The 41,422-nt window shown below is 47.8% G+C and carries 40 protein-coding genes and 1 rRNA gene; 22 read left to right on the forward strand and 19 right to left on the reverse strand.

Annotated elements, in window-relative coordinates; all coding sequences use genetic code 11:
* Positions 1 to 679 precede the first annotated feature (679 nt).
* Complete coding sequence (ctpA, locus tag H6H02_RS23885; RefSeq protein WP_190822498.1) at positions 680 to 1,915, reverse strand: carboxyl-terminal processing protease CtpA; 1,236 nt, start codon at positions 1,913 to 1,915, stop codon at positions 680 to 682.
* A gap of 181 nt (positions 1,916 to 2,096) precedes the next feature.
* On the opposite strand from ctpA, the gene petB reads away from it, so the two are divergent.
* From petB to H6H02_RS23910, 5 genes are all read left to right on the forward strand, one after another.
* Positions 2,097 to 2,765, forward strand: coding sequence for a cytochrome b6 (petB, locus tag H6H02_RS23890; RefSeq protein ID WP_190822501.1), 669 nt, complete (start codon positions 2,097 to 2,099; stop codon positions 2,763 to 2,765).
* A 187-nt stretch (positions 2,766 to 2,952) separates the two neighbouring features.
* The gene (gene petD, locus H6H02_RS23895) at positions 2,953 to 3,435 is read left to right on the forward strand and encodes a cytochrome b6-f complex subunit IV (RefSeq protein WP_190822503.1); all 483 of its coding nucleotides are present in this window, start codon (positions 2,953 to 2,955) and stop codon (positions 3,433 to 3,435) included.
* A 187-nt stretch (positions 3,436 to 3,622) separates the two neighbouring features.
* Positions 3,623 to 4,624: a GDP-mannose 4,6-dehydratase gene (locus H6H02_RS23900; protein ID WP_190822505.1), complete on the forward strand. Its 1,002-nt coding sequence runs from the start codon at positions 3,623 to 3,625 to the stop codon at positions 4,622 to 4,624.
* Positions 4,625 to 4,641: 17 nt separating this feature from the next.
* Complete coding sequence (locus H6H02_RS23905; protein ID WP_347342646.1) at positions 4,642 to 5,790, forward strand: glycosyltransferase family 4 protein; 1,149 nt, start codon at positions 4,642 to 4,644, stop codon at positions 5,788 to 5,790.
* A gap of 117 nt (positions 5,791 to 5,907) precedes the next feature.
* Complete coding sequence (locus tag H6H02_RS23910; protein WP_190822507.1) at positions 5,908 to 6,288, forward strand: hypothetical protein; 381 nt, start codon at positions 5,908 to 5,910, stop codon at positions 6,286 to 6,288.
* Between the two features lie 58 nt (positions 6,289 to 6,346).
* Here H6H02_RS23910 and H6H02_RS23915 read toward each other — a convergent pair whose 3' ends face one another.
* Positions 6,347 to 6,781 carry a hypothetical protein gene (locus H6H02_RS23915; protein ID WP_190822509.1) on the reverse strand — a complete coding sequence of 145 codons (435 nt, stop codon included), beginning with the start codon at positions 6,779 to 6,781 and terminating at the stop codon, positions 6,347 to 6,349.
* A 246-nt stretch (positions 6,782 to 7,027) separates the two neighbouring features.
* Between H6H02_RS23915 and H6H02_RS23920 the strand changes: the two genes are divergently transcribed.
* The gene (locus H6H02_RS23920) at positions 7,028 to 7,378 is read left to right on the forward strand and encodes a hypothetical protein (protein WP_190822511.1); all 351 of its coding nucleotides are present in this window, start codon (positions 7,028 to 7,030) and stop codon (positions 7,376 to 7,378) included.
* 149 nt (positions 7,379 to 7,527) lie between these two features.
* Here H6H02_RS23920 and H6H02_RS23925 read toward each other — a convergent pair whose 3' ends face one another.
* Positions 7,528 to 7,938, reverse strand: coding sequence for a VOC family protein (locus H6H02_RS23925; protein WP_190822513.1), 411 nt, complete (start codon positions 7,936 to 7,938; stop codon positions 7,528 to 7,530).
* Positions 7,939 to 8,208: 270 nt separating this feature from the next.
* On the opposite strand from H6H02_RS23925, the gene H6H02_RS23930 reads away from it, so the two are divergent.
* On the forward strand, positions 8,209 to 9,381 hold the full coding sequence (locus H6H02_RS23930) for a tetratricopeptide repeat protein (RefSeq protein ID WP_190822515.1): 1,173 nt from the start codon (positions 8,209 to 8,211) through the stop codon (positions 9,379 to 9,381).
* 8 nt (positions 9,382 to 9,389) lie between these two features.
* Here the strand turns inward: H6H02_RS23930 and H6H02_RS23935 are convergent, their stop codons facing one another.
* The 3 genes from H6H02_RS23935 to H6H02_RS23945 are packed head-to-tail and all read right to left on the reverse strand — an operon-like array spanning position 9,390 to position 13,094.
* The gene (locus H6H02_RS23935) at positions 9,390 to 11,042 is read right to left on the reverse strand and encodes an adenylate/guanylate cyclase domain-containing protein (RefSeq protein WP_190822517.1); all 1,653 of its coding nucleotides are present in this window, start codon (positions 11,040 to 11,042) and stop codon (positions 9,390 to 9,392) included.
* Positions 11,043 to 11,046: 4 nt separating this feature from the next.
* Positions 11,047 to 11,418 carry a hypothetical protein gene (locus tag H6H02_RS23940; RefSeq protein WP_190822520.1) on the reverse strand — a complete coding sequence of 124 codons (372 nt, stop codon included), beginning with the start codon at positions 11,416 to 11,418 and terminating at the stop codon, positions 11,047 to 11,049.
* Positions 11,419 to 11,456: 38 nt separating this feature from the next.
* Positions 11,457 to 13,094: an adenylate/guanylate cyclase domain-containing protein gene (locus H6H02_RS23945; protein WP_190822522.1), complete on the reverse strand. Its 1,638-nt coding sequence runs from the start codon at positions 13,092 to 13,094 to the stop codon at positions 11,457 to 11,459.
* A 567-nt stretch (positions 13,095 to 13,661) separates the two neighbouring features.
* Between H6H02_RS23945 and H6H02_RS23950 the strand changes: the two genes are divergently transcribed.
* Positions 13,662 to 15,185, forward strand: coding sequence for a serine/threonine protein kinase (locus tag H6H02_RS23950; protein WP_190822568.1), 1,524 nt, complete (start codon positions 13,662 to 13,664; stop codon positions 15,183 to 15,185).
* A 47-nt stretch (positions 15,186 to 15,232) separates the two neighbouring features.
* Here the strand turns inward: H6H02_RS23950 and ylqF are convergent, their stop codons facing one another.
* Complete coding sequence (ylqF, locus tag H6H02_RS23955) at positions 15,233 to 16,096, reverse strand: ribosome biogenesis GTPase YlqF (RefSeq protein ID WP_190822524.1); 864 nt, start codon at positions 16,094 to 16,096, stop codon at positions 15,233 to 15,235.
* A 77-nt stretch (positions 16,097 to 16,173) separates the two neighbouring features.
* Positions 16,174 to 16,596 carry a universal stress protein gene (locus H6H02_RS23960; RefSeq protein ID WP_190822526.1) on the reverse strand — a complete coding sequence of 141 codons (423 nt, stop codon included), beginning with the start codon at positions 16,594 to 16,596 and terminating at the stop codon, positions 16,174 to 16,176.
* A 177-nt stretch (positions 16,597 to 16,773) separates the two neighbouring features.
* Here H6H02_RS23960 and H6H02_RS23965 point away from each other — a divergent pair, with 177 nt between their 5' ends.
* The gene (locus H6H02_RS23965; RefSeq protein ID WP_190427814.1) at positions 16,774 to 17,973 is read left to right on the forward strand and encodes a phosphoglycerate kinase; all 1,200 of its coding nucleotides are present in this window, start codon (positions 16,774 to 16,776) and stop codon (positions 17,971 to 17,973) included.
* Here H6H02_RS23965 and H6H02_RS23970 read toward each other — a convergent pair.
* Positions 17,970 to 18,200, reverse strand: coding sequence for a hypothetical protein (locus H6H02_RS23970; protein ID WP_190822528.1), 231 nt, complete (start codon positions 18,198 to 18,200; stop codon positions 17,970 to 17,972). The genes H6H02_RS23965 and H6H02_RS23970 overlap by 4 nt on opposite strands.
* Positions 18,201 to 18,225: 25 nt before the next feature.
* Here H6H02_RS23970 and H6H02_RS23975 point away from each other — a divergent pair, with 25 nt between their 5' ends.
* The 3 genes from H6H02_RS23975 (at position 18,226) to H6H02_RS23985 (ending at position 22,389) form a co-directional block, all read left to right on the forward strand.
* Positions 18,226 to 19,644: a serine/threonine-protein kinase gene (locus H6H02_RS23975; RefSeq protein WP_190822530.1), complete on the forward strand. Its 1,419-nt coding sequence runs from the start codon at positions 18,226 to 18,228 to the stop codon at positions 19,642 to 19,644.
* An 83-nt stretch (positions 19,645 to 19,727) separates the two neighbouring features.
* Entirely contained in the window at positions 19,728 to 21,095 is a 1,368-nt protein-coding gene (locus tag H6H02_RS23980) for a type IV pilin-like G/H family protein (RefSeq protein WP_190822531.1), read from the forward strand.
* Between the two features lie 106 nt (positions 21,096 to 21,201).
* Positions 21,202 to 22,389: a serine/threonine-protein kinase gene (locus H6H02_RS23985; RefSeq protein ID WP_190822533.1), complete on the forward strand. Its 1,188-nt coding sequence runs from the start codon at positions 21,202 to 21,204 to the stop codon at positions 22,387 to 22,389.
* Positions 22,390 to 22,411: 22 nt separating this feature from the next.
* On the opposite strand, the gene H6H02_RS23990 is transcribed toward H6H02_RS23985, so the two are convergent.
* A complete protein-coding gene (locus H6H02_RS23990) occupies positions 22,412 to 24,604 on the reverse strand; it encodes a recombinase family protein (RefSeq protein WP_190822535.1) in 2,193 nt (730 codons plus the stop codon).
* Between the two features lie 59 nt (positions 24,605 to 24,663).
* Here H6H02_RS23990 and H6H02_RS23995 point away from each other — a divergent pair, with 59 nt between their 5' ends.
* Entirely contained in the window at positions 24,664 to 26,025 is a 1,362-nt protein-coding gene (locus tag H6H02_RS23995) for a proton extrusion protein PcxA (protein WP_347342647.1), read from the forward strand.
* A gap of 70 nt (positions 26,026 to 26,095) precedes the next feature.
* Here the strand turns inward: H6H02_RS23995 and hpsU are convergent, their stop codons facing one another.
* The 4 genes from hpsU to H6H02_RS24015 form a co-directional block, all read right to left on the reverse strand.
* On the reverse strand, positions 26,096 to 26,662 hold the full coding sequence (gene hpsU / locus H6H02_RS24000) for a hormogonium polysaccharide biosynthesis acetyltransferase HpsU (RefSeq protein ID WP_190822570.1): 567 nt from the start codon (positions 26,660 to 26,662) through the stop codon (positions 26,096 to 26,098).
* Between the two features lie 37 nt (positions 26,663 to 26,699).
* Entirely contained in the window at positions 26,700 to 27,653 is a 954-nt protein-coding gene (locus H6H02_RS24005; RefSeq protein ID WP_190822539.1) for a glycosyltransferase family 2 protein, read from the reverse strand.
* A gap of 51 nt (positions 27,654 to 27,704) precedes the next feature.
* Positions 27,705 to 28,667 carry a glycosyltransferase family 2 protein gene (locus tag H6H02_RS24010; protein ID WP_190822541.1) on the reverse strand — a complete coding sequence of 321 codons (963 nt, stop codon included), beginning with the start codon at positions 28,665 to 28,667 and terminating at the stop codon, positions 27,705 to 27,707.
* A gap of 94 nt (positions 28,668 to 28,761) precedes the next feature.
* Entirely contained in the window at positions 28,762 to 29,499 is a 738-nt protein-coding gene (locus H6H02_RS24015) for a hypothetical protein (protein ID WP_190822544.1), read from the reverse strand.
* Positions 29,500 to 29,788: 289 nt separating this feature from the next.
* On the opposite strand from H6H02_RS24015, the gene cobU reads away from it, so the two are divergent.
* Both cobU and H6H02_RS24025 read left to right on the forward strand, forming a co-directional pair.
* Positions 29,789 to 30,334, forward strand: coding sequence for a bifunctional adenosylcobinamide kinase/adenosylcobinamide-phosphate guanylyltransferase (cobU, locus tag H6H02_RS24020; RefSeq protein WP_190822546.1), 546 nt, complete (start codon positions 29,789 to 29,791; stop codon positions 30,332 to 30,334).
* Between the two features lie 131 nt (positions 30,335 to 30,465).
* Positions 30,466 to 30,885 (forward strand): hypothetical protein, encoded by a 420-nt coding sequence (locus H6H02_RS24025; protein ID WP_190822548.1) that lies wholly within the window; start codon positions 30,466 to 30,468, stop codon positions 30,883 to 30,885.
* Positions 30,886 to 30,926: 41 nt separating this feature from the next.
* Here the strand turns inward: H6H02_RS24025 and H6H02_RS24030 are convergent, their stop codons facing one another.
* Positions 30,927 to 31,877, reverse strand: a complete 951-nt coding sequence (locus H6H02_RS24030) for a ribonuclease Z (RefSeq protein WP_190822550.1) — start codon at positions 31,875 to 31,877, stop codon at positions 30,927 to 30,929.
* Positions 31,878 to 32,150: 273 nt separating this feature from the next.
* Here H6H02_RS24030 and H6H02_RS24035 point away from each other — a divergent pair, with 273 nt between their 5' ends.
* The 3 genes from H6H02_RS24035 (at position 32,151) to H6H02_RS24045 (ending at position 33,842) form a co-directional block, all read left to right on the forward strand.
* Positions 32,151 to 32,288 carry a hypothetical protein gene (locus H6H02_RS24035; RefSeq protein ID WP_190822552.1) on the forward strand — a complete coding sequence of 46 codons (138 nt, stop codon included), beginning with the start codon at positions 32,151 to 32,153 and terminating at the stop codon, positions 32,286 to 32,288.
* Positions 32,289 to 32,341: 53 nt separating this feature from the next.
* Positions 32,342 to 33,487: a SpoIID/LytB domain-containing protein gene (locus H6H02_RS24040; protein WP_190822554.1), complete on the forward strand. Its 1,146-nt coding sequence runs from the start codon at positions 32,342 to 32,344 to the stop codon at positions 33,485 to 33,487.
* Positions 33,488 to 33,551: 64 nt separating this feature from the next.
* Entirely contained in the window at positions 33,552 to 33,842 is a 291-nt protein-coding gene (locus H6H02_RS24045; protein ID WP_190822556.1) for a hypothetical protein, read from the forward strand.
* Here H6H02_RS24045 and H6H02_RS24050 read toward each other — a convergent pair.
* Entirely contained in the window at positions 33,837 to 35,162 is a 1,326-nt protein-coding gene (locus H6H02_RS24050) for a hypothetical protein (protein ID WP_190822558.1), read from the reverse strand. The two genes, H6H02_RS24045 and H6H02_RS24050, sit on opposite strands and share 6 nt — an antisense overlap.
* A gap of 68 nt (positions 35,163 to 35,230) precedes the next feature.
* On the opposite strand from H6H02_RS24050, the gene H6H02_RS24055 reads away from it, so the two are divergent.
* The 4 genes from H6H02_RS24055 (at position 35,231) to H6H02_RS24070 (ending at position 38,210) form a co-directional block, all read left to right on the forward strand.
* Positions 35,231 to 35,878, forward strand: a complete 648-nt coding sequence (locus tag H6H02_RS24055; RefSeq protein ID WP_190822560.1) for a pentapeptide repeat-containing protein — start codon at positions 35,231 to 35,233, stop codon at positions 35,876 to 35,878.
* 325 nt (positions 35,879 to 36,203) lie between these two features.
* A complete protein-coding gene (locus H6H02_RS24060; protein ID WP_190430410.1) occupies positions 36,204 to 36,725 on the forward strand; it encodes a photosystem I assembly protein Ycf3 in 522 nt (173 codons plus the stop codon).
* A gap of 90 nt (positions 36,726 to 36,815) precedes the next feature.
* Positions 36,816 to 37,106: an Asp-tRNA(Asn)/Glu-tRNA(Gln) amidotransferase subunit GatC gene (gene gatC / locus H6H02_RS24065; RefSeq protein WP_190822572.1), complete on the forward strand. Its 291-nt coding sequence runs from the start codon at positions 36,816 to 36,818 to the stop codon at positions 37,104 to 37,106.
* Between the two features lie 114 nt (positions 37,107 to 37,220).
* Positions 37,221 to 38,210 (forward strand): glutathione S-transferase family protein, encoded by a 990-nt coding sequence (locus tag H6H02_RS24070; protein WP_190822562.1) that lies wholly within the window; start codon positions 37,221 to 37,223, stop codon positions 38,208 to 38,210.
* A gap of 93 nt (positions 38,211 to 38,303) precedes the next feature.
* Here the strand turns inward: H6H02_RS24070 and aroA are convergent, their stop codons facing one another.
* The 3 genes from aroA to rrf form a co-directional block, all read right to left on the reverse strand.
* Positions 38,304 to 39,650 (reverse strand): 3-phosphoshikimate 1-carboxyvinyltransferase, encoded by a 1,347-nt coding sequence (gene aroA / locus H6H02_RS24075; RefSeq protein WP_190822574.1) that lies wholly within the window; start codon positions 39,648 to 39,650, stop codon positions 38,304 to 38,306.
* 201 nt (positions 39,651 to 39,851) lie between these two features.
* Entirely contained in the window at positions 39,852 to 41,189 is a 1,338-nt protein-coding gene (locus H6H02_RS24080) for a hypothetical protein (protein ID WP_190822564.1), read from the reverse strand.
* A gap of 131 nt (positions 41,190 to 41,320) precedes the next feature.
* A 5S ribosomal RNA gene (gene rrf, locus H6H02_RS24085) occupies positions 41,321 to 41,422 on the reverse strand; the annotation flags it as partial.

Below are 41,422 nucleotides of genomic sequence, written 5' to 3' on the forward strand. Positions count from 1 at the left end.
TGACCCCTGCCACAATCCCACTGTGGTCAATATCTTGTACTCTAATCTCAGATGCACTCATGCATCAAAAATACAATAACTCCATGCCAAAACCTGCGGAATATGGGCTAAAAACTTCAGCAATGAGTGGGCAACAGATAAAACTGTTGACCGACTGATAGAGTATCGAAGATCGTTTGCTAGGAAAACCATGAGCGCGATCGCTATATTTAGGGGTAAAAACACTCACCAGATGTGGTAAGCGTGCTATAAAAATTAATCAACCGCATAGGCTCATGCGATCGCGATTGAAACCCTCTCAGCCTCAGATTTTTCTAGAATCTATTTCCACTCAAGCCGAGTATTGCTTGATTCCCAATTTACACTGCTCTTTCATTGTGGAATCAAACTTACTGCACTCGCTTCGGTAGATGCACTATTAAGTTTTATCTAAAATTCCGGTAAAATTCCCTTTTTTGCAACTTTAGTTCTTACTCCGAACTGAAGTAAAAAAAACTGAAGGCTGTTAGCGTCAGTCTTGCGTCAGCCGTTAGGCGATATCCATTAGCGCTTTTAGCGTTCTGTTCAGTGCGAAGCACGGACTAAGCACTAAGCAAGTATTCTCTCAAGCCATCTGCCCCTAAAGCACCTCAGCCCTCACTCAGCCCTCAGCCCTCAGCCCTCAGTCCTAACTTCTTAATCAAGCTGCATCCGCAACGACCGCATTAGCGGTTAACACCTCCAAAGCCGTTTTGTATTGCTGGTCTGCTTCCGTACCCACCTGGTCAAGCGTAATTGGCTCCAGAGGCACTTCCCGATCTGGCGTAATGCCTAGCTTGTTGATATCGTGATGGTTTGGCGTTTCGTACTTGGCAACCGTTACCGCCAATCCTGACCCATCTGAGAGGTCAAACAAAGATTGAATTAACCCTTTGCCAAAAGTTCGAGCGCCTACCAATTGGGCGCGACCATTGTCTTGAAGTGCCCCAGCCAGAATCTCGCTCGCACTGGCGCTTCCCTGATTCACTAAAACAACGAGGGGAGCGTGGGTAAGAGCGGGTGCAGACGCCTCAAAACTGCCCAAAATGCCTTGGCGGTTGACCGTATAGACAATCGTGCCTTCATCCAACCACATCCGGGCAATCTCAATGCCTGCCTGCAACAGCCCTCCCGGATTATTTCTCAAATCGAGCAGATAAGCTTGTGCCCCTTGTTTCTCCAGCTTGGTGACGGCATTCGCCAGCTCACTTGGGGCATTGGCACTAAATTGACTCAGGCGAATGTAACCGACTGGGAGGCTAGAACTGCTGGAATCTAAGACTGCATAAACGGGGTTGAGGGCAATTCGCGATCGCACTAGCGTAATTTCTTCAGGCGTTTTTGTCTCCCGTTGCACCAAGAGCCTTACCTCTGTGCCCGCAGCGCCCCGCATCCGCGCGGCGGCTTCATCGAGGGTCAGTTGGGCACTCTGGATGCCATCAATTTCCAGGATGCGATCGCGCGAGCGGATTCCCGCTTTCGCAGCGGGCGAACCGTCAATCGGTGCTACCACTTGCAATTCGCCCGTCTCGGCATCAAGGGCAATTTGCAGCCCCACCCCTTGCAGCTCTCCGGAAGTATTCACCTGTAAACTTCGGTATTGGTCGGGTTTCAAAAACCGCGTGAAGGGATCTTCCAGACTTTTGAGCATATTTTGAATTGCCGTGTAAGTCGCCTCGCGATTAGACAGAGGCTGCTTGATCGCCTTTTGACGAGCCATCCACCAGTTTTGTTGATTAAAACTGTCATCCACGTAAGCATAGTTGACAATTCGCCATGCTTCCGAGAGGAGCTGCTGTTCCTCCGTTAAAGCGATCGCTGGCGAAGTCCACCAATTTAACGTAAAGATAGTTTGTATGATTAGTACGAATACAACCCTTAACACTCGTTTGTGCATGACACAGAATCCCCCTTTCGGGCTATGTTACATTTTTTGTAGAGGCTACGCCTAGACTTCTCTCTATCGCGGTGTCTACTGATCCTCATTGCAGCTTCACGCCCCCGAAAAGAGCGGCAAACTGTCTCATGGGGTTGGCTCGTGTCAAAAACAGCAATAAATTTTTAGGAACTCTGGGTTCATGTTTTCTAAGCAGGTAACTGATTCAAAAGCCTACAACTGGTTTGAGGAGCGCCTGGAGATTCAGGCGCTTGCCGAGGACGTCAGCAGCAAGTATGTGCCTCCCCACGTAAATATCTTCTACTGCCTGGGTGGGATTACACTGACTTGCTTTTTAATTCAGTTTGCCACTGGATTCGCCATGACGTTTTACTACAAGCCGACCGTCACCGAGGCTTTTTCCTCCATCCAGTACCTGATGACGGACGTCAACTTCGGTTGGCTGATTCGCTCCATCCACCGCTGGTCCGCCAGCATGATGGTGCTGATGATGATTTTGCACACCTTTCGGGTTTACCTCACCGGCGGTTTCAAAAAGCCCCGCGAGTTGACCTGGGTGACGGGTGTCATTCTGGCTGTGATCACCGTTTCTTTCGGCGTCACCGGCTATTCACTTCCTTGGGATCAGGTTGGTTACTGGGCCGTTAAGATTGTCTCCGGCGTCCCCGCTGCAATTCCCTTGGTTGGCGATCAAATCGTCGAACTGATGCGTGGTAGTACCAGCGTTGGACAAGCCACTCTGACACGCTTCTACAGCCTGCACACCTTTGTGCTGCCTTGGCTGATTGCCGTCTTCATGTTGCTACACTTCTTGATGATTCGCAAGCAGGGCATCTCTGGCCCATTGTAAAGATTGCTGAGTGCTGAGTGCTGTAGGGGCGGTTCTCCCGCCCATGCCCAGCGCCCAATAGGGAGACCAGAGAAAGAGGGAAAGTATTTTTTCTTCCCTTCCTAACTCCTCCCCCTATCATCCCCTCACCACTTTGCCTCTTGCTTAGCTCAAAGCTTTCAAAACGCATAGGAGAACACATAAAACAATGGGAACCCAAAAAAAGCCGGATCTAACCGATCCGCAGTTACGTGAAAAACTTGCCAAAGGCATGGGTCATAACTACTATGGCGAACCTGCTTGGCCCAACGACCTACTCTACATTTTCCCTGTAGTAATTATGGGGACGATTGCACTGTGTACAGGTCTGGCTGTGCTTGACCCAGCAATGATTGGCGAACCGGCAGATCCCTTTGCCACCCCCCTGGAAATTCTCCCAGAATGGTATTTCTGGCCGGTTTTCCAGATTCTGCGGATTTTACCCAATAAACTGCTGGGGATTGCCTGCATGGCAGGGATTCCTTTGGGCTTGATCGTCGTTCCCTTCATTGAGAACGTCAACAAATTCCAAAATCCCTTCCGTCGTCCAGTCGCCACAGCGGTTTTCTTGTTTGGAACCTTCTTTACCCTCTGGTTGGGTATTGGTGCCACCTTCCCCATTGACAAATCTCTGACGCTGGGTCTGTTTTAAGACAATCATTTGTTATCCTTAACGCCTGTGGGTTTCAAAAGCAGTGCTTTTGTGCTGCTTTTGAAATCTATGGGCGTTAAGTATTATCTGGTCGCTTCTGAAAAAGCAAAGTATAAAAGAACATAGGATGTAGCTGCCTGAACCCAACTCCAGCCCCAACGCAACATTAAGTGGTTAAACTCGACTCATGGCAAAGACAGCGCTAATTACAGGAATTACTGGGCAGGACGGGTACTACCTCAGCCGCTTACTCTTGGAACGGGGTTATCGGGTGGCTGGATTGGTATCCCTGCACCGCCAATCGAGTCTGGCTAAACTGGGTTCCCTCGCCAGCCAAATTGAGGTTTGTGCGGTTGACATGAGAGATAGCGCGGCTCTGTTGGCGGTGGTGGAACAACTACAGCCCCAAGAAATTTATAATTTAGCAGCTCCCAGTTTTGTCCCAGATTCGTGGCAAGACCCGCTGGGAACGCTGGACTTAGTAACGGGTACGGCAACTAGGCTTTTAGAGGCAGTGCGGGTGGCTGGATTGAACACGCGGTTTTATCAAGCCAGCAGTTCCGAGATGTTTGGGCAGGTGGATCGGTCGCCTCAAGATGAGAATACACCTTTTCGCCCGATGAACCCTTACGCAGCCGCAAAGTTGCACGCCCATTGGACGATGGTACATCACCGACAGCGCTACGGTTGGTTTGCGTGTAGCGGTATTTTATACAACCACGAGTCATCGAGACGACCTCCAAATTTTGTGACGCGGAAGGTGTCTTTAGCGGCAGCATCGATTAAATTGGGGTTAAGCGATCGCCTGGAAATGGGCAACTTGGATGCCAAACGCGACTGGGGTTATGCTGGCGATCATGTGGAAGCGATGTGGCGGATGTTGCAGGCGGATGAACCGGAAGACTACGTGATTGGGACGGGTCACTTACACAGTGTTCGGGAATGGGTGGCGGCTGCTTTTGAGTGTGTGGGGCTAGATTGGACTCGTTATGTCGTTGTCGATCCCAAGTTTCTGCGATCGGATGAACATTTCCATTTGGTGGCAAATCCAGAGAAAGCTAAGAGCCAACTGAAGTGGGAACCGCAAGTCAGCTTCGAGGGTCTTGTGGAAAAGATGGTGTTGAAGGATTTGGAACGTTTACAAAGCTCTGAGGTGCCATCCATCGCCCAGATGGAACAAAACTCCTAAAATTCAGGGATATTGAAGTGGGAGAAAAGATAGATTATTTAGAGCCGACCGTTAAACCAGTCCCTAACCACATATTTATTTTTCTAGAAGTTTTTGGATGCGAAGGGGGCATTCAATCCTACGTTAAGGATATTTTGCAGTCTTATACCTCATTGGGAAATCAAGCTAAAGGCGAGGTATTTTTGCTACGGGATGGTGTTGGATGCCCAAATCCCTTTGAGGGGAAAAACCTCAAATTTCATTATCTCAAAAACCAAAATCCCCAAAAGGGACGCTTAAGGCTAGCAACTTCACTGCTAGCTTGTCTCTTGCAACGGCGTCCCCACCATGTTTTTTGCGGTCATATTAATCTGGCACCCCTGGTAAGGCTGCTGTGTCAGCCGTTGGGGATTCCCTATACAGTGCTGACTTACGGAAAAGAATTTTGGGAACCCTTAGCCAATCAAGAAAGAACGGCACTTAAGCAAGCGGCGGGAATTTGGACAATTAGTCGCTATAGCCGCGATCGCGCTTGTGCGGTGAATGACCTAGACCCGAAGAAAGTGCAAATGCTACCCTGTGCGGTGAATGGGAATTCCTTTACTCCCGGCCCGAAGCCACCCGCATTGATCGAGCGATATAATCTTGGCGGTGCCAAAGTTTTGATGACCGTAGCGCGGCTGTGGTCGGGCGATATTTACAAAGGCGTAGATGTTACCATTCGAGCCATCCCCGCGATCGCGCAAGTATTCCCAGAAGTCAAATATTTGGTGATCGGTCGCGGCGACGATCAACCCCGGCTGGCGCAGCTTGCTAAAGATTTAGGAGTTGCCGATCGGGTTGTATTTGCCGGGTTCGTTCCCACCGAAGACCTGGTAGACCATTACCGCGTCGCTGATGCTTATATCATGCCTTCTCAAGAAGGCTTCGGCATTGTCTATTTAGAGGCGATGGCTTGTGGCATCCCCATCTTATCCGGTGACGATGATGGCTCCGCTGACCCCCTTCAGGATGGACGTTTAGGCTGGCGCGTCCCCCATCGCAATCCAGAAGCCGTGGCAAATGCCTGTATTGAAATCCTCAAAGGGGACGACCAGCGCTGCAACTCTCAGTGGTTGCGAGAACAAAGTCTCGCCTTGTTTGGCAAAGATGCCCTTGCCCAGAAGTTAAAACAGCTGCTTTATTGAAAACTGCAATTAGGCACGCTTGAAAATCAATGCCGAACTACCTCTGTCATCAGACCGAATCGATTCTGATTTAGGATGGAAGTAGTCCATACTACCTTGCTTTCGTTGGAGACTGCCGTGAACCAGAACAGCCCCAATCCCTTTCAGTTTAAGCTTTCTGGCGTCGGCTCTTGGCTTACCCTGCTGGTAATTATTTGGTTGCTGGGGTCGATTGGGCTGGGCTGGTTGGTGAAATCTTTTCTGATTCTGATCGGTTTAATCCTCGTCGCCCCAGTTCTTGCCTTCCTGGGCTTTCGCTGGTGGTTGCAACGCAACCTTATTGCCGACCAATGTCCCGTCTGTAGCTATGAATTTACAGCTTTGAATCGAACCGAGTGCCAGTGCCCCAATTGCGGCGAGTCGCTCAAAATCGACCAGGGACACTTTAACCGTTTGACACCTCCCGGAACGATTGACGTTGAAGCCGTTGAGGTATCCGCCCGCTCTCTGGAAGACTAGAACAAAATCAAGTTATCCGTCAGTCGTTTTTGATTGATTACGACTGACGAATGACTGATTATTTATTCTGTCCCGTAATCGACAGAGTATAAGGATGCGTGCCACCCGCGCGATCGCCGACATAAACGTTATAAACCCCTTGAGGCCAAACTCCAGAAATCTCCGGCTTATCTCCAGAAGCACTATCTGCCAACACGCAGAATCGTCCTCCTGGGCCATCAACCAGAAGCGTAGGTTCGCCACTGCTTTGGATACTCAACCGCAAGTAATCGATGCGATCTGCCGTTATCCGAACAACTTGATTCGGGGTCTGAGAGATATAACCGCAATTACTACTTGTTTGACCGCCAGAAGCCCCGCTGAGAACGACCGGATCGTTCGGCAACTTCGACGACAGTTCTAACACTGGGGCATCACTTCGAGCCGCCCCAGCGCCTGTTAAGATTAACGCCAAGGTCGTGGGAATAACTATCCATTCGCGAAGCCTCTTCATTTTGTCATCCCCTTGCCTTTTTAAGGAAGTCTTACTATAAGTGTCCTATATGAGTCAATAAACGTGTTTCCAGTGTGTTCCTTTTCTCAAAGTGTCACGTATCTGACAGGGCGCTAAAATCCTCTCTTTTTTAAGTCATGGTGTTTCTAAAACAGACTTTTGTTTAAATCACCAACACAATGCATAATTGACTGTCAGTTTTTCATTTGCAACCGTCATTTTCGTCACTCACTATAAAAACACAAGATGAATCCTCAAGAAAATCAAGACTGGGAGCGGAAACTCCAAGAACTAGATGCTCAAATCAATCAGAGCAACCCGTCCTCGCCCATGATAGAAACTGAACCCGCACAACCTCTCCAGGTGCAAACTAAAAAATCTCAATCAATTCAGTCTCTATTCACCAAAACTGCTAACTGGTTTCAAGGGCTTCCGGGTGCTGGTAAAGTTGCGGTTGTCGCCATCGCGGCTTTAGTTGGTTTTGGGCTACTTAGAAGCGTTTTGTATCTGGTTGCATCGCTCATTAGTCTCGGCATCTTGGCAGGGTTAGTATACTTGGCGTACAAACTATTTATTGCCCCCAAGTCTCCCGATTAGCGTTCTGTACGAATACTGGCGCGTGTGTCTCCAAAAACCGTTGGCAAGGAGCAGACCTTTCAGAAGCAAATGAGGGCATCATCCTCGCTGTCAGTAATCAGGCAAAAGGGCACCTAGAAACCTCAGTATCCAGCGAGCAAAAAAGCACCCTAAGGCAGATTGGGCATATGAACCAATTCCAGTTTGATCCCATCGGGATCGGCAAAGAAGACAGCGTAGTAGCCCGGTGCGTACTGGTTATATTCGGCGGGCGGATCGAGGATTGTAGCGTCCAGCTCAAGAATCAGCTTGTATAAATTATCTACCTGTTCCCGGCTGTCGGCGTTAAAGGCAAGATGATGTAGTCCCGGCGAATAGCGATCGTGAACTTTGTTTGGGGAATCTGGATTCGCGGCAGAAATTAAAATTGCCCCGACATCCTTTGACCACCACATGATGAGTTCATCGTTTTTCTCCACCTGCTGGTAGCCCATGAATTCCAAAATCGCGTTATAAAACGGTTCGGATCTCGAGCGATCGCTAACCGTCAAGCTCAGGTGATTCAAGGTTCCAAGGGTCATACAAGCCTAACCTGTTTTGGAAGAACAAATGTATTATAAACTCCCGTTTTGCAGGTTAGTTCACGGCAGGAAATCCGATTTTTAGTAAGGAGCCAATATCTTGTATGCCGTCATGCATCAAAAATATATAAGTTTTGCTCCCTCTCTACCGCAGGGCAAGCAAAAAAAAAATTCTTTTTTTACTGTTTAATTAGCTTTGTGCGATCGCATTTAAAATAACCACGAGTCCCTTAAGCCAGATCATAGTGTCAAATGAAGCTAAGCTTCTGCATGATTGTTAAAAACGAGGAAGCGCACTTACCACAATGCTTGAATAGTGTCAAGAACGTGGTAGATGAAATGGTGGTGCTGGATACCGGCTCCACGGACAAAACTGTTGAAATAGCCAGAGAATTTGGGGCGAAGGTTTATCACTTTGAATGGTGCAATGACTTCTCAGCAGCGCGGAATGAGTCGCTGAAATACGTTCAAGGAGATTGGGTGCTGGTGCTGGATGCGGATGAGGTGCTGAAACCAGAAATTGTGCCGCAGATGAAGCAAGCAATGATGAGCGATCGCAACCTCGTCATCAACTTAATTCGGCAAGAAGTCGGAGCATCCCAATCGCCCTATTCTCTAGTTTCTCGTCTATTTCGCAATCACCCAGACGTGCGCTTTTCTCGTCCTTACCATTCCCTAGTGGATGATAGCGTTGCCGAATTGTTGCCGCGAGAACCCCAGTGGCAGATCGTTTCTCTATCGGATGTCGCAATTTTGCACTATGGCTATCAACCGGGAGCGATCGCATCTTTAAACAAATTCGCTAGGGCGCAGGCGACGATGGAAGGCTATTTGGCAAGCCATCCCAACGATCCCTATGATTGTTGTAAATTGGGGGCGCTTTATGTAGAAACAGGTGAAGTTGCTAAGGGAATCGAACTCTTAGAGCGCGGTTTAAAATCAACAGAGATGGATGCTTCTGTTTTATACGAGTTGCACTACCATCTCGGCAATGCTCATACTCGTCTAAATAATCTTCCACAAGCGGCGACACACTATCAAGTCGCCATTCAACAGCCAATTCTACCTAAACTTAAACTGGGCGCTTATAACAATTTAGGCAACTTGTTGATGGCATCTGGGGATTTCACCAAGGCTCAAAAAGCTTATGAAACGACCTTGCAGATTGACCCTAGTTTCGCAGTCGGAAAGTACAATCTAGGCATGGCATTAAAAGCAATGGGGCGTTTGCCGGACGCGATCGCTGCTTACCGCCAAGCGATTCAACGAAACCCAGACTATGCAGAAGCGTATCAAAATCTGGGAGTTGCCCTTTTGAAAATGGGTAAGGTCGTAGAAAGTTTAGAAGCATTTGGGAAAGCGATCGCGCTTCACGAGCAACACAACCCAGAGGAAGCCGCTAGACTCCGCCAAGGATTGCAAGAAATCGGGTTTCAAGTTTAATCTCATCTCTAACCCGACTGAATACCATCGTCGATAACGCTCTGCCTGCGAGTCTGATAAACCCGTATCGGTCGGTCAATGCCTTTGAAACGGTACTCTCCCATCGGAGACAAATCTTTCGGGTCCCTTAGCAAAGAATGGGTAGCTTCACTCACGACACATTCACCAGGGGGACAAATTCCTTCCATCCGAGAGGCAAGATTAATCGTAGCGCCTAAGACGGTATAGTCTACCCTCTGAGAACTGCCCACGTCCCCGACCACCGCTTTACCGCTGTTAATCGCTATCCGCAATTGCAGCGGTTGTTGGAAGAACTTTCGATCGTTCAGCCGTTCCAGGCGCTCTAGCATTCCCCAAGCGGCAGCAAAAGCCCGTTCAGCATGATCCGGCTGGGGTTCTGGAGCGCCAAAAAATGCCATAATGCAATCCCCAATAAATTTATCGAGCGTTCCTCTGGCGGCAAAAACTTCTTTGAGCATTTCCTCAAAGAAACTATTGAGCAAATTAGCAATTTCAGTCGGAGTTAAGCGTTCCGAAAGCGCAGTAAAGCCAACAATATCGGCAAATAGAATACTAATTTCGCCTTCTGTGGGGGTAAGACGGCCCCCTTCTAATCCTCCTACATTCATAATGTGCTGCACCACTGAAGGAGAGTGATAGCGTTCTAATCGGTGTCGAATGCTGGCTTCGCTTCTGAGTTTCTCTGCTAACAGCCAACGTTGCACCGCCGACGCCACCAGATTCGCTAAAGCTGAAAAAAAGCTCAAGTCTTCATCGCCTCCTTTATTCCAATGGGTAAAAGAAAGATGAGCATCGGCATAAAGAACGCCGACTACCTGATTTTCATCCCACAGAGGAACCGCTAGAGCGCTGCGAATGCCTTTCGCTAAAATACTATGCTCGCCTTCAAACCGTTCATCCATCTGGGCATCAGCCGTTTTAATTGCGACTTTATCCGTAAAGACTTTTTGACAAATGGTGCGGCTAATCCAACTGCCATCTGCGGCTAGATTTTCCTGTTGCGAAACATCTCTCGCGGCTGCTTGAAGTAATTCTAGTTGCCCCGAACAATCGACATCAATCAACAATGCCAACCGATCGATACTAATGAGATCGCGGAAAACAATTTCTTGTATCTGATGGAAAATTGCTTCGATCGATTCAGCAGAATTCAGACATCTGGCGATATCAACCAAGTCTTTCAGACGAGCGATCGCTTTGTGAGGGTTAGCCGTATTGCTACCCGCATCATCAGCTTGTATCCATTGCTGTTGCAGTTCTTTGGCATTGCGAAGAATCGTCACTTCTTCGGAAATCGGATCTGCATTGATGGGATTGAGTTGAGTCTTTTGTTGAGGAGAACTGGCTAAAAGGACATGCATAAAAACATGACCCATCTGAATAACATCGCCATGATTGAGTGTTTGGGGCGCTGCTAGCAGACGGTCATTTAACCGCGTTCCGTTTGTGCTATGCATATCTTCGACCACCCACACGCCAGCCGGTGTATTTAACAACCGGGCATGATAGCGGGAAATTTCAAAATAAGGCAAGTACAGATCGCATTCTGGCAAGCGACCAATGACAAATTCCTCTTTATCCACCGTGACGGTGCTTTCGGCATTTTCCTCAACTTGTAGGCGCAGCTTGAGTTCAGCCATGACTTCAAACCTCCTTGAACCAAGGCGAACAAGGCTTGCTAAAACTCCTGGACAAAGCAATAGTCAAAAACAGCACCCACAAAGCAAGCGTTTTCCCGGCAATTACTGCCACCATCTTAACTCTGACGAAATCCTTCGGCAGATGATAAGCTGTGTTGCGATAGGTTGCAATGACTGGGAAATCGCAAGCGAATCCTTTTCGGTTAACGTTCTCCCCAATCTCTTGCCACCTTTCCCGAACCCGTCTCGACCAGGGGAAGGTGAGGAATAAATTTTTCGGGCTGGTAGGGCGCAGCGATAAACTCCTCCATGTCAACGTCCATGTCATCGTCGGCAAGGGCTTTGGGTTTGGCGGAACCGAAAAGTCAAAATCCACCCTCTCGCTCCCTCAAAACCTAGAGGAAAACCAGCACTTTAATGCCGCTTGGTTTGATAAACGATTACAGGTCGGTCAATCCCTTTGAAATGGTGTTCTCCTGTCGCCTGCAAGCCTTGGGAGCGCCTCAGCAAAGAATAAGTGGCTTCACTGACGACACATTCCCCAGGGGGGCAGATTCCTTCCATGCGAGAGGCTAGATTAATCGTTGCTCCCAAAGCGGTATAGTCTACTCTTTGAGAGCTACCAACATCTCCAATCACGGCTCTGCCGCTGTTGATGGCAACCCGAATTTGTAGCGGTTCGCGCCAGAATCGATCGGCATTTAATTTCTCTAGACGACTCAGCATTCCTTTGGCGGCGGCGAAAGCTCGGTCGGCATGATCCGGTTGAGGTTCCGGAGCGCCAAAAAATGCCATGATGCAATCTCCAATATACTTGTCTAACGTTCCTCCGGCGGCAAAAACCTCCTGTAGCATTTCTTCAAAGAAATTATTGAGCAATTTGGCAATTTCTGTAGGACTCAACCGTTCTGAAAGGGCGGTAAAGCCAACAATATCGGCAAAGAGGATGCTGATATCAACCTCGGCAGGTGTGAGACGACCATCTTCTAATGCCCCTAGGGTCATAATGTGCTGTACAACGGCAGGGGAGTGATAGCGCTCTAGTCGAGTCCGAATGGTTTCTTCGTTTCTCAGCTTCCGCGTTAACAGCCACCGTTGGACTGCGGATGCGACCAGATTCGCTAAAGCCGAAAAAAAGCTGAGGTCTTCCTCGCCTCCCTTCATCCAATGGCTAGAGGAAAGATGAGCATCGGCATAAAGAACACCGACTACTTTATTTTCATCCCAAAGCGGGACAGCGATCGCGCTCTTGATCCCCTTGACTAAAATGCTCTGTTGCCCCTCGAACCGTTTATCCATCTGGGCATCAGCAGTTTGAATTGCCACTTTCTCGGCAAATACCTTTTGACAAATGGTGCGGCTAATCCAAGTGCCATTTGCTGTTAGATTCTGTTGTTCCAACATATCTCTAGCAGCGGCATTCAGCAATTCCAGTTTGCCGGAATTCTCTACATCGATTAACAATGCCAAGCGCTCAATGCTTTGAAGTTCGCGGAAAACGACTTCCTGCACTTGGTAGAAAATTGCTTCGATCGATTCCGCTGCACTCAAATTCTTGGCGATATTCACCAAATCTTTGAGACGAGCGATCGCTTTTTCCTTATTGCTAACTACGTCTAGCGTCCCTTCAGCTTGTATCCATTGCTGTTGCAGCTCTTGAACATTGCGAAGGATGGTGGTTCCTTGCGCTACGGGTTCCACCAGATGTGTTAGATAGGGTTGAGCCGGATTGCTCACTTGTTGGGGTTGAGCCGGATCGCTCAAAAGAATACTCAGGCTAATATCCCCCAGCAAAAGAATATCGCCGTGATTGACCTGTTGAGGCGAGGTGACAGGGCATTCATTCAATCGCGTTCCGTTTTTGCTGTCCATGTCCTCAATTGTCCACGCCCCGGAAGGCGTTTTCAAAAAGCGGGCATGGCACCGGGAAATTCCCTCGAAAGGCAAATGCAAGTGGCATTCGGGCAAACGACCAATCGTAAATTCATCCCGATTCACCGTAACCGTTCTTTCTGTCTCTCCCTCTCTTAGACGCAGATTGAGTTCAGCCATGACTCCTATCCCTTTTTGAAGCAAAGCGAACAAGGCGTGCAAAAACTCAGCAGAGCAAGGGGCTTTTGATTACTTTCCCTCACTACCCCTCAAGGTTATGGCATTTTCAAAGGCATTGATGCAACCTTACCTAAGACCCAAGCTAAACCCTGAGGGCAGCTTAAGCGGGCAAATCATTTGAGTTTTCGCATTCATGCCTTTGCGCCCTTCAGACTTATCTGCTGAAAATGGGGGGTCATACCCCTCATTCCTTGAACAACAGTATCATAGTATTCGCTGGTTCCCGATGTCGGGTCGAGGTTGAAGCGAAACGACCGTCGAAACATTGACAGGTGGGTACCACAGAAGAACACGCGAAGGTGCGGTTTTCACGCGCAGTCAATCAAGAGTGCGGAGGGTGAGAGGGATTCCCTGAGAAAGGTGTAGCCCTTTCATCCTGGTGAGGCAACAGATGTACATCCGCCTTTGATCCGTACATATCTGATGAAACATCCGGAAAACACGGCTTCCTTTTTGGAAAAACTCAATTATGTTAAACGGTTTACCTCAGCTCAGGGCAGTGACACCATGATAGGCATATTACTAGACCAGCGCTACCAGGTGATCCAGGCGCTAGGCCAAGGTGGATTTGGTCATACTTACATTGCCCAAGACACGCGCCGACCTGGGAACCCTAGCTGCGTTGTTAAACACCTCAAACCCGCTACTAGCAATCCCGAATTTTTACAAACAGCGAGACGCCTGTTTAATAGCGAAGCTGAAACTCTAGAAAAGTTGGGGAACCACGACCAAATTCCCCGGCTGTTAGCTTACTTTGAGGAGCAGGAAGAGTTCTACTTAGTGCAGGAATTTATCGACGGACATCCTCTGAGTGTGGAACTACCACCAGGTCAGCAGTGGAGCGAAAGTCAGGTGATTCAACTGCTGTCTGAAGTCTTATCCATTTTGGAATTTGTACACGAGAATGGGGTGATTCATCGGGATCTCAAACCGGATAATTTAATTCGCCGTTCTTCCGATAAGAAGTTAGTTTTGGTGGATTTTGGTGCCGTCAAACAGGTACAGATGCAATCCGTCATTGCTCAAGAAGGGATGAATGAAACGGTTGCGATTGGCACCCCAGGCTATATGCCTAGCGAACAGGGACAAGGCAGACCCCGCCCCAGTAGCGATCTTTACGCCCTCGGTATGATTGGTATCCAAGCCTTGACCGGGATGAATCCCAGGCAACTAGCAGAAGATCCTGACAGCGGGGAGATTCTCTGGCGGCACTTGGCTCAAGTGAGCGATGGGTTAGCCGCTGTCCTGAGCCAGATGGTACGCCACTACTTCAAATTCCGCTACCAGTCAGCAACCGAGGCATTGCGATCGCTTGCTTCCCTAACCAATCCGAATTCCCCGGCAGCGATCGCCGCAGTCTTGGGACAGAAGGTGCGCGGTTACTGGAAAGACGGTTCTGTGTCGGCAAATAAGGCACTGCGCTCGCTTCAAGAACGCACCAATCCCCACGTCTCGCCCAATAACGCCCCTGCTCCTATTTCCACCCCGGCGATCGCGCCCCCTACGGACAATACCGTAACCATTGCTACAGGCAATTCATCGGAAAAGACAGTGGATTCTCCGGCTAGCGTCGTAGATGAAGCAACGCCTCCAACCGCACCCGCCACGCAGAACACGGTGACAATTGCTCCTGGAAATCCCGCCCCAGCTCCGATTAGTTCGTCGTCCAGCCTGGATTCTGGACTTAAATCTCCTAACAAATTGCCGCTGTTAATTGGAGCAAGCACTGCTATCTTTGTCATTGCAATTGGGGTAATTTTTGCAAGTCGTCAAGTCCCGTCCTCTCCTGAAACGGCTAAAAATCAAATTACTGCGCCAGCTAAAAATGAAGTGAAAAACACTTGTGTTGTTGTTCTTAGTTCATCCAATGTCCGCTCTTTGGATGGACGAAAGAAAACAGGGGATGTTGTGAAAGCAGGAACCAAAGTCTCTGTGACTGGAAAAGAAGAAAGTGGCTGGATAGAAATTAACTCTCCAGTCTCCGGTTGGATTTGGAAGGGTCGGACAAAAAATACCTGTCCTTCTAAATAGGAAAGTTTCTGACTACAAGACAGTTAATTGTCAGGAGCTTTTTCTATTCAGACTGGCGGCAATTCTAGGGGAATCGCACCTAATAAACCCGTGCGAAAATCATTTAATAGCTGTCGTGCTGTGCGCTCTACATCGCCTTTATGACGTTCATCTGCCACAGCTTGTAGATATTCGTCGCCTGCGAAGGAACTCGGCTCGACTCCGTAGCGAGATTGTAAAGACTTCAATAGAAATAAATCGGCATCGGGGGCGTTGAGAGTTTTGAGCAAATCGACTAACGCAGATGCCACTCGTTGATTGTCGTAAGACGCCTCACCAATATCATCACAAATCGCCAACTTGAAGGCAGCAGGCTGATTTTCTAATTTGGAAGGCAAAACGCCAGGGGCATCTAAAAGTTCAATCTCATCGGAAATGCGTATCCAGCGCAGCTGGCGCGTTACACCCGCACGACGGGCGCTTTCTACCACCCGCTTTCCTAATAAACGATTAATGAGCGCCGATTTGCCCACATTGGGAAACCCAATCGCAACGGCACGGACTGGACGAGGAAGCATCCCGCGATCGCTTCTTCGTTGATTCATCTCTACACCCGCTGCCTGCGCCGCCTGTGCCACTGCTGCCACACCCTTCCCATGCTGGGCATCTGTGAAGTATGGCGTTTCTCCCCGCTCCCTAAACCACTCAGTCCAGAGTTGCCGGACTGCGGGAGAAATCATATCCGTGCGGTTGAGTACCAATACCTTTGCCTTGCCGCCTATCCACTCTGGCACGCGGGGATGGTGCGTAGAGATGGGAATTCGGGCGTCTCGCACTTCCAATACCACATCCACACGCTTGAGCTGTTCTTTAAGCGCTTTCTCAGCCTTGGCAATGTGTCCGGGATACCACTGAATTGAAGGAGTCGTCATCAGATTTTAGATTTTAGATTTTAGATTTTAGATTTTAGATTGAATCTAAAATCCAAAATCCAAAATCTAAACTTTGACTAAGGAACAATCAACACCGGACAAGGCGATAAATTAATCACCCGGTTTGTGACGCTGTCAGTCATGCCTTCTTCAGTCAAACCCAGTCCTCGACAGCCCATCACAATTAAATCAGCGTCAATTTCGTCAGCAACATCGCAGATGGTAAAAGCTGGTTTGCCTTGACGCTCAATCGTTTGAGACTGGATGCCTTGATCGGCAAATAAATTTTGAGCTGTTTTGAGCAGTTCGGCGACTGCTTCTGGCGATGTCATTGCAGCATCTGAATTTAGCGGCGACACCTCTGGCTCTGGGCTGGTTTCTTCTACCACCGAAAGCAAAATTAATTTACTACCATACTTTTGCACAACATTCACAACGACATCAGCCGCTTCGCGCGCTTCTCGACTTTGATCGACAGGAAACAGAACAGTCTTGAACATGGCACGCTCCTGTAGAAACCCCAACTCTTGTAAAATGTGGACGGCTAGAGAGCTAGAAATAACCTTACCCCTGCATTTGGTTTGGTCTATCTAGCTTTTGAGGGAAAAGGGCAAACGACCAGTGACACGCGGTTGCTAGTGAAGAGTATAAAAAGACGCAATTAGGAGGTTTACGCTGTGTCCAAGAAAACTGTAGCAAATTTATCGGCATCCGATTTATCCGGCAAAAGGGTACTGGTACGGGCGGATTTTAATGTACCGCTGGACAATGGCAACATTACTGACGATACTCGCATTCGGGCAGCTCTGCCGACAATTCAGGATTTAACTTCCAAAGGCGCTAAGGTAATTCTGTCTAGTCACTTTGGGCGTCCCAAAGGTGTCGATGATAAATACCGCCTGACGCCGGTGGCAAAGCGCCTGTCTGAATTGCTGGGTAAAGAAGTTGTCAAGACTGACGACTGTATCGGTGATGATGTCGCTGCCAAGGTGGGGGCGATGCAAGATGGCGACGTGCTGCTGCTGGAAAATGTCCGCTTCTACCCGGAAGAAGAGAAGAATGACCCAGAATTCGCTAAAAAACTGGCTTCAGTTGCCGATTTATATGTGAATGATGCGTTTGGAACAGCTCACCGCGCTCATGCTTCTACAGAAGGTGTAACCAAGTATCTCAGCCCATCGGTGGCGGGGTACTTGATTGAAAAGGAACTCCAGTATCTGCAAAGCGCGATTGAAAGTCCTCAGCGTCCTTTGGCAGCAATTATCGGGGGTTCCAAGGTTTCTAGCAAGATTGGCGTCATCGAAACGCTGCTGGATAAGTGCGATAAGCTGATCCTGGGCGGCGGCATGATTTTTACCTTCTACAAGGCTCGTGGGCTAAGTGTCGGGAAGTCGCTGGTGGAAGAAGATAAGTTAGAACTGGCGAAGTCTTTGGAAGCGAAGGCGAAAGAGCGTGGTGTTCAACTGCTATTGCCGACAGATGTCATCCTTGCAGATAATTTTGCGGCTGATGCCAATGCTCAAACGGTTAGCATTGACGCCATTCCCGATGGTTGGATGGGTTTGGATATTGGTCCTGACTCGGTGAAATTCTTCCAGGAATCGCTTGCTGATTGCAAGACGGTAATCTGGAATGGTCCGATGGGAGTATTCGAGTTTCCGCAATTTGCCAAGGGAACGGAAGCGATCGCGCGGACTCTGGCGGATCTCACGAAGAGTGGGACGACTACGATTATCGGCGGTGGCGACTCGGTGGCAGCCGTAGAACAGTTGAACTTGGGCGAACAAATGAGCCACATCTCCACTGGCGGTGGCGCAAGTCTGGAGTTGCTGGAAGGGAAGGAACTTCCTGGTATTGCGGCGTTGAATGATGCCTAAGCCGGAAGAGTAACCGAATAAAATTCTTGTAGAGACGCGATTAATCGCGTCTCTACGCTTATTGGGGTATATTGCTTCGCTGTCGTCCTCAAACAGAGCGATCGCGTTTGTTGGGAAAGAGAGGGCGATCGCTTGTATTCAGTATTAAGTGAAATAGAGTGGACACCTGACGGGGTGGTAGCGAAACGGTAGCGCTTAGAGCGATCGCTAGCTAAATTGGAGTACATACGGCGCTAAGGAACCAAGGGCGAGATGCTGCAAGCACAGCAGGTATTGCAAGGGCGTTATCAACTTCAAGAAAAATTAGGACAAAATGCTGGGCGTCAAACCTGGCTGGCAACTGACATTGAGGCATCACCGCCACAACAAGTCATCGTCAAATTGCTAGCCTTCAGCCCCCAGATGCAGTGGGACGAATTCAAGCTATTTGAGCGCGAAGCGCAAGTTCTGAAAAATCTCGATTACCCCAAAATTCCCCGGTATCGAGATTATTTTTCCCTCGATAAGCAGGTTGGTGCTGGTTTGTGCTGGTTTGGATTGGTGCAAGAATACATTCCCGGTGCCTCCCTGCAAAAATTATTAAAACAGGGCAAACGCTTTACCGAAGCCCAGGTGCGGCAGATTGCCACCGAGGTACTGAATATTCTCATCTATCTGCACGAGTTAAGCCCGCCGTTGCTGCACCGCGACATCAAGCCCAGCAACTTGATTTGGGGAGAAGATGAACAAATTTATCTAGTGGATTTTGGTGCAGTTCAAGATTCTGCCGTGGCGGAGGGAGTCACCTTCACTGTGGTGGGAACCACTGGCTATGCGCCCCTAGAGCAATTTTGGGGAAAGGCAGTTCCGGCATCCGACTTGTATGCGCTGGGGGCGACTTTGATCCATTTGTTAACCGGCATCGCCCCGGCAGATTTGCCCCAAAAGAATTTACGGATTCACTTTAGCGACAAGGTTAGCCTTAACTCCGATTTTGTACGGTGGATTGAAGCGATCGCAGAACCCGATTTAGAGCAACGATATCGTACCGCCCGTCAAGCACTGGAAGACCTTAAAGCCAATCGTTCTCTCAACGCTCTCCTGCAACAAATCCGTCAGCCTGTTGGCAGTCGCGTTCAGCTTTGGAAGTCTTCTACCCAGTTAAAAATCAAAATTCCTGGGCGGGGAATATTGCTACTTACAGACATTCTCACCTTTACAGGGAAATTGATGCTAGTAGCGACCTCTGTCATCTCTCTATTTCTGCTAGGTTTATTGCTGTTATGGCTAGGTTTCTTAACATTTTATATGCTCTTGTCCTTGTTGTCATCGATTCATTTAATATTTTCGTTGATTTTATCCATTCTATCAACACTGTTTTTGGGTCGGCTATGGATGAGCGTACATAATGAATTGTGGAAAATTCCAGCCGATTTGAAATGGCCCATACTCAATTATTGGGGAGATTATTGTATCGAATTCTATCAAGATAGCTTTGTAATAAAAAGGCAATTGTTTGGGTTGAAATATCTTAGCCACCAGGGAAAAATTTCTAGCATCAAAAATGTTGAAGCAATTCCTTTAGAAGGAGTCACTCTCGAAACTGGCTTGCTGAAATACTGTTTCGCTCAGAACCTGACTGAACCTGAACGTAACTGGATAGCTCGACAGATCCAAGACTGGCTGAGATAGGAGCGAATGACCAAGAGCCATCCCAAACTAGCTATTCGTAATCCTTCAATCCTTCAATTAGCAACTAATTAAGTAAAATCATCATGCTGCAAGCAGAAAAGGTCTTACAGGGGCGTTATCACCTCACACAACAACTGGGACAAAATGCAGGGCGTAAAACCTGGCTGGCAGAAGATTTAGAAGCCGAACCCAGCGAATCGGTAATTGTTAAATTGCTAGCTTTCAGTCCTCAAATGCAGTGGGAGGAACTCAAGCTTTTTGAACGGGAAGCTCAAGTTTTGAAAAACTTAAACCATCCCAGAATTCCAACCTATCGAGATTATTTTTCTCTCGACGAACAGGCGGGTGGCGGCTTACCTTGGTTTGGATTAGTGCAGGATTACATTCCCGGCAGTTCCCTGCGTCAGCTATTAGATAAAGGCAAAAAATTTACACCAGAGCAGGTACGCTATGTTGCCACGGACATCCTAGAAATTCTAATTTATCTGCACGAATTAAGTCCGCCTGTATTACATCGAGACATTAAACCTAGCAACATAATTTTGGGGGAAGATCGGCAGTTTTATTTAGTTGATTTTGGTGCGGTTCAAGACCGCGCTAAGGCAGAGGGTGTTACCTTTACTGTGGTAGGAACCAGTGGCTATGCGCCGCCAGAACAGTTGTGGGGACGTGCAGTTCCAGCATCAGACCTTTATGCGCTAGGAGCCACCCTAATTCACTTGTTAACTGGAACGCCGCCTTCTGAGTTACCGCAGCATCAGATGCGGATTCAATTTAGCGATAAAGTCAGCCTCAATCCCAATTTCAGCAGTTGGATTGAGAAGCTTATAGAGCCAGCTCCAGAAAAACGATTCAGCACGGCACGCGAGGCACTTGAAGCTTTGCAACAAGTGGAAAGTTTTAAAAGCTCCGATAGCGAAACAGAGGCTCAGGCAAATGGCAATTCGGTTCGTTATGGTCGTTTAGCACTTTCAACTGCGCTGCCATTATTTACTTTTATGGCTCTCATCGCGGCTATTGCTCTGCCAAGTTTTTTTGCCAAACGGGCAATCATTGAAAAATCCGAAGCAAGACAATCTGTTGGGGCAATGAATCGTGGTCAGAAAGCTTATTTCATAGAAAACAATGAATTTTCTAATTCGGTTGAAAAACTAGGAATTGGCATGAAAACTCAGAAAGGAAACTACGAATATGCAACTCGTGTGCTGGCGAGTAAAGCTGCATTTAACTACGCAATACCCCATCGTAATAACAAAAGCTATGTTGGAGGTGTGTTTATAGTACCTGCAAAATCCTCAGATGCTGTTAAGGGCAAGATGAAAACAATAGCAATTTTGTGTGAATCTAATGCTGTTGGTGCTACCAAACTACCAGAGCCAATTTATAACAATGGCAAACCAGCCTGTCCTGCGGGCACACTAGAGATACCAAAAGAGCAGATAGGAAGGTAGATAAGGGCGCTGTGACAAGATGAAAAACCGAATTATCAGTATACGTGAAGGCAAATACTAAGTTTCTAAATCCCTCATCTCAGCTTTCTACGGAAAATAACGAATAATGCTGCAAGCCGAACAGATATTACAGGGGCGTTATCAACTCAAACAAAGATTGGGACAAAATGCGGGACGACAAACTTGGTTAGCGACGGATATTGAAACTGAAGAAAAAAATTTAGTCGTTGTCAAACTCCTCGCATTTGGCGGCGAGGTACAGTGGGACGATCTCAAACTGTTTGAGCGAGAAGCACAAATCCTTAAGCAGTTGAATCATCCCCGAATTCCTAAATATGGGGATGATTTTTGTATCGATGAGCGATCGCTCTGGTTCGGGTTAGTCCAAGAACACATCCCCGGTACCTCTCTGAAGGAATTACTCTTACAAGGCAAAAAGTTCAGTGAAAAGGAAGTCCGTAAGATTGCCTCGGAAATTTTGAATATTCTAATTTATCTACACGAACTGAGTCCCCCAGTGCTACACCGAGACATCAAACCGAGTAATTTAATTTGGGGTGATGATGACAAAGTGTATTTAGTTGATTTTGGAGCGGTGCAAGATAAAGCCTCGAAAGAGGGAGCCACTTTTACTGTCGTGGGAACTTATGGCTATGCGCCGATGGAACAATTTGGTGGAAGGGCTGTTCCAGCTTCAGACTTGTATTCTCTGGGAGCAACTTTAATCCATTTGTTGACAGGTACGGCACCGGCTGATTTGCCTTCTCGGAACTTGCGGATTCAATTTTCTCAGCAGGTGAGCCTCAGTAAACCGCTCATTAGCTGGATTGAAAAGTTAACAGAGCCAGCTCCAGAAGAACGGTTTATAAGTGCAAAATATGCCCTGAAAGCGCTTAAAGAAGGAACAAAGGTTAATACTTCACTGGGTATTCAACCTTTAAATCAATCAACACTGGTCAATAATTCTGGGCAAGGCAATTTATTTGATCAGACAGTACCAGTACCTGATGAAATCAAGGGCTGGAACTGGGGCGCATTTCTGATGCCTTATCTATGGCCTTTGAGCAATCATGTTTGGATTGGACTTTTAGCCTGGATACCGAGTGTCGGTTGGTTGATGGGGTTCGCCCTCGGTTCTAAGGGCAATGAATGGGCTTGGAAAAGTAAAAAATGGCGGAGTATTGAACAATTCAAAGCCCATCAAAGAGGCTGGGCGATCGCAGGATTGTTTATCGGGATACCGATGGCTTGGGCATATATCTGGATACTTACCCTTTTTCTCCATGCCCTCTAAAAACCTCGGCAAGATCGTGTTGTTAGCTGAATGCATAATCAGGGTTCAAAGGAATTGAGGCATTGACTAAGGACAATAACGGGCCAGTTTGCTCCTGTCCATTCGTCGCCAATTCGCTATGGCACAGATAAATTCGCTCCCCCGCTCGCCCTAGTAAATCGAGCAAAATCCGCCGCAGTCTTTGCTCGTCTGCTTCTTGGGTATCTTCTTCGGTTAGCGCCTCTCCCGACCAATCCTTGAGAAACAAAGGGGCACCGTAGAGAGTGGCAGCACCGCCTTTTGACCAAAGGTGCGAACCGGCATCGAGCCAAAATTGCCATCGGTGGAAGCGACGAGCCGCCCGATATTGGAAGATAGTTGCCAAAGTCACAGCGTGACGGTCAAGACCGAGGGGGCGCACGGGGTAGGGGTTAGCAGTGACAGTACCGCGACGCAACAAGCAGATAAACCGATCGATAGTGGTGTAATCTGGGGTTTCAATGCGATCGCTCTGCCGCAAGCGTCCATCGACTTCCCAGTAGTGTTGGGCGGTTTCCATCAGTTCGCGTAAGGCAGCTAGCTGGTCGTAAGGGAGATTGCTGCCTTTCCACAAAAACTGCTGAATTGCCCGATCAAGCAGGGCGACGCAGTTGGGAATTAGACGCTGTTCCAGCTGATCTCGTTGCACTTCTAGCCACTGCAAAATCTCTTCATAAGCAGCACAGGCTGAGTGTCCCAGCCGATCCCAGCGGGGGAAATATGTCACCGGCAGCAACCGGGGTTGTTCTGGATCGGGGGAATAGCAATAATCGGCTAACAAACCCGCCCTGACTGGGTCAATCTTGAAGGATGAAGGATGAACGATCGGGGATGAATGGGTGCTACCTCCTGGCTCCGGACTCCGGACTCCTGACTCCTGACTCAGTACCACCAGCATTTCCGCCACGGCATCCCGGTCTACCAGTCGCCCCAACCCTGGATAAACGAGCGCCAGCAGCGTCAGTAGCGCCCGGATTGTAGGGGAAGCATTCAGGGGACGCTGCTCGCTCAAAGTTTGGACGGGGATATCTTGGCTGCTGAGGATTTCGATTAAGGTATAGCGAGCGATCGCATCCAAACCAGGGGCAATCACTGCCACGTCCTGAGGCTGCACCTGTCCGCTGTGTATCGCCTCTGCGATCGCTAAAGCGGTTTCTCGTAACAACTGAGCGCGGGACGGGGTTTGAATCAACTGTACCGACTCCGGTAAGGTCAACAGAAACATCGGGTCGCTCACCGCTTCCACCACCGGCTTTCCGTAAAGTGCTGCCACACTGCTCGGTTCTTGGCTCAAAGTTTCTACCTGACAGCGCCACTCCAGACTGGCAAGATAATTTGGATCGGCGTTCAAACCGAGTCGCACTGCCCCATCCGGATTATAGGTAAAGGCTCCGGCAGCTCCTTGATCTAAAAGGAAGTTGAATAGATCGCAGGCGATCGCTGGATAATCATCCACATTATCCGCCAGTACTCCCTGATAGCGGCGAATCAAGTGCTGCTGATAAGCTTCATCTGGCAGCAAATAACGCCAATAAAGTTCGCAAATAATCCCATAGGTCAGCAATCCCCGGTCTAAACACCATTGTCGCCAATCAATCAGCACAGTTCCGATTTTCTCCCAGTCGGGGCGTTCCACCACCGGATCGTCGTCCCTCGCAAACCCTTGTTGATCTGCGAAACCTTGTTCCAAAAGACTGGGAATTTCCTCAAGGGGTCGTCCTGCGATCGCGCATAGCTGCAACAAGTCCAGAATGCGACGCACTGAACGAGACTCACTCACCCCCAAAAACTGGAGGTTCCCATTATCCAACTCCGGACGCCACAACCGGGTGGCTAACTCCTGCTCAGTTTCCGGGCGCAGTCTCACTGGAAATTGTGCCCTAAGATTCAACCGCTGAATTAATAAAGGCCAAAATAAGATCACCTCATCCTGAAAGAAACCCAGAGGTGTTTTAGATTGAATGGGATACCGTCCCTGTGTCGCCCTAGCCAAGCGGTCAGCCAATTCGCTCCGATTATCATCATTAGCAGCAAAGACTAAGATTGTCGGTGCCTGCTCCCGCCTTCCCGCCTTCCGGCGCGAACCTCTCGGTTGAGATCCCCGTTCAACCCACTGGCAAAACAGATTGACAAGGCGAGTCGTCTTTCCACTGCGAGTAGGCCCGTCGATCCAGATGGTCTGCGATTGCGTTAACATTGCTAAACGCTGGGTAATACTTGTGTAATCCTTCGGTTTCTATTATGAAACTATCTTTCTTGACACAGCTCCAATCCTACTTAGGGACTGCCAACCAGTGGTTCTCAGACACCCCAGACAGAGCCTTGGAGCGGGCATATAAGGCAGCCTTAATGATTAAGGCTTTGGAAGATGAACATTTTGACGGTAAAAAAATCTCCCCCGATTGTCAAAAATACCGTGAAAATGCCATGTCTTATTTTGAGGCCAAACTTAAAAATTACTTAAAAACTGCTAAATTTGGGCTGGCAGAGTTTCAGGCAAGCGCTTCAATTGTGACTCGTTCTAATCCAGATGTAACAAGAAAAACAAGGACGACCGGAGCGGCAAATTTTAGAAGAGAAGATTTTGACTCTCAAGATAAACAATCCATAACTTTAGAAAAACTTAAATTTATTGATGATGTTTTATCTAAATACAAGCCTGAAAAAAATCGTTCCTCATCAGCCTTAGTCCCTGTTCCCAAATCTAAACCTTTAGAAATGAACTTGAGAAATGTTGACCGGGTTGAGGCTAACAATCTAGTCAATCAGCCAACTTTGTTTCCCACAGACAACCGAGTGGCTGAGGAGGCAGAAACAATGACTGATACAACCAGTTTTGTTCCTCGCTCCATCTTAAGTACGCTAGATCGACTCAAGAGAAACTTTGACCCCAACTCAGAAGAAGAAGTTGTTCAAAGTTTTCGCACTTCCCAAACGAAAACGATTATTTCTATTCGGTTTATTTTAGTTTTAATTTTAGTTCCTCTATTAACTCAACAAGTTAGTAAAAATTTCTTTGTTGGTCCTCTCGTCGATCGCTTCCGGGAGCCAAACAAAACTGAAATTTTCTTAAATGTCGATCTAGAAGAAGAGGCATTTCAAGAATTACAAAGATTTGAAGAATCGCTAAAATTTAAAAGCTTAATCGGTGTAGCTCCTCAACTCTCTAGAGAGGGGATAGAAGAAGAAGTCAAACAGAAGGCATTAAAAATTGGAGAGGAATACAGTCACAGAAGTGCAAATGCTATCAAAAATGTTTTTGCCGATCTAATTGCGGCGGGATCTCTTTACTTGTTACTTCTTAATAGCCAAAAAGAAATTGCTATTTTCAAAGCTTTTATCGATGACGTAGTTTATGGTCTCAGTGACAGTGCTAAAGCTTTTATTATTATCTTATTCACTGACATCTTTGTAGGATTTCACTCTCCTCACGGCTGGGAAGTGATTCTGGAAGGAACGGCAAGGCATTTAGGCTTACCAGAAAACAGAGATTTTAACTTTCTATTTATTTCCACCTTTCCTGTCATTTTGGATACGATATTTAAGTATTGGATTTTCCGCTACTTAAATCGAATCTCTCCGTCAGCCGTTGCTACTTACCGGAATATGAATGAATAATTAAAAATGCTTGCATTAAAAACTAAAATAAAGGTATTCTTCCCCCCATTTTTAATTTCTAATTTTTAATCTAATTTTTAATTTCTCTAGAGTAGTGGGGACGGCAGGGGCTGCCCCAGCAAACCTGCTGGGGTGGAATGTTGCCGAAAACGCTGCTACGTGCCCCAATCACGGAATTTGCTCCGATTTCAACCCCAGGCGCAATAAAGCAATCTGTGGCAATCCAGACGCCGTTGCCAATCGCGATCCTGGCTGTCGTCAGTTTGAAAGCTGGATCTTGAATGTCATGACTGCCGGTACAGAGGTAGCTTTTTTGGGAAATGACGCAGTGCTGACCGATGTGGATGCGGTCAAGGCTGTATAAAACGACATCATCCCCAATCCAGCTGTAATCTCCGATTTCGATTTTCCAAGGATAAGTAAAGCGGGCAGTTGGGCGGATGACTAAGCCGGTGCCGAGTTTTGCCCCAAACAGGCGCAAAAGCCAGCAGCGGATGCCACTAAAGGGATGAGGAGTTATGGGGAACGCGATCGCTTGTACCAACCACCACAGCAAAACAAACCAACCCGGTCGTCCTCTATCAAACCAGGATTGGTCGTAACGGCGTAAATCAATCAGAGATTCGGGAGATTCCAACGCGATCGCTGGCGGTTGTTCGCCTGGTTCCAACACCCTACACGCTTCCTTTTAATGAATCTGGCTGGGTTACCGGCTGGGGAGGCACGGAGGAGGCAGCCGCTACGTTCAACTGACCGCCAAACTCCATCAATTCATAAAGTTTGACGCCAATTTGATACTCATATTGACTCATCAGCCGTGCATAGATGTATCCAGGTTTCCCATCCAAAAAGCCCCGCTGAATAATGTAAATCAAAATAAACCGGATCAACGGTTTGAATGGGAGGCGCACCCAAGTTTTTTTGAGATACCGCTTGCGCTGTACCGCATCCCCAAACAAATTAGCGCCAATCGTGCCGCTTTCGTCTTTGCCGGTCAGGATATTTAAATAAACGCGGGCTTCCCAGTTTGAGTAGCGGTTATGTCGTTCCAGCCAGTGGAATACGTCCCGAAAGTCAATGTGCAGCATATCGTTTTTCAGATAGCCTGACTTGCCTTGCAAAATGACGTGTTCGTGAACTTCGTTGTCGCCTGTGTTGCGAATTTCTTCTGTCCCCAAGTTTTCGTAGCGACCTGTTTTGTGCTTAAACAAACGCAGGTTCCAGTCGGGGTACCTACCGCCATGTTGAATCCATTTTCCGAGGAAAAATACTTTGCGGTTCAGGTAGTAGCCTTCATATTCTGGATTTTCAATGGCAGTTGCAATTTCATCCCAGAGTTCGGGGGTAATGCGCTCATCACAATCAACAATTAGCACCCATTCATTACTAAAAGGCAGATTGTCTAAAGCCCAGTTTTTCTTTTTAGGCCAGCGTCCGTTGAAGTGAAATTGGACAACTTTTGCGCCGTAACTTTCGGAAATTTCAATCGAGCGATCGCTACTTTGGGAATCTACGACAAATACTTCATCAGCCCTGGCTACACTCTCCAGGCAAGCCGCCAGATTTGCTTGTTCATTTTTAGCGGGAATCAGAACTGATACGGGAAGTTTGGAGGGTGTGGAGGTCATGATTCTGAAGAATGAAGGAATAATTAAAAATTAACAATTAAGAATTAAAAATTAAGGTTTTTCTTTTTTAATCTTTAATTCCGGCTCTGGACTTTGCACTTTGAAAGGAGCAGATAACATCCCTTGAATTGCTGCACTCAAATAACCCACCTGACCGTAGGCATACACCAAATTATCGAAGCGTTGGGCGGGATCGCCAAAATATTTAACAGATTTGTAGAGACCACGCACGATTCGTTCGCCTCCCAACAATAGCTGACGCGGTCCTGCCTTACCAGCGATTTGTTCGCGGTAACATTCACTGATGCCTTGCCACCAGCCCCGGCTTAAAAACCAGGCTTGTTCAAGGCGTTCGGGAGAGACATTGTGGGCAACTAAGGCATTCGGCAGATAGGCAACTTGCCAACCCAATTTCAGTGCCCGTTCTGTCGTGTGTAATTCTTCATTTGATAACAAATTTTTTCCGACTCGACCCAGATTAACATCGAACCCCCCAATTTGCTCTAAAAAGGTACGTCTGAGCGAGTAATTTAAGCCTCTGGGGGTCATCCCGGCTTGTTTGATATAAACGGTAGAATCTCCTAAATCGTATGCTCCCAGACACCCGGATAGTCCGGGAGAAAGCCACTGAGGAGGCGTGGTGCCATCGGGCCAGAGTAAGGTGACTTTGCCACCAGCGATCGCTAATTTTTCATTGCTTTGATAAGCATCATAGAGTGCCGACAGCCAAGAGGGGCTAGCAACAGCATCATCATCTAGATAGGCGAGAATTTCACTTTTGGCTTCCTTGGCACCCCGGTTTCGGGCGACAGATAGACCTGTAACGGCTTCGTAGACGTACTTTACTCCTGGTCGCGCTTTGACGATTTCGGATGTGCGATCGCTGGAGGCATTATCCACCACTACGACTTCAAAATCCGAAAAATCTTGATTCAGCAAGCTATCAATGGCAGCACCTAAATACTGCTCTCGATTGTGAGTACATATAATCGCAGAAATTTTAGGCTCTGTCATAAATTGGGGGTATGGGCTAGCTCAATTAAAAATCAAAATTAAAAATTAAAAATTGCAGAAATTACTGAGATTTTTAATTTTTAATTTCTAATTTTTAATTCTCACTTAGATGACTATGTAGAACAACGAGTGTTTCCGCCAGCTGACTGAGGCGGGTTTCCAGATCCTCTTTGCGATTCAGCAGCAGGCGCAGTTTTTGATAACGAGCGATCGCGACACTCACACTCGGAATCTGTTCCGGTGGACAGGGACGCGACCAAAATTGACCATTCTCATCCATTCCTACAAGGCGGTATCCAGCCCGTGGAGATTCACAAGTTACCTTTTCATCGGGTTGATTGCAGAGTTCTTCTACATAGTCCATCAGCTGGTGTACAGACTTGGCATGACCCTTGTGTACTGCCTGACGCAGCGCCTCAACACCAACCTCTGGTTCGCGGGCATGAGACTCTAACCAACCATCAACAATCGGTCCTTCTAGATAAATATCTTGAATTTGGCGCAAGATTTGGTGGAGTTCTTTCTGCCAACCCCCGACAATCACTTCAATTTCTTGCAACAGGGTCATCGCCAAGGCAGGATTGGCAGCGTTCCGATGGTTAGTGAAACTGGGAGCTTTTAATTTTGGCAGGACGGGCGTCTTGCCAGATTGCTTTTGGTCAGAGAAAGACTCTACAGTCATCGAAATAGAGCGATTGGCATCTGATGATGCGTCTGAACCCCACCCCATCGGATCGGGCTGATTTTCCCAAGGGGTCGGGTTTTCGATGACAGGACTTTGCTCTGCCAATCGATCCAGGGTTGTCTCAATCCGTTTTAATTCTGGTTTCATAGTTATCTGACGCCACTCCTGCAAATCAAACCTGTTAACTGCCGCTAGAATCTCTAAAAAGGTTGGGATTTTTGCTTTTCCTGGCTTTTTGTTTCTATTTTATTGGTTTATTTGTCTGATAGGATTAACTCTCTCGGAGGACAAAACCAAAATTCATGGGAAGTCTGACCGATAGAATAACCCGGACACCGTATAGGTGGGGAAGATACAAATCCTGCCACTGTTGAATTTAACTTTAATGCACAACTCGCCGCAAATGGTTGAAAAAGTCCTTCGCGATCGCATCTGAATGACTTCTATTAAGAATTTAATCTTAGTAACTGGTCCAGCCCGTTCTGGCAAAAGTGAGTGGGCGGAGACGCTGGCAATGCGTTCGGGTAAGCCAGTTGTCTATGTAGCAACGGCTCAAGTTGACCCCAACGACCTAGAATGGCTGTCTCGAATTGAACAACATCAACGACGACGCCCTAGGGAATGGGCAACGCTGCAAGTACCGATAACACTGGCAGCAACGATTCGGTCATCGCAGAATTCGAGTTGTCTCCTTGTTGATTCTTTGGGAACTTGGGTGGCTAATTTTTTAGACCAAGACGATGAAACTTGGGAGAAGACGTGCCAGGAGTTGCTGGAAAGTTTGGATAGTGTCAGTGATGCGATCTTGGTGGCAGAGGAAACGGGTTGGGGGGTTGTTCCCGCCTATCCCCTCGGTCGGCTGTTCCGCGATCGCCTGGGAGGGCTGGTGCGTCGAGTGGGCGCGATCGCTAACCCAGTCTACTTAGTTACTGCTGGTCACGTTCTCAACCTGAGCCACCTGGGAACGCCATTACCAAAATGATCATAGGCGCTAGCATAGAAAGACTTAGAGGCAAACGGGCAATTGCGAATGACTCATTGCTAATTGAGAAGCCAATTGAGAAAAAGCGAGTTGTTCATTACTCTATACCTATTACCGTTAACTCCGTTGTTATGGCATCTCAACACCAAGTCAGACAGTATCTTGCTTATTGGTTTCAGTTGGGCAAAAAAGTTTTGATTCGGAATGGTCAAGAAGCGCTGTTGCCGCAACCCGTGATTCGGGGCGATCGCTACTCTCAAGAATTTGAAAATTGCTGGCAGCAAATCCTCTCCTCATCAGGGGACTGCTACTTAGAGGGCACCGAAGAACCGATTGCCCAGTTGCTGACACCGGCATGGGATGTGTCGCCCTGTTCTCGTTGCACTATGCCTGTACCCGTCCGGACTGCGGGAATGCCGCCTTTAGCTTGTCCCTGTAACGATCTCAGCGGTTGGCCCAACACAGAAGTTCCACTACCGCGATCGCCCGTCAGCAGTCAAAACCGTCTCGTTGAAATACGCGACCGGCTTCGGAACGCGAGCGGTCAGTGAACGATTCAAAGTAATTGCATTAAAAATTTAAAAAGGGGATTTTAAATTTTTAATTCCTCCTGCCGACGCCGAGGCACCTCATAATTTAGAAAATCATAAGCTAATTCCGTACTCGGAAAAATGGCACGCGCTTCCGTGAGCAGGTCATCCAGCCCAATAGCATTACCGGGGGCATAGCGGGGGCTGAAATGGGTCATGATCAAATGCTTAACACTAGCAGCATAAGCAACTTGAGCCGCCATCGTTGAAGTGGAGTGCAAGCGATCAAAAGCTAGCTGGGCGTCTTGATGGGCATAGGTAGCTTCGTGAATTAACACATCCGCATCCCGCGAAAGTTCCACTGCCTCATCGCAATAAACCGTGTCGGTACAGTAAACAAATTTGCGACCAATTTCTGTCGGTCCACACAAATCTGCTCCATGAATTTGCCGCCCATCTAGCAGCGTCACCGTTTCGCCGCGTTTGAGTTGCCCATAGACCCGGCCCGGAGGAATTGAGAGTGCTTTCGCTTTTTCCACATCGAAGCGCCCTGGACGGTCTTTTTCAGTGACTCGATAGCCAAAGGCTGTGACTCGATGCTTCAGGGGACCACAGGTGACGATAAATTCTTCGTCTTCATACACCACTCCAGGTTGTACAGTGTGAACCTGAACCGGGTAGGAAAAATGGGTTGAAGAGTATTGTCTGCAAGCCCGCAGGTATTCATTGAGACCGGGGGGGCCGTAGAGGTCAAGGCGTTGAACATTGCCAGCCAAACCACAGGTTGCCAAAAGACCCATTAAGCCGAATATATGGTCTCCGTGCATATGGGTGATAAAAATCCGGTTCAGTTGACCGATTTTCAGGTCACTCCGGAATAGCTGGTGTTGGGTACCTTCACCACAGTCAAACAGCCAGAGTTCTCCTCGTTGAGCTAGCCGTAAAGCCACGCTGGACACATTGCGCGATCGCGTCGGTACACCGGAGCTTGTCCCTAAAAAAGTAATTTGCATTTTGGCAAGAAAACGGTCACAAAGTCTAGGAATTGCCTCCCGTAACTATCCTGACACAGCATCTGGGGAACACGCAGTTCCTCTAAAGACTCAGGATAAAAGTTCACAGGATTGATTACTAGCACTCTGACAGCAAACATGGTAAATATATCCACGTTAAGAAAAGTTAGCGGGTCGTGCCAATTTACAAGCGGATTTGCTCTCAAGGGTCTTGAACTAAGGAACGTGGATTAAATAACTTACACTCATTCATCTTCTGTAGGGGCTTTTTCTGTGCCATGCCCCTACGCTTTTGAATTAGGGCTGAATAAATCCATCCTCCTCAGTGAAGTTCAAGGACGGGATTTAAGCTCTCAATTTAAGTGGAATTTAATGATGACTATCCCTAGCACTCCATTTGGCATCGTGTAAGCAGGTTTCAATAGATGGTAACTAAACAGCTTCTAGGCAAACAGAAATCCTTCATGCTTCAGACTTCTTGCTTCATCTTAGGCTTCGGGAAGGCGTCCTCCGGGCGGCTACATCCTTCTAAATGGTGGCTGACTTTCTTGTTGTGGCTCATGCTGGTTGCGCCCGCGAAAGCAATGGAAATGCGCGTGGCGATTCAAGAAGGTGTCAGCAAGATTACCGTAGGCAGTTCCACGAAAGCCGTAATCCGCGATAGTGCCGGTCGAGTGGTAGGAGAAATGGCGGCAATGGATGGCATGGAAGCCCGTCCTACAGGCGGTAGCGTGGCGCTGGGCGGAAAGCAAAGCACGCAACTGATAGTGGAACCGACGGCTGGTGGCTATGTTTGGATCGGCGATCGCTGGTATCGGGGACGCACCCGATTGGTTCGCACCGGCAAAGGACTCACCGCCGTCAACCAAGTTGATTTAGAACAATATCTTTACAGCGTCTTAGGCTCGGAAATGAGCGCCAATTGGCCTCTAGAAGCTCTAAAGGCGCAAGCTGTTGCCGCTCGTTCCTATGCCCTATATAAGCGCCAAACTGCTGGCAATAGCGTTTTTGATGTCGGTGATACCCAGACTTGGCAAGTTTACAAAGGTCTGGAAACCGAAGCTGAGTCAACGCAAATGGCTGTGAATGCCACTGCTGGGCAAGTATTGACCTACAACGGTCAAATTATTCTCGCTGTCTTCCACTCCGCTTCTGGAGGACACACGGAAAATGTGGAAAATGTTTGGTCGCAACCCCTGGCTTACTTGCGCGGCGTGCCAGACTACGACCAAGGGACACCGGGATATCAGTGGCAGAAAAGTTTCTCCCGCAACGAACTGAGTCGGCTTCTGGGTGTAAGCAATGTTAAATCTTTGATACCGGAACGCACTACTCCTAGCGGACGGATTATGACGATGAAAGTTGTTGGAAGTGGTAGCACGCGGCGGATGACCGGAAGTCAGCTGCGCCAAGCGCTGAAGCTTAGGAGTACGTTGTTCACGGTCAGCTCTACAGGAACGGGTTTTCAGCTCAACGGTCGTGGTTTCGGTCACGGTCTTGGTTTAAGCCAGTGGGGGGCTTACAATTTAGCTCAGCAGGGGACAAACTACCAGCAAATTTTGGGGCACTATTATCAGCGCACTGCGATCGCTAGCATGAAAGTGCAGTAGAGGCAGGGCTGTTACCTCCCCAAAGTCGGGATGAGCGAAGCGATCGCCACAAAGTGAGATTGCTTTGCTCATCCCGGAGCGATCGCTCCTTGCTTTTCAGCTGACTTTATCAAACGCCAGAAGGATTGCTGTGAAAAAGTGGGAGTATCTCTTTGTTCGGTTTGACTACTTTGCAGGCGATCTGCGACCCAAAAGTGTCAACGAAAAAGACTTTCGAGATAAACAAGACATCCCACCCCTCCATGAATTATCCAATCAACTAGGACAGGAAGGCTGGGAATTAACCGGAGTGAATTCCCATCCTGGTTATGGATATGGTTTCTTGATTTTTAAACGCCCCAAGGAATCTTTATGAACCGCTTTGGTTGAGGCGACGCTGCCATTCTGCATCAATCTTATCGGCTTGCTCGATCTCCTGTTCTATAAGCTCGGTTTCGGTCGTGTAGGCTAAATCCTCGCGACCGATGACTGTTTTCGCGGCAAATTGTTGAGCATAAGCAATTTTTTTCTGCAAAGCAGAATTCGCTTGATTCAACCAGATAGCGCGTTCTTGTCGTTGTTGATTCCGGGCTTCAACTCGCTGATTTCTCCACTGAATCCAGAAATAGCGAATTAAGGGAATTGACAGGAAAGCGATGCCGTAACTCAGCAATATCCAGTAAATTGACTGCACGAAGGCGATAAGTCCGCCGGATTGCGCTAATTCAACCCCTATCTCACCCCGCAACAGGGAATTGAGAACTAAAGCACCGATAATATTCACGGCACCTAATCCCGCAGAGAGCATAATTTGTCCGCTATCGGCTTGGCTAAAGCGCCAAGGACGCTCTCGGAGATAAGCACCCACCGGCTGCGAATTCCGCTCTTGGGCTGTCGTTTGTAACTCTGGGAAGTGATAGACGATTTCTCCGTCTGGGCTGACTTCCGGCTGCCCGTTAAAACGGGTGAGGACAGGAAGCATATAATCTTCGTATTCTTTGCCCCAGCCTTTGCCCATGTCATCCAGATAAGGTGCGATTTGTTCGGCGGTGACAGCACCCTGGTTATTGCGGATTACAGTGGCAATTTCTTGCCAGCGGCGTTCTTCTAAATCGGCATTGGGATTCCCATCGCCAAATAGGAAGGAGAAGACGGCTTCTAGGAAGTTCATCTGTCTCTTGCCTTCGGGGGATGAGACACGACGCCGTTCGTAGCGATCGCCATAGTCTGGATAGAAAAACCACCAGATGTCAGGACCGAACCAGAAGCGGGGCATAAATACCATACCACCGCCACCGTGATCACCGCCGCCGGAATCATCGCTGTCGCGGCTGCTATTGACGGCGATGAGAATAGCTGCGATCGCTACAAAAATTAGGACAATGGAAGCAATCAGGATAATCCCGAAGGAAATCCGGATTAGGTAAAACAAAACTTTCCAAATTTTTTCCCACCATTCCTTCAGTCGCAGCCGCAAGAACTTATTGCGGAGAACGGTTCGGAAATTCTTAGGGAAAAGGTAGACTATCTCGCCGGTTTCTGCTACCTGCAAGTGTCCACCGGCGTCGGATGCCAGAGCGAGTAATCCAGCCTGAGCCATGTTGACATTTAACCCAGCTTGGGTTGCTACATCGCCAACTGTGACCCGGTAGCCCAGGTGTTCAACTGCTTGCATGAGGGTGGGATTGGGAGCCATGTGCTTTCCTCAAGGACGAAGGCTACTATCACCAGTATAAAATTTTGGCAAATTCCAGCAGGCAGATTATGAAAACCAGAACTCGCGCGATCGCTCTTAACCTATTCGCTGTTACCATCTGCCACGCTAAACTGAAGCACCGCTTCGCCTTCCTAACGTGGCTGCCCGTTTTTCTATTCTCTCTTCTGGGATTAGCAACACCACTCAAAGCAGCCAATCTGGAACACGTTCAACAGTTGCTAAAAACTAAACAATGTCCTCAATGTGACTTGAGGGGCGCTGAGTTACGAGATATGGACTTAAGAGCAGCTGATTTGAGGCGTGCCGATCTCGCCGGTGCCAATCTCAGTGCTGCTGATTTAAGAGGTGCCAATTTTGGTGGCGCAAATCTAGGCGGTGCCAGCTTTATTAATAGTGACCTCAGCGGTGCTAACTTGAGCGGCGTTAATTTAAATTTAGCGGCGCTGATTAAAGCCAATCTCACAGGCGCTAACCTTGCCGGTTCTGAGTTGACGATGGCGAAGTTACCGGGCGCTGACCTCACCAAGGCTGATTTGCGGGAAACGAATCTGATTAGTGCTGACTTGAGCAATGCCATTCTCAGAGGAACGGACTTGCGAGGGGCGGATTTGCGAAATGCTGATTTTGAGAATGCGCTTCTCGAAGGCGTCCAGCTCAATAGTGCAATTCTCCCAGATGGCACTTTGCATTATTAACCCCAACTATAGTCAAGGGTGCATTAGCCTTACGGCTGAGCGATCGCCAAGCTTTAATTCCGTATATATAAGCGCACAGATTCCTATTCTCTAAATATACACAAGAACTGGTATATTTCTCGTATAAAATAATACCTTTAAAGAAAAAAATACTGAGAAGCTGGGTTGATTGAGGAAAGAATAAAGAATAAGAAAAGCGCGATCGCATTTGTTAATCTCAATTCAGTTGACTCCCAGAGCGCGTTAAATTAGCTTAAAGAGCATGACTGAGCGATAAACTGACAAGGCTACACTATCGCATTAGCGCAGCATTACAGAGGCGGATATGCCAAGAACGCAAAAAAACGATAACTTCATTGACAAGAGCTTCACGGTAATGGCGGATATCATCCTAAAAATCCTGCCTGCCAACAAGAAAGCAAAAGAAGCTTTCATCTACTACCGCGATGGTATGTCAGCGCAGGCAGATGGTGAATACGCTGAAGCTTTAGACAATTACAGGGAAGCTTTAACGCTAGAGGAAGACACTTACGACCGCAGTTATATCCTCTACAATATGGGGCTGATATACGCCAGCAATGGCGATCACGAGCAGGCTTTGGAATATTACCACCAAGCGCTTGACTGTAATCCCCGCCTGCCTCAAGCGTTGAATAATATTGCCGTCATTTACCACTTCCAGGGTGAAAAGATCAAGGAAGATGGAGATCCCGAAGCTGCTGAAGCTTTGTTTGACAAAGCAGGAGAATATTGGAAACAAGCGATTAGTATGGCTCCGAATAACTACATCGAAGCCCAAAATTGGCTCAAAACGACTGGGCGCTCTACGATGGATATCTTCTTTTAGATGACAGGTAATAGGTAATCAGCAAATGAGAAAAAATTACCTACTATCTACTATCAAATGACCAATCACCCATTAGCCATTACCACTGTTATGATTGACCGCGAACAAGTTCGCAAAGTTGCCCATCTGGCTCGCCTAGAACTGACCCCAGAAGAAGAAGCCCAATTTACAACCCAACTAGGCAGTATTTTGGAGTATTTTGAACAATTAAGCGAACTCGATGTCAGTGATGTGCAGCCCACAACACGGGCAATTGATGTCAGCAATGTGACACGCCCTGATGAACTGCAACCTTTTCCCAACCGGGAAGCTATTCTCACAGGTGCCCCAGATCAAGAGGGTGACTTTTTCAAAGTGCCGCAAATCCTCAGCGCTGAGTAAGTTACTCCTCATATTTTGCACCTAAGACCGATGAATTTTAGGTGAAAACCTGAGCCAATAAGTGTAGGGGCAATCTTCCTGGGGTTGCCCTTAATACTCTCAAAGGAGAACTTTATGGGTTTAGGTCTTTTGGTTGATGGAAAGTGGATTAGCGAACGAGAACAAGAAGACTCCCAAGGAAAATTCATTCGCCCATCAACAACCTTCCGCAACAAAATTACATCTGATGGTTCTAGTGGCTTTAAGGCTGAACCGGGTCGCTATCATCTCTATATTTCCTGGGCTTGTCCTTGGGCGCAACGAACCGCAATCATGCGTCAATTGAAGGGATTAGAAGATGTTATCAGTCTCTCAGTTGTGGCACCCGAAATCAATCAAAATAGTTGGGAATTCTCTGAAGAGCCGGGTTGTATTCCCGATACGGTAAACAAGACTCGCTATCTCTGGGAAGTCTATCTCAAAGCAGATTCTAATTACAATGGGCGGGTGACTGTCCCAGTTCTTTGGGATAAAGAAACCGCCACGATTGTGAATAATGAATCCCGCGAGATCATTCGGATGTTTGATACAGAATTCGATGATTTCGCAAAGTCAGATATGAATTTTTATCCAACGGAATTGCAAGAGGCGGTTGATAAGACGATTGATGCAATTTACCAACCGATTAATAATGGCGTTTATCGGGCAGGATTTGCGACTAGCCAAGCCGCCTACGATGAAGCGGTGACGGAACTATTCGATGCTCTGGATCGTTGGGAAAAAGTGTTAGTAAAGCAACGCTATCTGTGCGGAGAAAGCCTCACCGAGGCAGATTGGTGTATGTTCACCACTCTCTTGCGCTTCGATGCCGTTTACTATGTCCACTTCAAGTGCAACTTACGCCGGATTGTGGATTACCCCACTCTCTGGAATTACCTCAAAGACCTCTACCAGGTGCCGGGGGTAAAGGAAACCTGCAACCTTGACCATATCAAACGCCATTACTACAAAAGCCACCCGAAAGTTAATCCCACCAGAATTGTTCCGAAAGGGCCGTCAATTGATTTTGAGGAACCTCATAACCGCGAACAATTATCGCCTAAAGCCAAGGCGATCGCTGTTTGATTCCTCATTTAAAAAGCAAGGTGGATACTACCCACCTTGCTTTTTAATAACTAGGGTGAAAACGCAAATGCTTACAGCATTTGAACTTAAATATCACTTGATAATCCCGATTAAGGATTGAAAGAAGTCAGGGTAAGAGATAGCAGCGGCTTCGGCACGCCCAATCGTGGTAGTGCCTTCTGCATTAAGGGCGGCAATTGCTAAACTCATGGCAATTCGATGGTCGGTGTGACTATCAACATCAGTGCCAATGAGGGAAGTGCCCCCCGTAATTTCTAACCCATCGGGTCTTTCTGTAACCTTGGCACCCATGCGATTGAGCTGAGATGCCATCACGGCAATGCGATCGCTTTCTTTGACCCGCAACTCGGCTGCATCTCGAATGACAGTAGTTCCTTGGGCAAATACTGCCGCTACCGCTAAAATTGGAACCTCATCTATTAGGCGAGGAATTAGATCGCCAGCAATTTCACAAGCCTTAAGGGCACCAGAACGTACTCGCAAATCTGCGACTGGCTCACCCGCGACAATCCGCTGATTTTCCATCTGAATGTCAGCGCCCATCCTCTCCAGAGCTTCCAGAATGCCAGTGCGGGTGGGATTGACCCCTACATTTTCAACACATAACTCCGAACCCGGTACAATCGCCCCAGCAACCAGCCAAAAGGCAGCTGAGCTGATATCCCCAGGCACAACCACCGGCTGCCCTTGCAGCTTGGCTGAGCCAGTAATGGTGACGCTATTGGTTTCTGGATCGATGCTGAGTTCTGCCCCAAAAGCTTTGAGCATCCGTTCGCTGTGGTCGCGGGAGAGGGCGGGTTCGGTAACGGTAGTTTGTCCTTCCACCATCAATCCCGCTAGCAGGATACAAGATTTGACTTGTGCTGAGGCAATGGGGGAGTGATAGTGAATCGGTCGCAGTTGTTGTCCTTGAATTGCCAGAGGCGCTAAAGAGCCGTTCTGACGTCCCCAAATTTGAGCGCCCATCTCTTGTAACGGTTTGACAACGCGGGACATTGGGCGCGATCGCAGCGAACTATCCCCCGTCACCGCAAAAAAACGTCCCGGATGAGAGGCGAGAAGCCCCAGCATCAGCCGCAAGGTAGTACCTGAGTTACCGGCATCCAAGACTGAGGTTGGTTCTTGCAGACAGCCAAGTCCGATGCCCTGAATTCGCACCATTTCCGGATTCAGTTCCGAAATTTCGGCACCCATCGCCCGAAAACAGCTAGCAGTGCTGCGGGGATCTTCTCCCAAGAGGAGTCCCTGAATAGTGGTTTCTCCTTGGGCGATCGCTCCCAACATCAAAGCCCGGTGGGAGATAGATTTATCTCCTGGCACCCGAATGCGTCCCTGCAAGGATAGCCCTGCTGCGGGATTCTGAATGATTAAACGATCCTGATTTTCAGTATTTTCTAGCGTGACAACTGCGGCTGGCATGGAGAGGGACTGGGATGAAGTTGCAAATAGTGATTTTACCAATTGCTGACACTGGCGATGGCACTGGAGTTATAGCAATTCTTGATTGGGTGCGATACATCTGTAGGGGCATGGTAATCAAAAAGCCCCTATCAAACGTTAGAACCGCAGTATATTCCATCCAACTTAGAAGTGCTACAGCAACCACTTCAGTCCCAATCGCTACTTTTGAAAGCCTATTCCTATCTTCTTTTTACCCTTGCCCTTAGATTTTGATTTATTAACCTCTGCCAACGCTTCCTGAAACAAATCATGTAAATGCACTGGCACACTGGCAATCTCCGGTAAATCAGGCTCTAACGGCTTGTTATACTCTTGGAGTAAAGCGTCTAAATCGCGGTCAATTTTCAATTGTGGACGCTGTAATACTGTTTTCAGCAGCTTTTCCATTTGGGCTGGATAAGTTTCGGCCAAGCGATGCCAAATGAAGGCATTAATTGTCGAGTCTTCTAGATACTGGCGAACCAGCTTCTCAGTGTTTTCAATGTTGTTCTGCCAGTCTTCTGCTTCTAGCATTGCCTTGAACCGGCTGTATGTAGGCAGAAATATTTGACCCCAACGAGGATGGGTGAGGGCTGTTAACTGTTCAGCTTTCTTGAGATTTGCAGGCAACTCAACTTTAGGCGTCACCATTTTAGTTGGGTTTTTGCTGTCAAACATCTGAGCGATCGCTTTTGAATCGGCACCTGATTCTTCTGCGGCTGCTTTCATTTCCTCTTCTGTAACCCCAGCTTCTGCGGCTATTTCCGAGAGCGATTTATTTTCATCAATGCCTGCCGCTGCTAAGCGTTTCTTAGTGAGTACCTCCTGAAATTCTTCTATCTTCTTATTCATCTGGTACCCAGGCATTACGACTTCGTCGCTACCAAAAAAGCCTAGAAAATCTTGGTGATATTGTTCTACTGATTGCCACGCCAGTTCTAGAAGTTCTGGGGCATCGCTATAAAGCGACTTGTTGTAATTTTCCTTAAAATTTCCAATTGCCACCGCCAGTTTGGGTTTTCCTAATCTCCCCATTGGGATACAAGGACCAGAAAACATCCAGACGCTATTGGTTACGGGTGCAATGCGAGTGAGTAAAATTTCTCCCTCTTTAAACCGGCTCATCTCCTGCCACGTTAGAAGCGTGTTTGGCTTGACGATGTAGCGCTTAGCGGTCAGCCAGTTCATCAACTCAAAGCCATCTGGTAAGACTTGGAGCGTAGCAAACAAGCCAATGAAGCTGCACCGCCAGCTACTGACTAAGTTGCGATCGTTTTCAGACAATTCTGGCTGGCTCTCCAGAAACAAATCCAAAACGTCTTTATCCCCATGCCCTACTTTTCCTTCAGTCAAGAAGGTATCAATGATTAAGTCTCTTTGAGCAATATCCTGACGCTCTCGGTGTGGCTGAGCAGCGGCATAAGCTTCTAGCGATTGCGCCAGCTCTCCTTCCGCCTCCAAGACAAACTCAATTAAGGCTTGTTTTAATTCATGCGATCGCTCTAATATGGCATCCACAGCTCAATCTCTCATTCAACAATTCTAGGTTAAAGGTTATTCAAAAAATTAAGCAAAAGTATTTAGCCCCCAAGACAATAAAGCAAAAAAGCTCCCTTGCATGATTCGGCAAGAGAGCTTTTTGATAATTAACCTGGCACTGAGCTATTTTCCCAGGCAGTCACCCGCCGAGTATCTTCGCCGCAGTTGCGTTTCACCTCCGAGTTCGGGATGGAGTCGGTGTGGTTCCACAA

The sequence above is a fragment of the Coleofasciculus sp. FACHB-1120 genome (genome assembly GCF_014698845.1).
GTDB lineage: Bacteria > Cyanobacteriota > Cyanobacteriia > Cyanobacteriales > FACHB-T130 > FACHB-T130.

Bases quoted from the DNA above. Each gene is read 5' to 3' on its own strand.
- H6H02_RS23915 (WP_190822509.1), bottom strand. From the start codon at position 6,781: ATGAAGAGGCTTCGCGAATGGATAGTTATTCCCACGACCTTGGCGTTA.
- H6H02_RS23985 (WP_190822533.1), top strand. From the start codon at position 21,202: ATGCTGCAAGCCGAACAGATATTACAGGGGCGTTATCAACTCAAACAA.
- ylqF (WP_190822524.1), bottom strand. From the start codon at position 16,096: ATGACGACTCCTTCAATTCAGTGGTATCCCGGACACATTGCCAAGGCT.
- petB (WP_190822501.1), top strand. From the start codon at position 2,097: ATGTTTTCTAAGCAGGTAACTGATTCAAAAGCCTACAACTGGTTTGAG.
- H6H02_RS24005 (WP_190822539.1), bottom strand. From the start codon at position 27,653: ATGACCTCCACACCCTCCAAACTTCCCGTATCAGTTCTGATTCCCGCT.
- H6H02_RS23950 (WP_190822568.1), top strand. From the start codon at position 13,662: ATGATAGGCATATTACTAGACCAGCGCTACCAGGTGATCCAGGCGCTA.
- H6H02_RS23935 (WP_190822517.1), bottom strand. From the start codon at position 11,042: ATGGCTGAACTCAAGCTGCGCCTACAAGTTGAGGAAAATGCCGAAAGC.
- H6H02_RS24040 (WP_190822554.1), top strand. From the start codon at position 32,342: ATGCTTCAGACTTCTTGCTTCATCTTAGGCTTCGGGAAGGCGTCCTCC.
- H6H02_RS23980 (WP_190822531.1), top strand. From the start codon at position 19,728: ATGCTGCAAGCAGAAAAGGTCTTACAGGGGCGTTATCACCTCACACAA.
- aroA (WP_190822574.1), bottom strand. From the start codon at position 39,650: ATGCCAGCCGCAGTTGTCACGCTAGAAAATACTGAAAATCAGGATCGT.
- H6H02_RS23930 (WP_190822515.1), top strand. From the start codon at position 8,209: ATGATTGTTAAAAACGAGGAAGCGCACTTACCACAATGCTTGAATAGT.
- H6H02_RS24010 (WP_190822541.1), bottom strand. From the start codon at position 28,667: ATGACAGAGCCTAAAATTTCTGCGATTATATGTACTCACAATCGAGAG.
- H6H02_RS23925 (WP_190822513.1), bottom strand. From the start codon at position 7,938: ATGACCCTTGGAACCTTGAATCACCTGAGCTTGACGGTTAGCGATCGC.
- H6H02_RS24030 (WP_190822550.1), bottom strand. From the start codon at position 31,877: ATGCAAATTACTTTTTTAGGGACAAGCTCCGGTGTACCGACGCGATCG.
- petD (WP_190822503.1), top strand. From the start codon at position 2,953: ATGGGAACCCAAAAAAAGCCGGATCTAACCGATCCGCAGTTACGTGAA.
- H6H02_RS24025 (WP_190822548.1), top strand. From the start codon at position 30,466: ATGGCATCTCAACACCAAGTCAGACAGTATCTTGCTTATTGGTTTCAG.
- H6H02_RS23975 (WP_190822530.1), top strand. From the start codon at position 18,226: ATGCTGCAAGCACAGCAGGTATTGCAAGGGCGTTATCAACTTCAAGAA.
- H6H02_RS23960 (WP_190822526.1), bottom strand. From the start codon at position 16,596: ATGTTCAAGACTGTTCTGTTTCCTGTCGATCAAAGTCGAGAAGCGCGC.
- H6H02_RS23945 (WP_190822522.1), bottom strand. From the start codon at position 13,094: ATGGCTGAACTCAATCTGCGTCTAAGAGAGGGAGAGACAGAAAGAACG.
- gatC (WP_190822572.1), top strand. From the start codon at position 36,816: ATGATTGACCGCGAACAAGTTCGCAAAGTTGCCCATCTGGCTCGCCTA.
- cobU (WP_190822546.1), top strand. From the start codon at position 29,789: ATGACTTCTATTAAGAATTTAATCTTAGTAACTGGTCCAGCCCGTTCT.
- H6H02_RS23900 (WP_190822505.1), top strand. From the start codon at position 3,623: ATGGCAAAGACAGCGCTAATTACAGGAATTACTGGGCAGGACGGGTAC.
- H6H02_RS23970 (WP_190822528.1), bottom strand. From the start codon at position 18,200: ATGTACTCCAATTTAGCTAGCGATCGCTCTAAGCGCTACCGTTTCGCT.
- H6H02_RS24060 (WP_190430410.1), top strand. From the start codon at position 36,204: ATGCCAAGAACGCAAAAAAACGATAACTTCATTGACAAGAGCTTCACG.
- H6H02_RS23990 (WP_190822535.1), bottom strand. From the start codon at position 24,604: ATGTTAACGCAATCGCAGACCATCTGGATCGACGGGCCTACTCGCAGT.
- H6H02_RS24055 (WP_190822560.1), top strand. From the start codon at position 35,231: ATGAAAACCAGAACTCGCGCGATCGCTCTTAACCTATTCGCTGTTACC.
- H6H02_RS24050 (WP_190822558.1), bottom strand. From the start codon at position 35,162: ATGGCTCCCAATCCCACCCTCATGCAAGCAGTTGAACACCTGGGCTAC.
- H6H02_RS23920 (WP_190822511.1), top strand. From the start codon at position 7,028: ATGAATCCTCAAGAAAATCAAGACTGGGAGCGGAAACTCCAAGAACTA.
- H6H02_RS24070 (WP_190822562.1), top strand. From the start codon at position 37,221: ATGGGTTTAGGTCTTTTGGTTGATGGAAAGTGGATTAGCGAACGAGAA.
- ctpA (WP_190822498.1), bottom strand. From the start codon at position 1,915: ATGCACAAACGAGTGTTAAGGGTTGTATTCGTACTAATCATACAAACT.
- H6H02_RS24015 (WP_190822544.1), bottom strand. From the start codon at position 29,499: ATGAAACCAGAATTAAAACGGATTGAGACAACCCTGGATCGATTGGCA.